42 protein-coding genes and 2 pseudogenes (1 of these 44 cut by a window edge) are annotated in these 57671 nt (G+C 32.6%); 23 read left to right on the forward strand and 21 right to left on the reverse strand.

From position 1 onward, the window contains the following. Positions 1-165 precede the first annotated feature (165 nt). Positions 166-567, reverse strand: a complete 402-nt coding sequence (locus EV697_RS01880; protein WP_132021966.1) for a hypothetical protein — start codon at positions 565-567, stop codon at positions 166-168. 173 nt (positions 568-740) lie between these two features. Here EV697_RS01880 and cdd point away from each other — a divergent pair, with 173 nt between their 5' ends. Beyond that, on the forward strand, positions 741-1136 hold the full coding sequence (gene cdd / locus EV697_RS01885; RefSeq protein ID WP_132021967.1) for a cytidine deaminase: 396 nt from the start codon (positions 741-743) through the stop codon (positions 1134-1136). Between the two features lie 88 nt (positions 1137-1224). Here cdd and EV697_RS01890 read toward each other — a convergent pair whose 3' ends face one another. From EV697_RS01890 to EV697_RS01910, 5 genes are all read right to left on the reverse strand, one after another. Continuing rightward, on the reverse strand, positions 1225-1470 hold the full coding sequence (locus tag EV697_RS01890) for a hypothetical protein (RefSeq protein ID WP_132021969.1): 246 nt from the start codon (positions 1468-1470) through the stop codon (positions 1225-1227). A gap of 4 nt (positions 1471-1474) precedes the next feature. After that, complete coding sequence (locus EV697_RS01895; RefSeq protein ID WP_132021971.1) at positions 1475-2587, reverse strand: MBL fold metallo-hydrolase; 1113 nt, start codon at positions 2585-2587, stop codon at positions 1475-1477. Between the two features lie 146 nt (positions 2588-2733). Beyond that, positions 2734-3738, reverse strand: a complete 1005-nt coding sequence (locus EV697_RS01900) for an acyltransferase (RefSeq protein ID WP_132021973.1) — start codon at positions 3736-3738, stop codon at positions 2734-2736. Between the two features lie 54 nt (positions 3739-3792). Continuing rightward, positions 3793-4230 carry a DoxX family protein gene (locus EV697_RS01905; RefSeq protein ID WP_132021975.1) on the reverse strand — a complete coding sequence of 146 codons (438 nt, stop codon included), beginning with the start codon at positions 4228-4230 and terminating at the stop codon, positions 3793-3795. Between the two features lie 83 nt (positions 4231-4313). After that, complete coding sequence (locus EV697_RS01910) at positions 4314-6236, reverse strand: DNA topoisomerase III (RefSeq protein ID WP_132021977.1); 1923 nt, start codon at positions 6234-6236, stop codon at positions 4314-4316. 118 nt (positions 6237-6354) lie between these two features. Here EV697_RS01910 and EV697_RS01915 point away from each other — a divergent pair, with 118 nt between their 5' ends. Then, the gene (locus EV697_RS01915; RefSeq protein ID WP_132021979.1) at positions 6355-6684 is read left to right on the forward strand and encodes a YbaB/EbfC family nucleoid-associated protein; all 330 of its coding nucleotides are present in this window, start codon (positions 6355-6357) and stop codon (positions 6682-6684) included. A gap of 102 nt (positions 6685-6786) precedes the next feature. Further along, positions 6787-7392 carry a recombination mediator RecR gene (gene recR / locus EV697_RS01920; RefSeq protein WP_132021981.1) on the forward strand — a complete coding sequence of 202 codons (606 nt, stop codon included), beginning with the start codon at positions 6787-6789 and terminating at the stop codon, positions 7390-7392. A gap of 132 nt (positions 7393-7524) precedes the next feature. On the opposite strand, the gene acnB is transcribed toward recR, so the two are convergent. The 5 genes from acnB to EV697_RS01945 all read right to left on the reverse strand — a co-directional run bounded on the left by acnB (position 7525) and on the right by EV697_RS01945 (position 12289). Beyond that, a complete protein-coding gene (gene acnB / locus EV697_RS01925) occupies positions 7525-10131 on the reverse strand; it encodes a bifunctional aconitate hydratase 2/2-methylisocitrate dehydratase (RefSeq protein WP_132021983.1) in 2607 nt (868 codons plus the stop codon). A gap of 64 nt (positions 10132-10195) precedes the next feature. Beyond that, positions 10196-10492, reverse strand: coding sequence for a YciI family protein (locus tag EV697_RS01930; protein WP_132021985.1), 297 nt, complete (start codon positions 10490-10492; stop codon positions 10196-10198). A 34-nt stretch (positions 10493-10526) separates the two neighbouring features. Beyond that, a complete protein-coding gene (yciA, locus tag EV697_RS01935) occupies positions 10527-10973 on the reverse strand; it encodes an acyl-CoA thioester hydrolase YciA (protein ID WP_132021987.1) in 447 nt (148 codons plus the stop codon). 9 nt (positions 10974-10982) lie between these two features. Further along, the gene (locus EV697_RS01940) at positions 10983-11522 is read right to left on the reverse strand and encodes a septation protein A (RefSeq protein ID WP_132021989.1); all 540 of its coding nucleotides are present in this window, start codon (positions 11520-11522) and stop codon (positions 10983-10985) included. 2 nt (positions 11523-11524) lie between these two features. Next, entirely contained in the window at positions 11525-12289 is a 765-nt protein-coding gene (locus tag EV697_RS01945) for a hypothetical protein (RefSeq protein ID WP_132021991.1), read from the reverse strand. 275 nt (positions 12290-12564) lie between these two features. Between EV697_RS01945 and EV697_RS01950 the strand changes: the two are divergent. From EV697_RS01950 to EV697_RS01960, 3 genes and pseudogenes are all read left to right on the forward strand, one after another. Continuing rightward, positions 12565-13219 (forward strand): annotated as a pseudogene (locus EV697_RS01950) (OmpW/AlkL family protein). A gap of 134 nt (positions 13220-13353) precedes the next feature. Beyond that, the gene (locus EV697_RS01955) at positions 13354-15411 is read left to right on the forward strand and encodes a capsular polysaccharide biosynthesis protein (protein WP_132021993.1); all 2058 of its coding nucleotides are present in this window, start codon (positions 13354-13356) and stop codon (positions 15409-15411) included. Positions 15412-15415: 4 nt separating this feature from the next. After that, a complete protein-coding gene (locus EV697_RS01960; RefSeq protein WP_132021994.1) occupies positions 15416-16636 on the forward strand; it encodes a capsule biosynthesis protein in 1221 nt (406 codons plus the stop codon). A 66-nt stretch (positions 16637-16702) separates the two neighbouring features. Here EV697_RS01960 and EV697_RS01965 read toward each other — a convergent pair whose 3' ends face one another. From EV697_RS01965 to EV697_RS01980, 4 genes are read right to left on the reverse strand one after another with little or no spacing between them, the layout of a single operon-like run. Next, on the reverse strand, positions 16703-17353 hold the full coding sequence (locus tag EV697_RS01965) for an ABC transporter ATP-binding protein (protein ID WP_132021996.1): 651 nt from the start codon (positions 17351-17353) through the stop codon (positions 16703-16705). Then, the gene (locus tag EV697_RS01970; RefSeq protein WP_132022289.1) at positions 17350-18147 is read right to left on the reverse strand and encodes an ABC transporter permease; all 798 of its coding nucleotides are present in this window, start codon (positions 18145-18147) and stop codon (positions 17350-17352) included. The genes EV697_RS01965 and EV697_RS01970 overlap by 4 nt, the downstream gene beginning before the upstream one ends. Beyond that, on the reverse strand, positions 18147-19253 hold the full coding sequence (locus EV697_RS01975) for a capsule biosynthesis protein (RefSeq protein WP_132021998.1): 1107 nt from the start codon (positions 19251-19253) through the stop codon (positions 18147-18149). Before EV697_RS01975 ends, EV697_RS01970 begins: the two co-directional genes overlap by 1 nt. A 10-nt stretch (positions 19254-19263) precedes the next feature. Further along, positions 19264-20427 carry a polysaccharide biosynthesis/export family protein gene (locus EV697_RS01980; protein WP_132022000.1) on the reverse strand — a complete coding sequence of 388 codons (1164 nt, stop codon included), beginning with the start codon at positions 20425-20427 and terminating at the stop codon, positions 19264-19266. A gap of 187 nt (positions 20428-20614) precedes the next feature. Between EV697_RS01980 and EV697_RS01985 the strand changes: the two genes are divergently transcribed. The 3 genes from EV697_RS01985 to EV697_RS09870 are packed head-to-tail and all read left to right on the forward strand — an operon-like array spanning position 20615 to position 24410. After that, positions 20615-21856, forward strand: coding sequence for an alpha-2,8-polysialyltransferase family protein (locus tag EV697_RS01985; protein WP_132022002.1), 1242 nt, complete (start codon positions 20615-20617; stop codon positions 21854-21856). Between the two features lie 3 nt (positions 21857-21859). Next, a complete protein-coding gene (locus EV697_RS01990) occupies positions 21860-23056 on the forward strand; it encodes a DUF6716 putative glycosyltransferase (protein ID WP_132022004.1) in 1197 nt (398 codons plus the stop codon). Continuing rightward, positions 23043-24410, forward strand: a complete 1368-nt coding sequence (locus EV697_RS09870; RefSeq protein ID WP_207904080.1) for a tetratricopeptide repeat protein — start codon at positions 23043-23045, stop codon at positions 24408-24410. The genes EV697_RS01990 and EV697_RS09870 overlap by 14 nt, the downstream gene beginning before the upstream one ends. A gap of 64 nt (positions 24411-24474) precedes the next feature. Here EV697_RS09870 and EV697_RS02000 read toward each other — a convergent pair whose 3' ends face one another. After that, positions 24475-25149 (reverse strand): acylneuraminate cytidylyltransferase family protein, encoded by a 675-nt coding sequence (locus EV697_RS02000; protein WP_132022006.1) that lies wholly within the window; start codon positions 25147-25149, stop codon positions 24475-24477. Positions 25150-25530: 381 nt separating this feature from the next. Here EV697_RS02000 and EV697_RS02005 point away from each other — a divergent pair, with 381 nt between their 5' ends. The 7 genes and pseudogenes from EV697_RS02005 to EV697_RS02035 all read left to right on the forward strand — a co-directional run bounded on the left by EV697_RS02005 (position 25531) and on the right by EV697_RS02035 (position 43664). Continuing rightward, positions 25531-25974 carry a DNA polymerase III subunit chi gene (locus EV697_RS02005; RefSeq protein WP_132022008.1) on the forward strand — a complete coding sequence of 148 codons (444 nt, stop codon included), beginning with the start codon at positions 25531-25533 and terminating at the stop codon, positions 25972-25974. Positions 25975-26017: 43 nt separating this feature from the next. After that, positions 26018-28828, forward strand: a complete 2811-nt coding sequence (locus EV697_RS02010; RefSeq protein ID WP_132022010.1) for a valine--tRNA ligase — start codon at positions 26018-26020, stop codon at positions 28826-28828. 70 nt (positions 28829-28898) lie between these two features. Beyond that, positions 28899-29345 (forward strand): annotated as a pseudogene (locus tag EV697_RS02015) (5' nucleotidase, NT5C type); the annotation flags it as partial. 60 nt (positions 29346-29405) lie between these two features. Beyond that, positions 29406-33596: an NACHT domain-containing protein gene (locus EV697_RS02020; RefSeq protein ID WP_132022014.1), complete on the forward strand. Its 4191-nt coding sequence runs from the start codon at positions 29406-29408 to the stop codon at positions 33594-33596. Between the two features lie 85 nt (positions 33597-33681). Continuing rightward, entirely contained in the window at positions 33682-34248 is a 567-nt protein-coding gene (locus EV697_RS02025; protein WP_132022016.1) for a cysteine hydrolase family protein, read from the forward strand. 300 nt (positions 34249-34548) lie between these two features. Continuing rightward, a complete protein-coding gene (locus EV697_RS09930) occupies positions 34549-35466 on the forward strand; it encodes a hypothetical protein (RefSeq protein ID WP_165906457.1) in 918 nt (305 codons plus the stop codon). Positions 35467-35945: 479 nt separating this feature from the next. Continuing rightward, on the forward strand, positions 35946-43664 hold the full coding sequence (locus EV697_RS02035; protein WP_132022018.1) for a YadA-like family protein: 7719 nt from the start codon (positions 35946-35948) through the stop codon (positions 43662-43664). Between the two features lie 81 nt (positions 43665-43745). Here the strand turns inward: EV697_RS02035 and bcp are convergent, their stop codons facing one another. After that, a complete protein-coding gene (gene bcp / locus EV697_RS02040) occupies positions 43746-44210 on the reverse strand; it encodes a thioredoxin-dependent thiol peroxidase (RefSeq protein WP_132022019.1) in 465 nt (154 codons plus the stop codon). A gap of 139 nt (positions 44211-44349) precedes the next feature. Here bcp and dapA point away from each other — a divergent pair, with 139 nt between their 5' ends. The 3 genes from dapA to rpsO all read left to right on the forward strand — a co-directional run bounded on the left by dapA (position 44350) and on the right by rpsO (position 46805). Further along, positions 44350-45246 (forward strand): 4-hydroxy-tetrahydrodipicolinate synthase, encoded by an 897-nt coding sequence (gene dapA, locus EV697_RS02045; protein WP_132022021.1) that lies wholly within the window; start codon positions 44350-44352, stop codon positions 45244-45246. Between the two features lie 95 nt (positions 45247-45341). Then, positions 45342-46349 (forward strand): outer membrane protein assembly factor BamC, encoded by a 1008-nt coding sequence (gene bamC / locus EV697_RS02050; protein WP_132022023.1) that lies wholly within the window; start codon positions 45342-45344, stop codon positions 46347-46349. A gap of 186 nt (positions 46350-46535) precedes the next feature. Further along, positions 46536-46805, forward strand: a complete 270-nt coding sequence (rpsO, locus tag EV697_RS02055) for a 30S ribosomal protein S15 (RefSeq protein ID WP_132022025.1) — start codon at positions 46536-46538, stop codon at positions 46803-46805. A 162-nt stretch (positions 46806-46967) separates the two neighbouring features. Here rpsO and apbC read toward each other — a convergent pair whose 3' ends face one another. Then, positions 46968-48092 carry an iron-sulfur cluster carrier protein ApbC gene (apbC, locus tag EV697_RS02060; RefSeq protein WP_132022027.1) on the reverse strand — a complete coding sequence of 375 codons (1125 nt, stop codon included), beginning with the start codon at positions 48090-48092 and terminating at the stop codon, positions 46968-46970. A gap of 202 nt (positions 48093-48294) precedes the next feature. Between apbC and metG the strand changes: the two genes are divergently transcribed. Next, complete coding sequence (gene metG, locus EV697_RS02065; RefSeq protein WP_132022295.1) at positions 48295-50358, forward strand: methionine--tRNA ligase; 2064 nt, start codon at positions 48295-48297, stop codon at positions 50356-50358. A 1043-nt stretch (positions 50359-51401) separates the two neighbouring features. After that, positions 51402-51788, forward strand: coding sequence for a P-loop NTPase family protein (locus EV697_RS02075; protein ID WP_207904081.1), 387 nt, complete (start codon positions 51402-51404; stop codon positions 51786-51788). 129 nt (positions 51789-51917) lie between these two features. Here EV697_RS02075 and EV697_RS02080 read toward each other — a convergent pair whose 3' ends face one another. Then, positions 51918-52748 carry a DNA ligase gene (locus tag EV697_RS02080; RefSeq protein ID WP_132022029.1) on the reverse strand — a complete coding sequence of 277 codons (831 nt, stop codon included), beginning with the start codon at positions 52746-52748 and terminating at the stop codon, positions 51918-51920. Positions 52749-53002: 254 nt separating this feature from the next. Between EV697_RS02080 and EV697_RS02085 the strand changes: the two genes are divergently transcribed. After that, a complete protein-coding gene (locus tag EV697_RS02085) occupies positions 53003-54151 on the forward strand; it encodes a Fic family protein (protein ID WP_132022031.1) in 1149 nt (382 codons plus the stop codon). A 79-nt stretch (positions 54152-54230) separates the two neighbouring features. On the opposite strand, the gene EV697_RS02090 is transcribed toward EV697_RS02085, so the two are convergent. Next, positions 54231-55403, reverse strand: a complete 1173-nt coding sequence (locus EV697_RS02090; RefSeq protein ID WP_132022033.1) for an FAD-dependent monooxygenase — start codon at positions 55401-55403, stop codon at positions 54231-54233. Between the two features lie 159 nt (positions 55404-55562). Between EV697_RS02090 and miaB the strand changes: the two genes are divergently transcribed. Further along, complete coding sequence (gene miaB, locus EV697_RS02095) at positions 55563-56987, forward strand: tRNA (N6-isopentenyl adenosine(37)-C2)-methylthiotransferase MiaB (protein WP_132022035.1); 1425 nt, start codon at positions 55563-55565, stop codon at positions 56985-56987. Positions 56988-57073: 86 nt separating this feature from the next. Here the strand turns inward: miaB and EV697_RS02100 are convergent, their stop codons facing one another. Then, positions 57074-57671, reverse strand: partial view of a phosphoethanolamine transferase gene (locus tag EV697_RS02100; protein ID WP_132022037.1) — the 3' end only. The gene runs 932 nt beyond the window's last position; only the last 598 of its 1530 coding nucleotides appear in the window; its start codon lies beyond the right edge, outside the window — the gene reads right to left on this strand; its stop codon occupies positions 57074-57076.

Genomic DNA, 57671 nt, shown 5'->3' on the forward strand with positions numbered 1-57671 from the left:
TTTACTAATTTACTAATTTACTAATTTACTAATTTACTAATTTACTAATTTACTAATTTACTAATTTACTAATTTACTAATTTACTAATTTACTAATTTACTAAGCAATAGCAGATTAAAAAATATTAATATTTTAGCCGTTCTTTAATAGTAAATAGTCGATGGTTATTTTTTGATATATTTTCCCGCTAGTGAGGCACCACCACTACAGTATTGCATCATTGTAAATCGTTCTTCAAATTTTTGAGTAAACACCTCAACGGCTAGCTTATCGCTAGTAGGAATAAGAGACATTAGTACTTGGTTGTTTTTATTATTAGCAATATTGACCCATAGTATATTATTTTTTAGTTTTGCAGTGCCTGAAAATTGACAAGCTGGTTTTCCTTTTATTTTCGAAGCAGAAAAATATACGTTATAATTCTGTTCGTTTTGTATGATGGAGAGCGTTTGCCGATATTCTTCTTGGGTTTTAGTGAAGGTTTCATAATAGCCTTGATAATCAAAAGTTTGTTGATTTAATTGACAACTAAATAATGCAAGGGTAACTAGTATAGTATAAAACATTTTTTTCATATTAAGGCATATACTCGATTTGAGATTAATTTGTCTTTATATCATTATAGTTTTTAATTGTAAAAAAGAATATTAAATATTTATAACTTTTTGATTTTTAGATTATTTGCTATTACAATTAAATATGTCCTTAGAAAAAAATTATTTAATTATATGGAGTGATTATGGATATTAACAAGAAGCTAGTAGAAGAAGCACTAAAAAGTCGTAATAACGCTTATGCCCCTTATTCTAATTTTCAAGTAGGTGCAGCAGTATTGACTGAAGATGATGAAATCTATTCGGGTTGTAATATCGAAAATGCCTCATATACTCCGACAGTATGTGCGGAAAGGGTTGCTATATTTAAAGCGGTATATGATGGACATAAAAAAATAAAGAAAGTGGCTATTGTAGGGAAATTGGGTGATTATACTTTTCCTTGTGGCGTTTGCCGACAGGTGATCAGGGAGTTTTGTACCACAGATTGTGAGATTATTGTGATAAAAAATAAAGAGGAATATCAAACACTAAAATTTACAGAATTATTCCCTCATAGTTTTGGTCCTGATAGTTTATAGTCCATTGGATTTTGATGTTGAGATATTGTAGTAATATTTCAACATCATTGTATAAAAAATCTTATATCCATTTCTAAATTTATACAGATTATTCTGGAATAATTGGCATTAAAAGGCGACTTACGAAAGCAATAATCAAAAGTAATGCAAGTAAATATTTAAATTCAATTATATTTTCTGGAATAAATACACAAATTAATGATAAAACTAATAGCACAAATAGCTCTATTAGATTTGCGAGACTTTGTGCACCAAATCCAAGTGCGGTCAAAATTATCCAAAATATAGAAGGTAAAAAAAGGATAATAAGTTTTTTAAGTATAAATATTAACATTAAGTTATTCCACAGACTTCCACCATTGAGAATAGTGTTTTTTTGTATCACCAATAATTACTTCTTCACCAATCATTGGTGTGATTATTGGTAAATTTAATTCCTCAGCTTTTTTCTTTGCTCGTTCAATCGGATCTGTCCATGAATGTAGAGCAAGTCTAAAGGTTGCCCAGTGCATAGGAAGTAATTGTTTAGCTTGCACATCAACACCTGCTTGAATACTCTCTTCTGGTACCATATGAACATTTCTCCACATCTCATCATATTGACCACATTCCATTAAAGCAAGATCAAAAGGACCAAATTTATTACCAATTTCTTTAAATTGATCTGTATAACCACCATCTCCACTAAAAAATATTCGTTCTTTAGGTGAGATAATTGACCACGAACACCATAGAGTTTCCATATTATTGGTTACTTTTCTACCCGAAAAATGTTGAGCAGGTGTACAGATTAACTCTAGTCCTTTGTAAGTTATTGTTTGCCACCAATCTAGTTCAGTGATTTTCTCTTTTGTTATTCCCCAAGCTTCAAGATGAGCTCCTACACCTAAAGGAACAAAAAAGTGTTCTGTTTTATCTTTTAAACGGCGAACAGACTTGTAATCAAGATGATCATAATGATCATGAGAAAAAATAACAGCATTAATTGGTGGAAGATCTTCAATTTCAAGAGGTAATTCTATGTGATAGCGATTGCTCCCTAACCATTTGTGAGGAGCGGCAACTTTCGCCAGCATTGGGTCTAATAAAATATTTTTACCATCTATCTGCAATAAAAAAGCAGAATGTCCATACCAAAAAAGTCGGCTTGGACCTTGATAGTTTTCTACTTCTACAGGATCGAGTTTTTTTATTGGTAAGTTATGTTGAGGCGTACATTTAGGTGATTTTTTAAAATAAAATTTATAAGCTATTTTCAATTTACCAATAACGTTTGCGTGAGAAAATTGATGCATTGTTTTATTATGAAAAATCCCATCGTTAAATTGGGTTGATTGACGATATAACTGCTTCCTTTCTTTTGAAATATTAGCCCCAAAATTAGGATAAAACGTTACAAATAATAAATAAAAAAGTGTAACGAAAAGAATTAATCCAATTAGATATAGCATATTTATAGCCCTGTTTTTTCTTTATTTTTATTAATGTAATAAGTGTATTTAAAATAGTTTTTGAGTATATCACAACTAGCTAAAAAATGAGTTAGAGTAAAAAATAGCTATTTTTATATAAAAAATTAAAAAAATCTGACCGCACTTTATATCAACTTTCTCAATATTCTATTTTTTGAAAATAAATAGCTAATAATCATAGAAATAGAGAAGACAATAGAAAATTTGATAATAATTTCGATTATGATATTAGTTGATATTTGAAGTGGATATTTTTCAAATATCTTCACCAACACACTCAATACGCCAGCATGAATAATATAAATGCCTAAAGTTAGTGGTGCAAGTTTTTCAAACAATACATTTTTTAAGTTAATTTGGCTGAATATTTGGTAAAAAGCCAAAGAGCTGATAATAACAAATGGTGAAAGATAATTATAAAAATATAGGCTATTAAAATAGCTAAGCGTAAAGTAAGTTGCTATGGCAGTAGCGATACTGGAGATAATATAAATTAGGCTTAAACTTAGTACTGAAAAATAGCGTAAATCTTTTAATAAATACCCTAAGAAAAAGTACCCTAAATATTTTAACGACCATAACATAAAAAAGGTTTTATTCCCAAGCACGCTATCGTAAGTATCAAGAATCATACCAAAAATAATTAGCCCAATAGACAAGGTATAGCATTGTTTTAAGGTAAGTTTTTCTTTAATTTCTCTTAGTATCGGCGTGATTAAGTATAAACCTAATAGCATATATAGATACCACAAATGATAATAAGGTTTACCTAGAATAATATTGTTGGCAATAGTATTAAAATTGAATTTCCCAGTTACATAATAGATCCCAATAAATTGGTAAAAAGAATAAATAACCGTAGCAAAAATTAAAGGTAATAAAATACGTTGTACCCGCTTTTTATAAAAATCTTGAATAGGCTCTTTTTTATCAAGTAAATAACGACCAGAAATAAGAACAAAGAGCGGAACACATATTCTTGAAAAGGAATCAATAAGATTAGCTGTCCAAAAATTGAAGTTATATTCTTCATCACCTATGGAAACAACATAACCACCAGAGATATGTAATAGAATTACTAATATTGTAGCGATCACACGCAGTGCATCAATGGAAATATTTCTAGTCATTTGAAGTTCCTAATGCTGATATAATAACCAACACTAAAATAAATATTAAAATTTTCAACCGCAGTTTTTTGTTTGTTTTTTAATATTTTCTTTAGGTTGTAAAAATTTCCAAATGATCCACGCCCAAGCAATAAAAAGGAATTGGAATGGAACACGAATAAGTGCTAATTTGTGTGTACCGATAGCTGGATTTTCCATAAATACATCACTAATATGGATTGGTAAATAAATCCAAAACATAAAGAAAATTGCTAATGCTGCCCAAGCACTGATAGATTTACCAAATAGTTGGAAATTAAAGATTAATAGGATACCTAGTATAATTTCAATAACTCCAGAAAAGAAAACAAAAAACTCAGTGAATGGTAAAAATCTTGGTACAAATGCAAGATAAAATTCGGGTGTTAAAAAATGTTGAAGTCCTGCATTGATCATAAAAATAGCTAATAAATAGCGTAATATTACTAATAGAATGTGAGTGAGTTTTTTCATTGGATTTCTCTGTAGTTTTTGGTTTATGTTCAAAATAGCTGTATGATTTTCACATAATAATAACGGATATGCAAAAATATTCCTTATTTTCTAACCGCTCTTTTAGCTATCTTTGGTTTTCTAGTCGGTGTTTTAACCACACTTTTCACTTGACTTAACTGTCGTAACGCATTGAAGTTTACATAGCGAATAAGTTCGGGTAAAAATTGGGTTAATGTTGTAATAAATTGCTGATAACTCATTTCTTTTTGGCTGATACTGGTTAATTGGGATTCCCAGTGAGCTGTCATATCGGGTTGTGTAGCGGTATCAGGTAGGGCTTGGATTAAAATTCTGCCCGTTTCTGTACTATGGATATTACGTCCTTTTTTATATAAAAAACCTCGTTTAAAGAGTAATTCAATAATGCCTGCTCGAGTGGCTTCTGTCCCAAGTCCGTCAGTTTCCCTTAGGATTTTTTTGAGTTCTTTGTCTTGTACAAAACGAGCGATCCCAGTCATTGCAGAAAGCAATGTGGCATCGGTAAATGGCTTTGGTGGCTGTGTTTTTTTGCTGATAATCTCTCCTTTTTCGCAGAATAGAGTTTGTCCTTTTTTTACGATTGGTAAGAGAGGTTCTTGTTGTTCATTATCATCATCTTCTTTACCCCACAGTTGTTTCCAGCCCGCAATTTGTAAATTTCTTGCTTGAGCAATAAATATGCCACCGGCAATGGTTAAGGTAATCTTACTTTTACGATATTCAGCATCGGGGCAAAATTGCATTAAGTATTGGCGAACAATTAAATAATAAATTTGCCATTCTTGCTGAGTTAAATTAGTCGCTCGATTCTTTGCTGTTGGGATAATGGCGTGGTGAGCGTCCACTTTTTTATCATTCCAACAACGATTTTTTTGTTCGCTGTTGATAATTTCAGGGAGTGGTTGATAATCTTTTATATGTGTTGAAATTGCATTCAGTACATTAAAACGCTCTGCAAAATGTTCTTCGGGTAAATAACGACAATCTGAACGGGGATAAGTGATTAGACGATGTGTTTCATACAAGCGTTGGCAAGTATCTAACACATCTTGTGCAGACATTCCATAACGTTTTGCCGCATCAATTTGTAATGCTGATAAAGAATAGGGTAGTGGAGCAGTTTCTTTTTCTCTTTTATCAATATATTCTGTTACAGTAGCAGCTTGACCCGTAATTCGTTTTACTACATTTTCAGCAAGATCACGAGAAAGTACACGACCATTTTCATCTTGATAGTCTTCACAGGCTTTGCTTGGCTGCCAAAGTGCGGTAAATTTTTGTGGTGTTTCTTCTTGTGTTTCCACAAAAGCTTGTACTTCAAAATAATCTTTCGGTTGAAAATTTTCAATATCCAGATCACGTCGAACAATTAGCCCTAAAACTGGGGTTTGCACTCGTCCTACTGAAAGTACACCATCATAGCCAGCTTGGCGACCACGAATAGTATAAGCTCGGGTCATATTAATGCCATATAGCCAGTCTGCTCTTGCTCTAGCCAAAGCGGAGGTTGCTAATGGAATAAAATTCCGATTGGATTGTAATTTTTGAACGGCTTTTTCTACGGCTTTAGGGTTTAAATCGCTAATTAAGCAACGCTGAATATTATTACGTTTTTCTACGGGTAAATTAGCATAATTAAATACTTCATCCACCAAAAGTTGTCCTTCTCTGTCAGGGTCGCCTGCGTGGATCAGTTCATTTGCTTGATGAATTAATTTTATAACTGTATTAAGCTGCTTTTTGACATCTTTTCTCGGGTTTAATTGCCATTTTTCTGGAATAATAGGTAAATGCTCCAAACGCCATTGTTTGAATTTTTCATCATAGGCATCAGGTTCTGCTTGTTCTAGTAAATGACCGACACACCAAGTAACGCAATCATTTTCGCCACATTGTATATAACCATCTTTGCGTTGATGAGGTTTGGGTAATACATCGGCAATAGCTCTAGCAAGGCTGGGTTTTTCGGCTACAAATAATCGCATAGGTATATCATTATCAGAAAGTATAAAAAGGATAAATAAACGTTTCAATTCTAGCATAATTAATAAAAATTCGCTAAAATGCGAGGGTTTTTAATCAATTAACTATGGAAGAAAAATTATGTTTGGAAAAGGTGGCTTAGGCAACTTAATGAAACAAGCACAACAAATGCAAGATCGTATGCAGAAAATGCAAGAAGAAGTGGCAAAGTTGGAAGTAACAGGTGAGTCAGGTGCTGGTTTAGTAAAAATAACGATTAATGGGGCACATAATTGTCGCCGTATTGAAATTGATCCATCTTTAGTAGAAGATGATAAAGAAATGCTAGAAGATTTAATTGCCGCGGCATTTAACGATGCGGTTCGCCGTGCAGAAGAGTTGCAAAAAGAAAAAATGGCATCAGTAACGGCAGGAATGTCATTACCGCCAGGTTTTAAAATGCCATTCTAAAAAATTATAAAAATAACCGCACTTTTATTTTTAAACTAAATTTACTACGATAAGTGCGGTTTATTTTTTCACTTTTTATCTTTTAATTTATCTTAAGAAAATATGCAAACTAGCCCTTTACTTGAAGCACTTATTGAGAGTTTACGTTGTTTACCGGGTGTTGGTCCAAAATCTGCACAACGTATGGCATATCATTTATTACAACGTAATCGTAATGGTGGTATGGATTTAGCTCGAGCATTGACTGCTGCGATGTCACAAATAGGGCATTGTGAACATTGTCGTACTTTTACGGAAGAAGATGTTTGTAGTATTTGTAATAATCCACGTCGTCAAAATTCTGGCTTGCTTTGTATTGTGGAACAACCAGCTGATATTCAAGCTATTGAGCAAACAGGCCAATTTTCAGGACGTTATTTTGTGTTGATGGGACATCTTTCGCCTATTGATGGCATTGGACCCCGTGAGATTGGTCTAGATAAATTACAAAAACGTTTACAGACAGAAAAATTTGTAGAAGTGATTTTAGCAACTAATCCGACTATAGAAGGTGATGTTACCGCCAATTATATTGCTGAGCTTTGTATGCAAGCTGGTATTAAAGTAAGTCGTATTGCTCACGGTATTCCAGTTGGTGGTGAGTTAGAAATGGTAGATGGAACAACCTTAAGTCATTCTTTCTTAGGGCGTCGGGAAATAAATAATTAATTTGTAAATAATATACTTGGGTTGTTTATATTAACTTGCCCTTTCTATTGATAGAATAATGCTACTACTAATATTTTTCTAGTAGTAGCATTTGGGGTAATCATCCTATGTTTGTAATAAATATTACTTTATTTAGACCGCAGTTTGAAAAATAACCTTTTCGGCTTTTTTAGTATAGCTATTGATTTGGTCAAAATTCATATAACGGTAAGTATCTTCTTTATCATTTTGTAAATCAGATACATAGGCGAGGTATTCTTCTACCGTTGGTAATTTACCTAAAAGTGCAGAAACAGAGGCTAATTCAGCAGAGGCTAAATAGACGTTTGCACCTTGTCCTAGACGATTAGGGAAGTTTCTTGTTGAGGTCGATACCACCGTTGCTCCCGAAGCAACACGAGCTTGATTTCCCATACAAAGCGAGCAACCAGGCATTTCTACTCTTGCACCGCTTTTACCATAAATACTGTAATAACCTTCTTCTGTTAATAGTGCGGCATCCATCTTTGTTGGTGGGGCGATCCATAAACGTGTAGGAATAACCTCCTTAAATTTGGCTAAAAGTTTTCCTGCTGCTCGGAAATGACCGATATTGGTCATACAAGAGCCAATAAATACTTCATCTATTTTATCGCCTTGTACTTCAGATAATAAACGAGCATCATCTGGATCATTTGGAGCACAAAGAATAGGTTCTTTAATATCATTGAGATCGATTTCAATAACTGCTGCATATTCGGCATCCTTATCCGCTTCAAGTAATTGCGGATCAGCAAGCCATTTTTCCATTTCTTTAATGCGACGTTCAATAGTACGGGCATCGCCATATCCTTCGGAAATCATCCATTTTAATAATACTATATTAGAATTGAGATATTCAATAATAGGGGCTTTATCTAATTTAATTGTACAAGCTGCCGCAGAACGTTCCGCAGATGCATCAGAAAGCTCAAATGCTTGCTCTACTTTTAAATGTTCTAACCCTTCGATTTCTAATATTCGACCAGAGAAAATATTTTTCTTACCTTTTTTCTCTACGGTTAATAGTCCTTGCTGGATTGCATAATAAGGAATAGCATGCACTAAATCTCTTAGGGTAATACCAGCTTGCATTTCGCCTTTAAAGCGAACTAAAACACTTTCTGGCATATCTAATGGCATTACACCAGTTGCTGCCGCAAAAGCGACTAAACCTGAACCCGCGGGAAAAGAAATACCAATAGGGAAACGAGTATGAGAATCCCCCCCTGTTCCTACTGTATCAGGTAATAGCATACGATTTAGCCAAGAGTGAATAACACCATCACCGGGACGTAATGACACACCACCACGATTCATAATAAAATCAGGGAGAGTATGGTGTGTATTGACATCAATAGGTTTTGGATAAGCAGCGGTATGACAGAAAGATTGCATTACTAAATCAGCAGAGAACCCTAAACAAGCTAAGTCTTTTAGTTCATCTCTTGTCATTGGTCCTGTCGTATCTTGAGAGCCGACCGATGTCATTCGTGGTTCACAATATTGACCTGGACGAATACCTTTAACGCCACAAGCTAGCCCTACCATTTTTTGAGCAAGGGTAAAGCCTTTATTGCTTGTAGTAGAGCTTTGAGGTTTTGCAAAAACATCACTTTCTGGCAAACCTAATTCGCAACGTGCTTTGTATGTTAATCCACGACCGATAATTAAAGGAATACGTCCACCAGCACGAACTTCATCTAACAGTACATTTGTTTTTAAGGTAAATTCAGCGAGTATTTCATCTGTATTATGTTTACAAATTTTGCCTTGATAAGGATAAATATCAATAACATCACCCATATTCAAATTATTCACATCAACTTCTATGGGTAAAGCACCCGCATCTTCTAAAGTATTAAAGAATATAGGGGCAATTTTTCCACCTAATACCACTCCACCGGCACGTTTATTGGGAATATAAGGTATATCATCGCCCATAAACCATAAAACAGAATTTGTTGCCGATTTACGAGATGAGCCAGTACCCACTACATCACCAACATAGGCTAAAGGATAACCTTTCTGTTTTAATCTATCTAATTGTTTTATTGGTCCAATATTTCCTACTTCATCAGGCTCAATACCATCACGGGTATTTTTTAACATCGCCAAAGCGTGTAAGGGAATATCAGGTCTAGACCAAGCATCTTGAGCAGGTGAAAGATCATCAGTATTGGTTTCACCTGTTACTTTAAATACTGTAACGGTTAGCTTTTCTGCCAATTTGGGTTTAGATAAATACCATTCTGCATTTGCCCAAGATTGCATAATTTGTTGTGCATAGGTATTACCTAATTTAGCCTTCTCTGCAACGTCGTGAAAACTATCAAACATCAGCAAGGTTGTAGAAAGGACTTTAGCAGCAACAGGTGCTAGCTCTGAATGATCAAGTGCGGTCAATAATGGTTCAATATTATAACCACCTTGCATTGTTCCTAATATCTCAATTGCTTTTTCTGCTGAGATAAGAGGAGAAAACGCATCTTTTTTGGTAATAGCAGATAAAAAACTGGCTTTTACATAAGCAGCTTCATCTACTCCAGCTGGAATGCGATTTTCAAATAAATCAAGAAGATAATCTGCTTTTTCTACTGGTGGATTTTTGAGTAATTCGATGAGCTGAGCGGTTTGTTCGGCATCCAAAGGTTTAGGTACAACACCTTGCAACGCACGCTCGTCAACGTGCATTTGATATGTTTGTAGAAAGTCTGACATTGTATTTTCCTTATCGTTATTAGGTATTTTAATGATGCACTGAGTAGATATTGAGTATTCGCATTTAGAAAACTTTTATAAATGGCTTCACGATAACATTTTCATAGACACCAGCTGAAAAATAAGGATCTTCGCTTGCCCATAATTGTGCAGATTCTAAATTATCAAATTGGGCAATGACTGTAGAGCCAGAAAAACCAGCATCAGCAGGTGTATCGCTGTCAATAGCTGGATTAGGTCCTGCTGTGAGCAGTCGATTTTCTTGTTGTAATTGTTTTAATCTTGATAAATGTTGCTCACGAACGGCTAATCGTTTTTCTAAAGTATTAGGTTTATCTTGTGCAAAAATGACGTAATACATAATAATTACTCCTTCTTTTATTGAGATAAATAAACTATTGTTTGCTTAAAGCCAATTCTAATTCTGGGTTATTTTCTTTAGGAATTTCTCTTGGTTTATTATTCTTATCAACGGCAACAAATGTAAATACGGCTTCTGTTACACAATAGCGTTCACCAATGGGTTCACTCGCTACTTTTTTAGCCCAAACATCGACTTTAATTTGTATAGAAGAACGACCAACTCTAAGGCATTTACCATAGCAACATACAACATCACCCACTGCAATAGGACGAATAAATGTCATACTATTTACCGCCACAGTGACCACTCGCCCATGCGCAATTTCCTTCGCTAGAATAGCTCCTCCCATATCCATTTGTGACATAATCCAGCCACCAAAAATATCACCATTAGCATTGGTGTCAGAAGGCATAGCAAGGGTTCTTAATAATAAAATACCTTTTGATTGTGAATTCGTCAGCGTATCACATTGTGTCATAATATTTCCTTATTTCTTGTTTTCTTTAGGGAGATAGCGATAAATATAAATGCCAGTTATTATTGTTGCAATAAAGGTTAAACCTATAATACCGAAACTTTTAAAGTTCACCCAAGCATCTTCTGATAAGAATTGACTAATGTAAATATTTGCTAGCATACAGACAATAAAGAAAACTGCCCAACCTAAATTAAGCGTTTTCCAAACGTTATCAGGCAAGCTAATTTCTTTTCCTAATAGCTGCTTGATTAATGGTTTTTTGAAAACAAACTGACCAACTAACAGAATTAGTGCAAAAATAGCATAAACAATAGTCACTTTCCATTGTAGGTATTTTACGTCATTGAGATAAGCGGTAAGGGAGCCAAAGAAAATAACTGAAATTCCCATAAATAGCTGCTGTTTTTCAATTTTTCCATAAAATAGTTTTAGCACAACCAATTGAATGACAGTCGCAATAGTGAGCACCAAAGAGGCTTCTCTGATACCAAAAAACTTATACACAATAAAAAAGAGTATGAGAGGAATAAATTCTAGTAACTGTTTCATTGTTATATCCTATGTGTAAATACAGAGTAAAAGCGGTAAGTAAACACCAATGAAAATACGCCTATCAATGAAATAATAAATAAAGAGATAATCTCAACTATTGACGACCCACTGATTAAACGATTAACTTGATAACTTAATAAACGTAATAAAACATCATTTATTAAAAAATAGATAAAAAGAGGAAAATTTTGTTTTACGCCTAATTTCCATACATTTTTAATGGTTTCATTTAATGTGGTTTGATTTGTTAAATAATAAATAGAAGCAATATTTAATCTAACAAAAATAAACAATCCAAATGCCGTAGTTAATAGCGAAAATGGCGAACTTGGTTTTTGAGTTAAATATGACACAATCATTTCTGCCGAACCAATTAGTATAGGGATCGTAATAATTAAGGATATAAAGAAAAAACCAAGAAAACGCTTCAATGTAAATAAAAAAGTATCTATCAATGATAATTTAATTCGTTGACTTAATTGATGAATAGTAAATATTCCCCAAGCAGAGATAAAGAGATTTAAAATAACTTGAACAATTCCAAGGTAAGCGACATTACCAAAATGTGTAGAAGACATATCTAGGGTATTGATACCATTATTTAATTCATTAAGTTGAACGTCTTCAGGTAATAAATGAGAGATTAAAAAGTGAATTAACAAGGCGACAATAAAAAAATAGGCAGTAAATCGCATTACGATAGTACGTTGATTTCGCATAAAGTTTAAACTGTCGGTTAAAATTTGAGTAAAATTAATTGACATATTTTTTTCCAAACTAAAATAAATAGCCATTATACTGTATTTTCTTTTATAAATACTAAGGCGTTTTATAACATATCTTGACTACCTATCCTATACAGATTCCTTTTAATTGTGAATTTTTATATAAAAAAATTTACAACTTTTTAAAAATTTGATCTAAAACATAAAAAAATTAACCATTAAGTAGTGTATTTATTACATTGTTACTTATGTGGTAACAATATTAACGAGTGATTTTCAAACAAATGAAACTGAATATTATAGAGGAATGAAAAATGAAAAAAACAATTCTCGCATTAGGAATGGCTGCAGCATTAGCGACTGGATCAGTTATGGCACATGAAGCAGGAAGTGTTATTGTTCGTGGTGGTGGGGTTTTAGCTGCAGTTAAAGCTAAATCTACAACAAAAGTTGGTCCAGAAGTTAGATTGGATGTAAATCATAACGCACAATTAGGGTTAACAGCGAGTTATATGTTTACTGATAATTGGGGGATTGAATTATTAGGTGCAACGCCATTTTCTCATCGTGTGAGTGCTGTCGTTCCTGCTTTGGGAAATAATGGTAACCTTGGTGATGTTGTAAAAGTTAAGCATTTACCACCAAGTCTTTATGTTCAATATTATTTCTTGAATAAAGATTCGGGTTCACGTCCCTATGTCGGTACGGGTTTAAGCTACACGCGTTTCTTTGGTTCTAAAGAATTAACACCAGCCGTTCATGATCTAAGTGTGAAAAAGCAATTTTTTTACTCCAGTAGTTAATGTAGGTATTGATATTAAACTTGAGGATAATTTATATTTAAATACAGCAGTATGGTACACAAGAATTAAAACAACAGGATTTGTATCTGATACGGTATTAGAGCATAGAGTTGATATTAAATTTGATCCAATAGTGTTCTTTATGATATTAGGTTGTTGTTTTTAAGGTATAATTGATTCTTTATGAGAGTTATTCTCCTACTCTATTATATGTTAATAGGTTTTTTATATTATTTATTTATACTAATCCCTTATTTTTTGCTAAAATGAAGAAGAATTACCATTATTTATTTTATTTCTATGTTAAACGGATTAATTTTTTCTCAAGGGATTTTAAAGATACCAAATATTCAGAATTTCCTTCCTGAATATGATATTAGAAAGTTTTCTAATAAAAATTTTCAATATACATATGGTACACATGTTATTGGTTGGGGTTTTAGACCTTCTGCTACAAGAGCAAGAGAATTTGCAAAGAGTAATAAACTTCGTTATGTAGCTTTAGAAGATGGTTTTTTGCGTTCTCTTGGGCTAGGTGTTGATGGTTATCCCCCTTATTCAATTGTTTATGATGATGTGGGGATTTATTATGACACTAAGAATGTATCTCGTTTAGAAAAGCTCATTTTGGAAAATAATATTAGTTATGAATTGTTAGAACAAGCGGAACAAGCCATTCAACTAATACTTAAGCATAAATTGTCTAAATATAATCATACTTTAGATTTTTCATTGGTGAAAGATGATAACGGTCCTGTTGTTTTGGTAATAGATCAAACATATAACGATATGGCTGTTAAATATGGACAGGCGGATAGCTCTCATTTTAATCAAATGTTAGAGGCTGCGATTAAAGAAAATCCATCTCATAAAGTGTGGGTAAAAACACATCCTGATGTTCTAACAGGGAAGAAAAAAGGGTATTTAACTAATTTAGATAAATATAAGAACGTGAGAATTATTACTGATGATATTAATCCTCAAATTTTATTGCAAGATGTAGATAAGGTATATTGCGTTACCTCTCAAATGGGATTTGAGGCATTATTAGCGGGAAAGAATGTTGTTACATTTGGTGTACCTTGGTTTGCTGGATGGGGAAATACTGACGATCGTCATCCGAATGTTGAAGTATTGAAATGGGAGAATAGAAGAACTAAGCATTCTGTAAAAGAGTTGTTTTGTGTAGCTTATTTACAATATGCTCGGTATATTTGCCCATATTCAGGGGATATTGGTAATATTTTTCAGGTTATAGATTATTTACAAAAAGTAAAAACGTTAAATCAACAGTTTGCGGGAAATATTTACTGTGTTGGTATGTCATTTTGGAAAAAGAATGTGGTCAAACCATTTTTAAATTTCCCACAAACTAAGCTACATTTTGTTTCATCGTTCAAAAGATTAAAAAAACAACCTATTTCAAAATTGGATAAGTTATTACTTTGGGGAAATGGGAGTGAGGAACTTTTGGTATTTTCTAAAGAGAACCAAATACCTATTTTAAGAATGGAAGATGGCTTTATTCGATCTGTAGGATTAGGATCAAATCTGGTTTCTCCTTTATCATTAGTTATTGATGATATTGGGATTTATTTTAATGCTAAAAATCCATCAAGATTAGAGCATATTTTAGCGCATACTAAATTTACAAGTTTTGATTTAAGGTTAGCTAAATTATTACAAGAAGAACTTATCGTTAGTAATATTGGAAAATATAATGTGGGTAGAGTAGCGTTAAAGATAGATATACCCGATAATAAAAAAATTATATTAGTTCCAGGGCAGGTAGAGAATGATGCTTCTATTTGTTTAGGTTCTCCTGATATAAAATCGAATCTTGAATTATTAAAAAGGGTTAGAACATTAAATACGGATTCTTATATAATTTATAAACCTCATCCTGATGTTTTAACGGGAAATCGCAAAGGACATATTAGTAAAGCTGAGATATTAAGATATGCAGATCAAATTGTAGAAAAAGTTAATGTTTTAGATTGTATTAATAGAGTTGATGAAGTTCATACAATGACATCTCTTGCTGGTTTTGAAGCTCTATTACGAAATAAAAAAGTCTATTGCTATGGACTACCATTTTATTCTAACTGGGGGCTTACAGAGGATCTTATTAACTTGCCTCGTCGTCAAAAGAAACTCACTTTATTAGAGCTGATCGCTGGGACAATGATTTATTATCCTCAGTATATAAACCCAGAAACAGGTCAAATAATTGATGTGTTACAAGGGATTAATATTTTAAAGAAACAAAAAGAATCGTTAGCTACGGATGGTTTCCAACGCAGTTGGATTGGAAAACAAATTGGAAAATTACAACAGTTAATTAGAGTGATAAAATAAATTTATGATTTTACATAATTTAGATGATTTACTTCGTTCATCAAAAAATATCTTGTTATTACAAGGTCCGATTGGTGATTTTTTCCTCAAATTATCAGAATGGTTAACCGATCAGGGAAAAACAGTTTTTAAAATTAATTTTAATGGTGGAGATGAATTTTTTTATCCAATAGAAATAAAAAATACTTATTGTTATCAAGATAAATTTCTTCATTGGGAAGAATACCTCAAAATATTTTTAATAAAATTAAATATAGATTCTATAGTTTGTTTTGGTGATACTCGCTATTATCATAAAATAGCTAAAATTATTGCTGAGAATAAAAACATTAATTTTTGGGTTTTTGAAGAGGGATATTTTAGACCAGAGTATGTGACTCTTGAAAAAAAGGGAGTTAATGCTTTTTCTATTATACCTAAATATAAAGAGTTTTTTTTACCATTTATAGATTTACCAGAGCCTAAAGAACCTGAAAAAGTTGCTAAAGGTTTTTGGCCTATGGCAAAAAGAGCTATTTTGTATTATTGGGCGATGAATACCAATAAAGCAAATTATCCTTATTATATTCATCACAGGCATCAGTCTAATAAATATTATGTAAATTTATGGATACGTTCAGCAATAAAAAGGCTATATTACTATTTTTGTGATTATTTTTTAGCTCATATACTGAAAAAAGGGAAATTTGGTGAATTTTTTATTGTTCCGTTGCAAGTATATGATGATAGTCAAGTTAAAGTTCATTGTGATTATTCATCGGTTAGTGATTTTTTAGAACATGTATTAGTATCTTTTATTAAAAATTCTCCTAATAATGTAAAACTAATAATTAAGCATCATCCAATGGATAGGGGAATTATTGATTATAGTAGTATAATTAAAAAATATTTGAAACTATACCCTCAATTTAAAGAGCGTATTTACTATATTCATGATATTCCCTTACCTATTTTGTTGAGAAATGGAAAAGGTATGGTGTGTTTAAATAGTACAAGTGGAATATCAGCACTATTACATAATATGCCAGTCAAAACGTTAGGTAGAGCGAATTATGACTTCCTCGGCTTAACTGATCAGGGGCAGTTAGATAATTTTTGGAAAAATCCACAGAAGCCTGATGCAGATGTTTTTAATGCTTTTAGAAAGTATCATTTTTATAAAACACATTTAAATGGTAGTTTTTATAATAAGGTAATTTTAAGAAATCCTTATAACCAGATATAAAAAAGACATCCTATTATCTTACAAAACTTTATAATAGTTAATATTATAAAGGTAGGGATAGGATGTTTATGCTTTTTCATTATAATATTTATAGGCATCATCAATAGTATCAAATTGATACATTTTTCCTTGATCTAGTACCATCGCATTATCGCAATATGCTTTAATGGAAGATGGACTATGAGAAACTAAAATGATGGCACGATCTTTTCTTTTTTCAAATAGTTCATATTTACATTTTGCTGAAAATCTAGAGTCTCCAACAGCAATAACTTCATCTATCAAGTAGCAATCAAATTCAACAGATAGGGAGAGCGCGAAAGCTAATCTTGCTTTCATCCCTGAAGAATATTTTTTTACTGGTTCATAAAGATAATCGCCTAATTCGGAAAAATCTTCTGTAAATTTTTTCACGTAATCAAAATCTACATCATATAATCGACAAATAAAGCGTAAATTATCCATTCCTGTTAGGCTTCCTTGGAAAGCTCCAGAAAAAGCGAGTGGCCATGAAATATTCATATTACGCTCTATTGTTCCACTACTTGGAGGTTCAACACCACTCATTAAACGTATTAATGTTGATTTTCCTGCTCCATTACGGCCCAAAATACCTATTTTTTCTCCCTTTTTTAGGTCAAAACTAATATTATCTAAAATAGTTTTCCATCCGTATCGGGTATGATAACGCTTACTAACATTTTTTATACTAATCATCTTGGCTCAATTCCTTTACTAAAATTTTTAACCATGATTAAACCAATTAAAAGCATTACTAAATCACAAATAATAAGAAAACTTATATTTTCATAAGTAGTAACAGAATCTCCAAAATATCCATGGCGAAACATTTCAGTTCCACTAATCATAGGAATCCACAACGCATATTTTTGTACGTAAGAGGGAAGAGAGTGAACAAAAAAGAATGCTCCAGAAAGAGGTAACATAATGAAACTTAGTGTACCCCATATTTTGCCAAATGCATCTACATAGAATGCTATAGAACAAATAATAAATCCTAAACCTGTAGCAAATAATGCCATTAACAACCAAGCTAAGAGCATATAGAATATATCATGTGGAACATCTATCCAACCGATAATAATAAAAAATGTCATAATAATAATTTGAGCAATGGTTGCTCCAGATATTTCTAATAAAACTCTAGCAAAAATAGTATCAAGAACTCTGATATTTCTGTGATAAAGTAAACTTAAATTTCCTGATATTGCACCAATAGTTCTTCTTGACGCATTACGCCACATCATTGCAATAGGATACCCAGTAATGAGAAAAGCGATAATGTTTAATGTTGAATATTGATCTGCTTTGATAAATTTCCACATAACAGAAATCATTAATGTAAAGAGTAAAGGCTCCATGAATAACCATAAAAAACCTATATTATTACGACCATATCGAGTAATGATTTCACGCATTAATAAGGCATTTATCACTCTTTTTTGGATTTTTAATGAACCACTAAAGGTTGTTTTATCGCCGTATTGCATCAATTTTTATGTTCTCTGATACTTGCTATTAATAAACTAAAAATACCATATAATATTAGACCAATAATAAAAGTAGAAATAATATTATATAATCTATGAGGTTCTAATGCTAAATCTGGATTACTTGGTGTATTTATTACTTCCAAATACAGTTGTTGACGATCAGCGTCTCTTTTTGTGTTTTGTAAAGCTGTAATTGCTGTTGTGAATTGTTGCTGAGACAACGTATTATCAAGGATTAGTCTTTGATATTCAGATGATTGAGTAGCTATAGAGTTGTTATCGCCAGTAAGTGATTTTGCTTGTTGGTTGATTTCCGATATAAGATTTTTCTCTCTCGTTAATAAGGTTTTAATTTGTGGATTATTAGGAGAAATATCTCTTAATTGAGCTAATTGACTTTGCACATTTATTAGTTCACCCTTTAATTTTGAAATTAGAGTTAGTTGAACTTCTGATTGTGCAGATAAATCAAAGATATTATTTTGGGTTCTATATTCGCTTAAGGCTAATGCAGTTTCATTTACTCGTTTTTCAGCCTCTTGAACAGCTTGTTCAGCAAAGCTGATCGTATCCCTTCTTGCACGAGTATTTAAGCGATTTATAAGGTTTTCACCTTGTTTTAACAATTGAATATTAATTTTTTGGGCTTCTAATGAATTAAAGGCTCGAATATTTAACGTAGCAATTCCTGACACAGAGTCAAAATTAACAGAAACTTTATTTTTGAAATATTGGTAAAATGATTCTTGCTCGTTACTAAATCCAAAAAGATTAAATCGGCTTAATATATCACCTTTGGTTTCATAAAATTCACGTACAGGAAGGACTTGTTGCAATTGCTCTAATGCATTTCTTGAACGCATGTATTCTTGAACTGTATAAGTATCATCTTGTGAGCGAGAAAAGCCAGACCCTTGTAAAAGAGCACCTACTCCACTTAAAGAGGATTGATTGCTAGGAGAACGAACGACAAAACTTGCTTCAGAAATATAAATATCTGATGCTAAAAAACCAAAATAAACTATTGAAAATAAAGTTGGAATTAATACTGTTATCCAAAATAGAGGATTAAACTTTTTCCAAAATGTTTTTTTATTAATCATATTTATAATCCTATAAATTACCTACTGAATTAGCTGTACTCGTTATGGGCGATGTTATTGAAAAAATCATTCTCAAGAATTTTTGGAATTCAGCTAATGGCGCATTAGCAACATAAACAATATCTTTGTCTTGGATAGGAAAGCGTTGCAATACGAATAATGAATTTGGATCGAGTAAATTGACTCGATAGACAGTAGGAATCTCCATTCCCATATTATATCCCTTCATCTTCCATTTTTCTTTCTCAATATTGTTTAGCTCGTTAAATGGTATATAACGAAAGACAAATATACCACGAGGATCTGAACGTGTATCTATTAAGCCTCCCATTTTTCCGATAGCTTCAGCTAAATTGATACCTTTTGTGGAAAACTTAACGACTTTATTCGCTCCAACAGCTCCCAAACCAGTGAAACTTAACGGACTATTTAACAATCCTATAACATCACCAGGTAACAGTAAAATATTTTGTCTAGGATCTGAGATTAAGCTAGAAAATGAAATGGCTTTTACTTGTTTACCCCTTGTTATTTGAACAGTTACATCTTGAAGGTCAGATGGTATTCCACCTACAGCCGCAACAGCATCTAAAATACGTTCACCATGTGATGTTAATGGCATTCGAATACTGTTTCCTTGTCGTAAAACAGTAACATTGGCAGAATTATTTTTTACAATCCTCACTATTACTTGAGGATTATTAGAAATAGAAGATAATTTATGAATAAGCTCTCTTTGGACTCTTTCTGGGCTTTTTCCTTTAACTGAAAGTGCTCCCACAAAAGGAATGGTAACCTTACCTGTTCGACTAACCATTTGTTCGGGAAGTTTAACTAATTGAGAATTTCCTTGTCCTGAAGGTGTTAATGTTCCACCAAAAAGTACGGCTGGAGGCGCTTCCCAAATTGATATATCCAAAATATCTCCGACATCAATTACTCCAGAGTATCCCTTTAGACTATTAGTAAACTCAGAAAAATTTTGATTGATACGAGCCTGAAACAAAGGAAGGACGGAGTGTAAATCAAGTTCAACAATATTAACTTCAGGTAAGTTTTTTGAATTTGAGATATTTATAATTTTATTTTGACTTGGTCCAATAGTTGGTAATAGTGAGCATGCCGTTAAAGAGGATAGTAACATCAATATTATTAAAGTTTTTGATTTTTTCATGGGTTCTCTAAGTGTGGATCATACAAATTTTCCGTTGATTATATAATATTGTGTATGAAAATTAAATATATTTGTAAATTGAATAAATCAATATATTTTACAATTGAATTTGTTATTTATAATCAAATAATTTAAACTTAGCAACCTATTATAAGTTTGGTAGATTTGTTTTATACAAGGTTTATTTATGTTTAGAAAATTCATGAAATTAATTAAAACACCAGTAGAATTTGTTAGAGACTCCTATTTTTTTAAATGTGGGTATATGGGATTAAATTTTAAATGCGATAATTTGTTTGTCGTTTCTAATCTAGGACAATTAAATCAAGCTCATTCTTTGATAAAAAAAGAGAGGTTCAAAAACAATTTCTTACTTATATTGTATACAAGTAAAAATAAGGTTATGCCTGAAATAGTGAAAAAAAATGTAGATAGTGGTTTATTTTCTTCTTTTGCTGTGTTTCGTTTACCAAACAAACCTAGCCAAATTAATATTAAGAATGCAATATATATTAATAATTCATACAGAAATATAATAAATACTTTAAAGATAAAAAATTTATTCATTCAAAGTTTTGAACGACATTATGCTTTGTTAGCTAGTTATGCAAAATCGAAAAATATAAAGGTAAATTTAATAGAAGAAGGAACGGGAACATACAGATACTCAACTATACATGAATTTAATAGGATTTTTAAAGAAAGTTTGAGTTGGAAAGAAAGAAAACAAATGTATTGTATCAAACATCTATGTTTTTTTAAAAATATACGCCCAATGTTATCAATATATCATGATTACAATACCATATATGCTGCTTTTCCTCACTTAGTGCCTGATTTTTTCACATTTAGAAAAAAAGAATATTTTTTCTTATATGATAATATAAAAATAGGAGAGGATATTAGAGATATTAAATTAAAGTATAATATTACCTCTAACGATATTATTTTTCTTAATCAACGATATAAATTTACTTCTTTACAATGTTATGCAAAAAGTTTGCTTTTGCTTTTGTCAGAGTTTTCTCTTAAGTATAAATGTAATGTTTTTATTAAATTACATCCTAAAGACAGCGAAGAGTTTAAGGTAACTCTTAGAAATTATCTTAAGAAATATAAAATACGATCTATTATTCTAATTGATTTTTATGGATTTACTATAGAACCTCTACTAATTATGGTAAAGCCTAGATTTGTTTTAGGTATGACTTCTTCTGGACTTATATATTCTTCTTTATTATCAAAAACAATTCAGTCTGCTACTATTTACCCTATTTTACGAGAAAAAATTGATAAAGAGTTAGTTGAGGATCTTGATGGTATTGGTTTAGACGTGAATAACGATATTTTCTCTGATTCCGATAAGCATTTTGAAATTTTAAGTAAATTTCCTTCAACAAAGATTATTTCATTAATGGACGAAATTTAAGTCATGAAAAAAGTTCTTGTTATTGCTACTTATGATTCTTTCTTAAAAGTGGCTATGAATATTTCTAGGCGAATTTCCAATAGTATAATAGACGTTTCAATTCTTAAAGTAAAAAAAAATCAAATTTCTAATAAGCAATTATATGAGTCTGGTGCTAATAATTATAATTTTGTTAGTTATCAAAGTGTTTCAGAGCTACATCAGTATGATATCATAGTTTTATCTATTGGAAATATTGCATTTAGAAAATTCATTACGGAGTATTATTCTTATTATGATTTTTTTGATAAAGATAGGCCTATTATTTTAGCTATATTTTCAGGTGTTATTTTTGGTGAGCCTGATACTATTTTGTCTAGAATTAATTCAGATATTATTCTAGCGAACAATATAGAAGACCAAAATATAATATTAGAAACTGCGAAGCTTTATAGAAGCCCTGTAAAGGTTTTAAATTATGGTTTAATTAATATTAATACGGATTATCAAAATTTATATAGTGAGAGATTTCATGAAAAGGAAACGTTAGTCTTTATAGAGCAAGTTAAAATACCTTGTTCTCAAAAAGAACGTTGTTATGTTTTAGACAAATTAATTGAGATTGCTCAAAATAATCCGGACAAAAATATTATTTTGAAAGTGAGAGTGTTGCCGGGTGAAAAAACAGTACACTCCTCGCAATTTTCTTATGTATCTCTGCTAAAAGATAAATTATTACCAAGTAATTTTACTTTATCTTCGGAACCTGTTGAAGAGTTATATAAAAGAATGGATTTATGTATTACGTTTTCTTCTACTGTCGTTTTTGAGGCTCTTTATTATGGCATTCCTTGTGCAATCATCAAAGACTTAGGGATAAGAAGTGATTTAGCAAATAGGGCATTTTTAAATAGTGGGTTGTTTTTAAGTTTTGATGAAATTAATTTAGGTAAGAGAAAAAGGGTGGAGTTTTCTTGGCTTGATAAGAATATTAATTTTGATAGTGATCGAGATTTAATGTTAAACGAAACAATAGATAGCTTATTGGAAGATCAACGTACTGATTTACTTTTGTTCTCGACACTTTTTGGGGGGGGATTTAGGTTTAAAAGAAAATCCTCAATAAAAAGAAAATTTTTTAAATTTTTATTTCATCCTAAATTATTTTTTATAGATTCGAAATTATGGATGGGAATTAAGGCATTATATGGAAAAAAATGAATTGAATAGTATAGATGGATTTCTTCAGTTTCTGTTTGAAAAAGGTGATTACAAAGAAATCGTCAGGTTTGGGAAATTTACGGATAGTAATCTTTGGGATTTGAGAAGCCTCAAATTAATTGTCAGAGCTTTTTATGAAGAGAAGGATTTTTTAAATTGTATCAGGGTCGGAAAAGAATATATTAAAAGAAATCAAAATGATTATTTCATATATGAGATATTAGGTGAGTCATATCGACAACAGAATAATTTAGTACAGGCATTTGAGTCGTATTCAATGGCATTGTCTATCAACGATAGATTAGTTGCAGCGAAATTTAAGTATTTGATTTTGAAATATCGATTACATTTAAACCTTAATGAAGACGAAATATTAGAGATGGAAAATATAGCAATCAAGGCAAAGAATTCATATCGTTTACGATTAGTTTCTTATATTCAGTTCTCTGAAGGATTATTACAAGAGTCAAAAAATAACCTGATTAGAGTTTTGTCTTTAGAAAATGGATTGCAGTCTCTTGATTACCTAACTTTAAGTTTAATTGAAAAATATTTGGGAAATATAGATGAATCTGAAAAATATAATCAATTATTTGTTAAGTCATCTTTTAAATTAAATTTTGAATCTATTAATTCTAAGTCGTTATTGATAACTTTGTCACCTGGAAATGATTTTGTACTACAAAAATATAAAATGTTTGAAGCAGACATGTTAAATATAGTTGATACTTCCACTACATATTATATTCTATCTGCTGACCCTATTGTAAGTCATATAGAGAAAATGGTAAAAAAATATTCATATACTCAAATTTCTATTGTTGGTAGCTCTAAAGCTGGTACAGGGGTAGTTTATTTAATGGATATGTTACATAAAAAATATCCGAATATTAGAATAAAGGGGGTTGCCTGTTCCCCGCAAATACAATTGTATCCATTCAATAGTAATCTGATTATTCCTAGTTATAAAAGATTATCTGAATATATTTTTTGTAATAAAGAATTACAGAATAAGTTAAAACGTTTAGTTGAGATTAATGAATTACCGTTGAATGATAATTGTAGCTTAACAATTTTTTATGGTAAAAATTTTAAAATTGATTTTAATGAGATCCGTTTAGTAAATAAGAGGAAATATTTAAATATAATTGAATTAGACTACTCTGGACATGCGTCCTTAATTCCTATAACCATACCAGAGGGCGAGACAAAAGAAGAGTTAAAAGTTAAATATGCCGATCTTCCAATTGATTCCGATTTAAAGGTACTAGGGGGGGATGATTTAGTTGATATAGTTGACGAGATATATGAAATATATAAAGATCCTCAAATGAGACTTTATAAATATTTATAGCTAATTTCTAAGATAGTAAGAGTAGCGAAATAATACTTTTATTTAAAATATTATTTCGCTTCGGTTATTTTAATTTAGCTAGTTCATTAGCTCTAGTTAGATCCATATGATTATCTATATCGATAGAACGTTCATTTGGCATGATGTAGCATTGTATTGGTTCAATGAAAAAACGTTTAGAAATAAATAAATCTTCAATTTTATTGATATATATTGCCCCATTGATTCTAAATGCTTTATCCAATTGTTGTCTAGGTTTTTCGAAGTCATCTATGGTATTAATCGGTATAGGCATCCCTTCTTTACTTAGTGTAAATGCTTTATATGGGTGGTGTTCTATTTCAGATACAGAAACTACAGATTTACATTCTTTATTTTCAAATATATTTATTGCTTCCAGTATATCTGTGTGAGTTCGTAAAGGGCTTGTTGGCTGTAAGAGAATAACTATACCAGAATACATATTTAGTTCTTCTAGACAATTAAGAACCACATCTATGGTTTTTGTATCACATTCAGCAAGTTTAGAAGAGCGACAAAAAGCATAAGCCCCATATTTTTTAGCTTCTTCCAAAATATCTTCTCCATCTGAAGTGACGATGATACTATCAAATACCTTGGCTTCTTGAGCAGCTAATATTGCTCTTCCTACTAAAGAAATATTATCAACTAATTGTAAGTTTTTATTCTTTATTCCTTTGGAACCAGCTCTGGCTGGAATAATTGCTATTTTTTTCATATGATTACCGATTCTTAAAGATACAACTCATAAAAAGAAGATAGAAATAATTAAAGTACTTCTTTATACTCATATTAGGTTTTTAGTATAACATTTAAAATAAATATACTCAATATGATAGTAGTTTGCGAATAGATTTATATCAAAATTGGAGTGACAGATTATCGTTATAATTTATATATTAATTAAGTTATTTTAAATATAAGCATGGGTTGTATTAATAATTTTAAACTTAGAGTCATCTACAAAACAACCGCACTTTCTTCTTAAATTTCTTTTATCCGTGATATTCTATGGAATAGAATTAAAATTAATATTTTATCTTTTCAATATTTTTCGTTAAAATCTAGGGTTTATAATATTTTATGTGATATAAGGCTTATGATAAAAAATGCTCAGTTTTATGTGATTGAAAAGACTCAAGCAAAAAATTTACTGACTGAAGCTGAAACATTAGCTTGTGATCTGGCTGCTTCATCTTGGCGGTTAGGTAAACGTGTTCTGATCGCTTGTGAAACAGAACAACAGGCATTAAATATTGATGAAGCATTATGGCAAAGAGAACCAGAAGAATTTGTTCCTCATAATCTCTCAGGAGAAATTACAACTTATGCTACACCAATTGAAATATCCTGGGTAGGAAAACGTAATGCGCAATCTCGAGATTTATTAATCAACTTACAATCTCAAATACCTGATTTCGCAGTGAGTTTTAAACAAGTCATTGATTTTGTACCTATTGATGAAACAGAAAAAGCACAAGCAAGAGAGCGTTACAAACAGTACCGTCAGCTTGGGTGGCAATTAAGTACTGAAAAAGCTTAGGAATTAAAAATTTAAAAGATTAACTATTATTAAGAGATATAAAATGACAAAACAAGTTGAAATGGCAGACCGCTTTAATCCATCAGCCGTAGAGCAAGCACTTTATAAACACTGGGAAGAACAGGGCTATTTTAAAGCCACAGAAAACCCAGAGGTAGAAAACTATTGTATCGCTATTCCACCGCCAAATGTAACAGGTAGTTTGCATATGGGGCATGCTTTCCAACAAACATTAATGGATACCTTAATCCGTTTTAATCGTATGGAAGGGAAAAATACCTTATGGCAAGCAGGAACAGACCACGCAGGGATTGCCACTCAAATGGTAGTAGAGCGTAAAATTGCAGTGGAAGAAGGTAAAACTCGCCATGATTATGGTCGTGATGCGTTTATTGAGAAAATTTGGGATTGGAAAGCTTATTCTGGCGGTACGATTAGCCAACAAATTCGCCGTCTTGGAAACTCAATCGACTGGGAACGTGAACGTTTTACAATGGATGAAGGTTTATCCAATGCGGTAAAAGAAGTGTTTGTTCGTTTACATGAAGAAGGGTTAATTTATCGTGGTAAACGTCTAGTAAACTGGGATCCTAAATTACGTACTGCTATTTCGGATCTTGAAGTTGAAAATCGTGAAGAAAAAGGTTTTATGTATCATGTTCGTTATCCATTTGTGGATAAGTCAGAAACCTTTGGTGGAGGCTATATGCATATCGCTACAACTCGCCCAGAAACAATTTTAGCCGATGGTTGTTTAGCTGTACACCCAGATGATGAGCGTTATAAAGATATAATCGGTAAAATGGTTCATGTACCAATGACGGATCGTATTATCCCCGTTGTTACCGATCCTTATCCAGATCCAGAATTTGGGACAGGTTGTGTAAAAATCACTCCAGCCCATGATTTTAATGACTATGAAGTGGGTAAACGTCATGATATTGAAATCATCAATTTAATGAATCCTGATGCGACAATGAATGAAAATGCACCAGAACGTTATCGTGGTTTAGATCGTTTTGAGGCACGTAAAAAAATTGTTGAGGATTTAGAACATGAGGGGTATTTAGAAAAAATTGAGCCACACGCAATGACAAGACCTTATGGGGATCGATCTGGTGTGGTGATTGAGCCATTACTCACAGACCAATGGTACGTTAGCATAAAACCGCTTGCAGAAGTGGCAACAAAAGCGGTTGAAGACGGCGAAATTCAGTTTGTACCAAAACAATATGAAAATCTCTATTTCTCTTGGATGCGTGATATTCAAGATTGGTGTATTTCTCGTCAATTATGGTGGGGACATCGTATCCCAGCTTGGTATGATGAACAGGGCAATATTTATGTTGCTCGTGATGAACAAGAAGCACGTCAAAAACATAACTTAAGCGATGATGTTGTATTAAAACAAGATGATGATGTCCTTGATACTTGGTTTTCATCGGCTTTATGGACATTCTCAACATTAGGGTGGCCAGAACAAACTAAAGAACTCAAAATGTTCCACCCAACAGACGTATTAATCACAGGGTTTGATATTATCTTCTTCTGGGTTGCCCGTATGATTATGTTTACTATGCACTTTGTCAAAGATGAAAATGGCAAATCACAAGTACCATTCAAAAAAGTGTATGTAACAGGCTTAATTCGTGATGAACAAGGTCAAAAAATGTCAAAATCAAAAGGAAACGTATTAGATCCAATTGATATGATTGACGGTATTAGCCTTGAAGATTTATTAGAAAAACGTACTGGCAATATGATGCAACCACAATTAGCGGAAAAAATTGCCAAAGCAACACGCAAAGAGTTTGCTGATGGTATTACTGCTCACGGTACTGACGCATTGCGTTTTACCCTTGCTGCTTTAGCAAGTAACGGACGTGATATTAATTGGGATATGAAACGTTTAGAGGGCTATCGCAATTTCTGTAACAAACTGTGGAACGCAAGCCGTTTTGTATTGACTAATGATAAATTAGATTTAAGCGAATCAGAAGTTGAATATACTGTAGCGGATCGTTGGATTAAATCAGAATTTAATCGTACAGTCGCCACTTTCCGTGAATCTTTGGAACAGTACCGCTTTGATCTTGCTGCTGGAGCAATTTATGAATTTACTTGGAATCAATTCTGTGACTGGTATCTTGAATTAACCAAACCTGTTTTTGCTCAAGGTACTGATGCTCAAAAACGTGGTGCCAGTCGTACTTTAGTTCAAGTATTAGAGCAATTATTGCGTTTAGCACACCCAATTATGCCATTTATCACCGAAGAAATTTGGCAAAAAGTAAAAGATTTTTCAGGTGTGTCTGGCGATACCATTATGTTACAGCCGTTCCCTAAAGTAGATGAGAACAGTTTAGACGAAACGGCTGAAACTCAAATCAGTTGGATCAAAGAAGTGATTACTGCAGTGCGTAATATTCGTGCAGAAAGTAATATTGCACCAAGTAAGCCACTTGATTTATTGTTCCGTCATTTGAGTGATGAAAATCAGCAAATTTTGGCAGAAAATAATCACCTATTAAAAACCTTAGCAAAATTGGATAACCTTCAAGTTTTAGCTGAAAATGAAAATGCCCCACTTTCAGTGAGTAAATTGGTTGGTAAAACAGAATTATTTGTGCCAATGGCAGGATTTATTGATAAAACAGCCGAACTTGCTCGCTTAAGTAAAGAGATTGAAAAAGCCGAAGGGGAAATCAAACGTATCGAAGGCAAACTCAGTAATCAAGCTTTTGTTGCTAAAGCTCCAGAGCAAGTGATTACCAAAGAGCGTGAAAAAATGCAAGGCTATCAAGAAGCCAAAGAAAAACTGCAACAACAGTTTAAAGCGATTGAGGCATTGTAATTTTTAATCATTTATAATCATAAAAAGTGCGGTCAGATTTGATTATACTTATTTTATAAGATTAGATTTTATGAAAAAGATTCTCTATATTGATATGGATAACGTCATTGTTGACTTTCCATCAGGAATTGCAAAACTTGACGAAAAAATAAGAAGTAAATTTGAGAAGCATTATGATGAAGTTGAAGGTATTTTTTCATTAATGGATCCTATGCCTAATGCAATAGAATCAGTTAAGAAACTTGCTGAATATTACGATATTTACGTACTTTCAACAGCACCATGGAATAATCCATCTGCTTGGATTGATAAAATAAACTGGATTCAAAAATATTTTGGTAAAGATAGGGATTCAGTACTATACAAGCGATTAATTCTTTCTCATCATAAGAATCTCAATCAAGGTGATTTTTTAATTGATGATCGCACTAGGAACGGCGTTGATAAGTTCAAAGGTGAACATATTCATTTTGGGACAGACCAATTCCCTGATTGGCAAAGTGTAATGGACTATTTACTAGATATTTAATTAAAAATATAATCATTTTTGTACTGTAACAAATTCATAGAACTAATTATGGTAGATTGGAAAAATATAAAAAGTTATGAGAGCTCACAAAATACAGCCTTTGAAGAGGTTGTGTGCCAGTTAGCCTATAATGAAAACAAAGAGAATGGTAAATATATTAGGGTTAAAGCTCCAGATGGTGGCGTAGAGTCTTATCTGATTTTAGATAATGGTGATGAAATTGGCTGGCAGGCTAAGTATTTCTTTGATATTCAGGACAGTCAATTTACTCAGATTAAGAAATCATTTGAGACTGCTATCACTAAGCATCCAAAGCTAAAAAAGTATTATGTTTGTTGTCCAATTGATAAGCAAGATCCAAGAATATCAGGAAAGAATTATCTTCAAGATAGATGGAAGGCTTTTGTAGAAAATTGTGAAATAGTTGCGTTAGATAAAGGGATATCTGTAAAGGTTGAGTGGTGGGGAGCTTTTGAACTTAATAATAAACTTCAGAAACCTGAAAATGTGGGTATGGTTCAATATTGGTTTGGTGGCGATAATTTTTCTGATAGTTGGTTTAGCGAGCAAGTCACTACATCTATTAGAAATTTAGGACCAAGGTTTACCCCAGAACTCAATGTAGAAATACATGGAGTCAATCAATATTTTGATGCGGTACTAAAGAATGACCAAGCAAGAACCTATATATTGAAGAAACTTAATTCATTCTATAAAGCATCTCAAGAGGTTAAAGAATCTTACAACAAATATGATTCAGATATAGAAGATAGCTTCAATAACTTATTAAATTGCTTAGAAAATAGTTGGCAACATATATCAATGCAAGGCACCGATAGTATTCAACTTGATAATACTGGGGGGATATCATTTAAAGAGATAGGAGTGCTGTCTAAAAAATTAGTTAGTGAGATAAGTAGACTAGTTGATACGATTCAAAGCAATACCGATAAGAACAAGATTCAACAAGACTTGTATAAACTTAGAGATGCTATTGATGACTTTGAAAGTGATTTACAAGTATTTAGCCTATTTAATAATCCCTGTCTGATTGTTTATGGGGATGCTGGTATTGGAAAGTCTCATCTATTGGGTGATTTCTCGAACAGGTTAATCAAAGAGAAAAAAACTGGCATTTTTATTCTTGGTCAAACATTGACAGCTAGCACAAACCCTTGGACACAAATTCTAAAAGATGAGTTAAGACTTAATTGTAATGAAGATGTGTTTCTAGGTGTTCTAAATACTATAGGTCATGCTCAACGAGAAAGGGTGCCAGTTGTCATTGATGCTTTGAACGAAGGTGCTGGGCGTTTATTTTGGGAAAATACTCTGGCAGGTTTTATTGAAAAGTTTAAAAAGTACCCTTGGGTAGCTCTTGTGTTATCTGTTCGAAGTGAATATAGAGCCGGTATTTTAACTAACATACAGCAAGATATAAAGGATGGAATAGTCAGTGAAGTTCACCATAATGGGTTTCAATCTAACGTCTTTGAAGCAGTTCGTCCATTCTTTAAGCATTATCAGCTAGATTTACCAAAAGAGCCATTACTAACCCAAGAGTTTACCAATCCTTTATTTCTTAAGATTTATTGTGAGTATAGAAAACATACTCAAACTGATGTCTTTGCTATGGTATTGATAGAAGTGTTTGATCATTACTTCTCATCAATCAATGACAAACTAGCAGATGTACTTGGATATCGACCAGCTCTAAAATATGTGCAAAAAATACTAAATAAGTTGGCGGAAGAAATTTTTCATCGTAATAGTGGTGGTAGTCAATCAATATACTATGAAGATGCTATGCAGGTTGTTGCCAACCATACACATATTTCCTTAAACGCAGATAAGTTTTTGCAGAAATTGATAGATGAGAATCTATTAACCTCCTATAAAAATACAAAGGAGCATAGTGAAATATTATATTTCTCTTATGAGCGTTTTTATGACTATTTGACTGCTAAATTTATTTGTGATGACAATACAACAGTGGAGGATTTAAAACTATCTCTTAGTTGTAACCAATTTAGCGTGATGTATAAAAAACGAAGGCTATCACAAGGTACACTAAGTATATTGTCCGTATTTATTCCTATTAACTTTAAAGTTGAGCTATTTGAGTTGTTGGATAAAGACAAGATTTACCAAAATGATTCATTGGGTTCGGCCTTCATTGATGGCTTGTACTGGCGTGATAATCATAATTTTAATTTAGAAAAGTGCAGGGAGTATATAAATATTAGCATAGTGCAAGATTATAATTTGTTTGCTCAATTTATAGATTTGCACTACAAAGTAGTGGGTAAAGAAAACCATCCATTAAATGCTAATCAATTGCATGGTTGGCTGTCCAAATACAATTTAGCGGATAGAGATAGTTTTTGGACAACGCATATTAGTAGTGAGTATCTTGGTAAAGAGTCTGCTATTCACTCAATTATCGATTGGGCGAAAAAACAGGGCTTTTCAGAGGGATTGAACGATACTAATAGATATCTAGTTGGCATTGCACTTAGTTGGCTTTTTACCAGTACACATATCAAATTACGAGACAATGCTACGATAGCGTTGACTCGGCTATTGCAGAATAATATTCATGTTGCTGCTCAACTGTTGAAAACCTTTCAAAATATTGATGATCCCTATGTGTTTGAGCGTATTTTAGCTTCAATCTATGGATCAATATTGTCGTCGCAAAGCCATCAAGGAATTTATGAGGTATGTAAATTTTTACTTCATGACATTTTCGCTAAAGAAGAGGTTTATCCTAATGTTCTAATCAGAGACTTTGCTCGAAACATTATTGAATATGCTAATAGTAATAAACTGGTAGAGTTTAGTGAAAATGAGTTAGTATTAGCTAGACCACCATACAGAAGTGCCTTTCCAAGAAGTTTCCCTAGTAATGATGATATTGATGCTAAATACTCTAAAGATTATAAAGATATAAATACTCCCAAATATCATTTCGCCCAAAATAGAATTTTGCGATCGATGACAACAAAATATGGTAGAGGTATGTGTAATTATGGAGATTTTGGTCGTTATATATTTCAATCAAGGTTTGGAAATTGGGATAATATAGATATTGATAAGCTCAGTAACTATGCTATAGAGATTATTTTTGAAAAGTTTGGCTATGATGTAGAAAAGCATGGAGAATTTGATTTAGGTATATCTTCAAGTCGTGGTGAAAATAGAGTTGAACGAATTGGTAAAAAATACCAATGGCTGGCTATGTATGAAGTAGTAGCCAGAGTTTCTGATAATTTTAAAATGGTAGAACCATCAACACGATGGAATAAGGATAAAAAATATATATGGTATAATGGTTCAATAGAGCCATCCTTCAGAGATATTGATCCTACATTTATTCTTCCTGATTTAAAAAATCTTCGCATGGTAAAGCGACCTAATTATAGTGATTGGCGTGATGATTTTGAGGAATGGGTAATATCAAAGGATAATTTAATTGATTCAAAAGATATTATTGTAAATATCTTTGATAATGAAGAGTGGTTATCTTTAGATAGGTATATCAACTTTAAACCTAATCAGAAACTGGGAAATGATGAGTATTTCAGTTCTTATCAAGAGATGTGGTATTTAGTCAATGCATATTTAGTAAAAAATGAAGACTTTAGAACTGTAGTATCAAATCTAACAAATAAAAACTTTATGGGGCGATGGATGCCTCAACCTGTAGAGCGATATAACGATATTTTTAATTTAGAGTATTATTGGTCCCCTTTACTTAATATTTATGAAAATGATTATTATGGAAGCTCAGGTTGGCAGGATATCTATGAAAGAAATCTTCGTTTAACTGAAGAAAGTTTAGGAAATGTCTATGTCTGCTCAGAAAATCATAATTCAGAAGGTATTAAAAACCGTGAGTTAGCTTATAAAATAAGTGTGCCTGCTAAGTTTTTATTTGATGCTCTAAATTTAAAAAATGATAAATTTTCGGGCTCATGGATTAATCAAAATAATGATTTAGTAATATTTGATGCTTCTCTCTATGGAAATAAAGGCGGTACTAATCTTGTTGTTAAGAAGAATATTTTAGAAGAATTAGAAAAAATAACAGGATGTAAGGTGGTGTGGACAATACTTGCGGAGAAAATTGCAATGTATAATTATAGTCAGTCGACTAAGAAGAGATTACAAGTTTCAGGAGTTTATTATCTAGAGAATGGAAAGTTAATTGGTAATGATTATTTCTTTATAAATTAATGATCAAAAAATAAACTAATAATGAATATGATTATTTTATTTTTTATGGTATTTTAATTATCCAATGAGGAAATAACAAGGTAAAATGCCCCTAAAACAACACAACCCAGCCCTAATCCTTATCGATCTCCAAAAGGCGTTTGATAATGAAGCCTATTGGGGTGGTAATCGAAATAATAAGAATGCGGAAGATAATTGTGTAGCTATTTTAGAAAAATGGCGGGCGTTACAGTTACCGATTTTTCATATTGTGCATAGTTCTCAAAATCCTGAATCTTTATTATATGAATCAAATGTAGGTTTTGAAATTAAAGATCAATTAAAACCATTGGCAAGTGAGCCAGTGATAAAGAAATCTGTAAATAGTGCATTTATTGGGACTGATTTAAAAGCTAGGTTAGATAAGCAGAATATTTCTCATATTGTGATTGTTGGGCTAACTACAAACCATTGCGTTTCTACCACCACTAGAATGGCAGGAAATTATGGATATGAAACTTACCTTATCTCTGATGCAACAGCAACATTTGATCGTATTGGCATAAATGGTGAACATTTTGATGCAGAGCTTATTCATCAAACAACTTTAGCTAATTTGAATAATGAATTTGCTACAGTAATAAAAACAGAAGTGTTGTTGGATATTTTGTAAAACTACATAAGTGTTTAGTAAGACATAATGCCACATCTAAGATTTTCTTAGTGTGGCTTTTTATATATTAAAATATTTGATTAATTCGTTATGGTAGTTTTGTTTTTTAGTAGCAAGAAATGAAAAAATTTGACCGCACTTTTAGAGCGTGAAAAAATGCGAGGTTATCAAGAAGTCAAAGAAAAACTGCAACAACAGTTTAAAGCGATTGAGGCTTTGTAATGTTTAATCATTCATAATCATAAAAGTGCGGTTAAATTTGACCGCACTTTTTGTATAGCTAAGTAAAAGGAGGCATATATGGGAAATATTTCTTTTAGTTATATTTATATTGATAAAGAACCGGTAAATTTATCTTCTGAGTTGAAGTTATCGAATAAAAATATTGTTTTTCTTCATTCTGCACTAAAACAATCAACCGCAATTCATCACAGTGATAATTTTTCTAAAATAAAAGCAACTTTTTTTCATGGCAGTAGATTTGAAAAAACATTGTGTTGCGAACAATGTTTAACTGATATTTGTCAATCTAAGAAAGAATTAAACGACAAATTAACTAAACAGAAAGATGTAGCCTCACAAAATATTATGAGCAAAGTTACTGTCGTAGAGAACGTGGGAGATAAGATAGATAATATAGATGATATTATTTTTAAAAATAGCTCATGGTTTATTCGTGGGTCAGAGAGTTTAAAAAGAGAAAAGTTTTTAGCATGTTCTAATGAATTTCGCTGCATTGATGGAAGAGGAATGGCGCTTTTAACTAAGTATTCAAACAAAAATAAAGAACAGTCATCTCGAGGTATTTTTTTGGTTATGTTAGCTTTAGCATATTACCTTGCGTTACAACAAATTAGCGAGGAATTGTCATTAATGTTAAATGATACAAAAAATATTGAAAAATTAGATAAGCTCTATACAGAAGCAGCTACCTTTAATGCACGCTATTATTTTCATAACCCTATTGCATTTTCTCGTTATTCAACTTTTGAATTTTGGAATGATATAAGAGAGGTATATCAGTTGGAACAAAAAAACAACGAGGTTATTTCTCAACTATCTCAAGTACATCAAATTTTAAGTGATGCTCAACAGAAACTAGAACAGAAGAAAGCTGAAAAACGTAATTATTGTATTACTATTTTGGGTTTATTTTTATCTCTGTTGGGGGTAATTGAGGTTATTGATATTATTCTTGACTGGATTCACCTTAAATAATCTTGTGTTTTGGAAATTACTATTTTTAAATATATATTATTTCATATGTAATAACATATATTTAAAATGATATGGCATAATATAAGGTATGAGTTATATATTAAATAAAGGAAGAAGTTTAATTTTAGGGGCAGATCAAAGTGCGGTTAAATTTGACCGTACTTTTTTACTACTAAGTTAGTTTTTGTTCAATAGTGATTTTATTCGTTTGAAATATATTTCAGATGAAGCTTGATTTTTAGATCATAAAATGAGATTATGGGGGAAAATATAAGTAGTAGCACTATACTAAGTTTTATTTAAGTTATAAGTAATTAATCAAAAATTCATTTCTTTTTTAATTATCCAATCTAGTTTTCTTATCTCCAGTTTTAGTCTGCATTTAATTTTACCATTGAATATTCTATATGTACCATTTGGTTGAACATTCTTATTCAATGTTATTTTCTATAACCTAACACCTAAAAAGGAATCATATAATGAATAAGATTTTTAAAACCTTGTGGAATTGTAATACTCAATCAATCGTTGTCACTTCAGAACTAGCAAAAGGGAAAGTAAAGTCTTCAACTAATTCTATTGAACAATCAAATTTTCTATTAAAAGTAATCCCTTTTGATTTTAAATTAAAATCACTTTTGAGCGCTATGATAGCGCTAGGATTGATGACATATAGTTATAATGTATCTGCTTGGAATTATGCTTATGGAGATGGAGCACAGGCTAACCGTGGTCAGTCTATTGCTATTGGTCAAGCAGCAAAAGCTAATGGAGATCAGTCTGTTGCATTGGGATCAAATACAGATGCCTCGGGTAATGCCTCTATTGCGGTTGGCGGAGATGATACTGAACAAGTAAAAAATAAAAGAATAACTTTACAAAATGGAAAAGCAGATACAATTGATAATATTCTTCATACAGCATCTGGAGTGAGATTAAATGATGGAGGAACATATCAAGCAACAAAATCAGAAGGTCATGGCTCCATTGCTATAGGACCAAAAGCTGTGAGTAAAGGTCATTTAAGTACTGCAATAGGGATTTCATCAAGAGCTGAAGGGATCCTATCATTAGCATTTGGTGCAGGTGCGGTTGCTAGTAAAGATAACTCTATTGCATTAGGTCCAGGCTCTTCAACAAAAACTGATGCCGTATATATTACTGATGCAACTATTAAAGCAATAGATGAAAATGGTAATGAATCTGGAGAAATTACTTATAAGAATTTTGCTGGAGGATCGGCTAATCTAAGTAAAGGAGACCAAGTTTCGGTCGGTTCGGTTGGATTTGAAAGACAAATAAAAAATGTAGCGGCTGGTAAGGTTACAACTGATTCTACCGATGCAATTAATGGATCACAACTAGCATCAGTTGCAAGTAGATTACAAAATCTATTAGATAAAAATCAAACTGATCAAGATCAGGGACTCAACATTACGGCTGACAATTATTTAGATAATTTATCTAATAAGGATAACTTACAACTTGGAGATACTATCACTTTTACAAGTTCAGATAGCTCGGTTATTACAGGCGTAGGTAATGATAAAATAGATTTTAAAGTTAATAAAGAAACTTTATCAGTTAATAATGGTGTGGTTAACAATGTAACAAACACCAATACTTACGCAACAGCAAAGACAGTAGCTGAAACAATTAATAATTCTGGATTTAAAGTAACAGGAAATGGTGTTAATACGACGGATATTATTAACCCAGGTAATACGATTGATTTTATTAATGGTAACGTAATAAACGCAACGGTAACAAATACTGCAGATAAGTCCACTATTAAATATGATATTCAGGTAGATAATACTACTATTGCTATAGAAGGCGGTAGATTGGTGTCTAAAGTTGCTGACACGAATACACAAAATACAGTCAAAGCTGGTAGTAATATTAATATCTTGAATAAAAATAATTTGGTTGGTGGAACTGAATATACGATTAATGCTGAAGATACTGTTGTAAGTGCAGGAGACGGAATAACTGTTACGTCAAATTTAGATCAAAATAATGTTGATACTTATACCGTTCAATTAAACGATAATACAAAAACAAAATTGGACAAAGCAGATAGTGCTTTGCAGAATATTATAACAAAAATAGATGGAACTATAGTTAAAACACTAGGAATAAAAGCGACAGATGGAAATGTTGCAAATTTTGTAACAGGAAAAAATATTGTTTTATCAAATCAAGATGATTCAATTAAAGTAGCTACAGCGGAGCAAGTAGAATTTACTAAGACAACAATTGGAAGGGTTATCATAGATGCGGCTACAAATAAAATTACAGGATTAGAAGCTGGAACAGCGGATACAGATGCTGTAAATCTTGCGCAGTTGACGAATCAATTATCGGGTTCTTCATGGAAAATAGCTGGCACAGATAAAAGTGCGGTTGGAAATGGCGTAAATCCTAATGAGCAAGTGAACTTTATTAATGGAGTAGGAACAACGAGTCAAGTTGTAGCTGATGGTGACAACTATAATGTTAGTTTCGATGTGGTGAAATCGACCTTATCAAGTCAAGGTGGCATGGTATCGGCAGATACTACGGGTGATGCTTTTGCAACGGCAGAAAATGTAGCGAAGATTATCAATGATTCAGGATTTAAATTAACGACAAGTGCGAGTACTGGAGTGGTAGAGGATTCAAGTGAAGAGTTGGTAAATCCGGGCGAGACGATAACGATAGATGCAGGTAGTAATGTGAAGGTTACTCAAGCTGGCGGAAAGATAACAGTTGAGTCTGAAGATACGACGGTAAGTGCTGGTGAAGGTTTAGAAATAGAAGAGAATTTAACTGCAGGCGCTGGCGTAGATAATTATAAAGTGAAGTTTAGTGCTGAGACGAAGAAAGCTTTATCGGATGCAAAAGCAGGCTTTAATATTGCGGCAGATAATGGCACAACAGATACAGTCCAATTAACAGATACGATTAAGTACACGAGTACAGATAATAATATTAAAACTACTGTAACAGACAATCAAATTGATTTTGAGTTACAAAATACAGTGGTTATAGGTAAAGATAAATCAGTAACGCTTAATGGAAATGAAGGAACAATTACTGGTTTAAGTAATACAACTTTTGACCCAAATACGATCTATACCGGAGGTCAAGCAGCAACACAGGAGCAATTGTCTTCAGTGTCTAATAGCCCATTAACAATTACTGGTAATACACTAAGTGATACAAGTGGAAATGGAACGGAACAAAAACTTGGCTCTACTTTAGAGATTTCTGGTGGTGCAACTGCAGCTTCAAGTAATGGTAACGTTAAGACAGTAATTACGGATAATAAAGTAGATATTCAGTTACTTGATGCCCCAACTTTTGCAGGAAAAGTAAGTGCAAAAGGACTTGATGCAGGTGATCAAAAAGTTACAGGTGTTGCTGTTGGTGAGGTGGCTGCAGGAAGTACTGATGCCGTAAATGGTAATCAACTAAATGATGTTTTAGAAGAAGCTAAAAGGAAAACTAAATTAGTTGATGGCACGGGAACGACAGTGGCTGGTATGGGAACAGAAGCTGATCCATATAAAGTTAATATAGAAACTAGTGACTTGACTAAAAATGATGTTGGAACAGTAACAGTAGATACTACTAAGCCAAATAGCATTGCTACAGCGGGAAGTGTTGCAGAGGCCATTAACAATTCGGGGTTTAATGTCAATTCAGGGAACTCTGGAACAGGAGAAGTTGAAGGTAATACTAAAAAACTAGTTAAAACTGGAGAACAAGTAACTTTTAATTCTGGTAATAACTTAAAACTGGTACAAAATGATAAAGATTTTACTTATTCATTAAAAGATAAAATTGAGTTAGAGGAAGTTAAAATCATTAACGGTCCAACAATTGATACAACTGGAATTGATGTAGCTAATAAGAAAATTACTAATGTTGTGGCAGGAACAGTCGGTGCAGGTAGTAAAGACGCTGTAAATGGAGACCAATTGTTTAAAGTTGCAAGTAATCCATTAACCTTCACGGGTGATGAAGGAGCAAGCACTCAGAAATTAGGTTCGACTTTTGAAATTGTTGCCGGTAATGCAACAGGGACTTCAACTAAGAACTTAAAAACAACAGTTGAAGCTGGAAAAGTAATTATTTCGATGGCAGAAACACCAATTTTTAGTGGTTTAGAGGCCGGCGGTAAAATTACAGGTGTTGAAGCAGGGACTGAAGCCACAGATGCAGTAAATCTTTCTCAGTTAGAATCATTAACCGTAGCAGCAACCAGTAAAGTTGAAAGTGCGGATAAAGAAAAGGTTCAGATAGATAAGATTGATAATGATGATGGTAGTAAAACTTATAAAGTTAATATTATTACAGCAGATTTAACGCCGAATGCAGATGGCACAGTTACTCCAGAGAATTCAAATAGTTTATCAACATCAGGAGATATAGCTGAAGCAATTAACAATTCAGGATTCAAACTAACTACTTCAAAATCAGATGGTACAGTTGCAGGGACGACAGAGGAGAAAATCCAAAATGGTGAAATTATCACGATAGATGCAGGTAAAAATATTAACGTTACTCAAAAAGGAAATGAGATTTCTCTAGCGACTAATACAGTAGTTGAGTTTGATAAAGCTACTGTTGGAAGTGTAGTTATTGATAGCGGTACAAATACAATTTCAGGCTTAAGTAATACAACATTTGATCCAACTGTTACTTACACCGGTGGAAAATCTGCGACTCAAGAACAGTTATCACAAGTTGCGAATAGCCCATTAACTTTTACAGGTGATGAAGGAGCAACTACTCAAAAATTAGATTCAACTTTTGAAATTGTTGCAGGTAATGCAACAGGAACTTCAACTAAGAACTTAAAAACAACAGTTGAAGCTGGAAAAGTAATTATTTCGATGGCAGAAACACCAATTTTTAATGGTTTAGAGGCTGGCGGTAAAATTACAGGTGTTGAAGCAGGGACTGAAGCCACAGATGCAGTAAATCTTTCTCAGTTAGAATCATTAACCGTAGCAGCAACCAGTAAAGTTGAAAGTGCGGATAAAGAAAAGGTTCAGATAGACAAGATTGATAATGATGATGGCAGTAAAACTTATCAAGTGAATGTGTTAACAAGTAAAGTTGCGATTAAAGATGATGGAAAAGTAGAGGCCGCAACACCAACTAGCTTAACGACAGCAGGAGATGTTGCAAGTGCCATAAATAATTCATCATTTAAAGTGACAACTACAACGGGTACAGGAACAAAAGATCAGAAAATCAAAGCAGGTGAAACAGTTAAATTTGAAAAAGGTGCTAATATTGAATTGGCACAAGTAGATAATGCATTTACTTATTCATTATCAAAGGATTTAACAGGGGTTAACGCTATAACTGGCGATAGTGGTAATAAGATAGAACTAAATAATGCAGATGGTGTAAAATTATCAAATAATGCTAAGCCAGTAAAATTAACAGGTATTGCTGCTGGAAATGTTGCGAAAGGAAGTACGGATGCAGTAAATGGCGATCAGCTAGTAAAAGCACAAGTAGCTGCAACGACAAAAGTTGACAGCTTAGATGAAGAAAAAATTAGTGTGACAGCAATTGATAATGCTGATGGCAGTAAAACTTATAAGTTAAATGTTAAAACTTCAGATATAACCTCTAATGAGGCTGGTGAAGCTATTGTAGCTAATCCAAATAGTTTAGCCACAGCAGGTGCTCTTGCGGAAGTAATAAATAATGTGAGCTGGACAACAGAAGCTGGAATAGGTGTTGATGGTGGTGAAGTTAGTGGCAAAACAACAGAGAAAGTAAAAGTAGGTGAAAAAGTTATCTTTGATGCAGGTAAGAATTTAAAATTGATTCAAGATGGGCAAAAGTATACATATTCATTGAAAAATAAAGTTGAAGTCGCTGAAGTTAAAATTACTAACGGTCCGATAATTAATGCAACAGGTATTGATGCCGCAGATAAAAAGGTCAAGAATGTAGTAGCAGGGACTGAAGCCACAGATGCAGTAAATCTTTCTCAGCTAGAATCATTAACCGTAGCAGCAACCAGTAAAGTTGAAAGTGCGGATAAAGAAAAGGTTCAGATAGACAAGATTGATAATGATGATGGCAGTAAAACTTATCAAGTGAATGTGTTAACAAGTAAAGTTGCGATTAAAGATGATGGAAAAGTAGAGGCCGCAACACCAACTAGCTTAACGACAGCAGGAGATGTTGCAAGTGCCATAAATAATTCATCATTTAAAGTGACAACTACAACGGGTACAGGAACAAAAGATCAGAAAATCAAAACAGGTGAAACAGTTAAATTTGAAAAAGGTGCTAATATTGAATTAGCACAAGTAGATAATGCATTTACTTATTCATTATCAAAGGATTTAACAGGGGTTAACGCTATAACTGGCGATAGTGGTAATAAGATAGAACTGAATAATGCAGATGGTGTAAAATTATCAAATAATGCTAAACCAGTAAAATTAACAGGTATTGCGACTGGAAACATCGTGAAAGGAAGTACGGATGCAGTAAATGGAAGTCAGCTATTTGATGTTTCAGAGGAAGCTAAGAAGAAAACTAAATTAGCTGATGGTACAGGAACGAAAGTAGCAGGTACAGGAACAGCGATAGACCCATATAAAGTTAATATTGAAATAAGTGAATTAACAGAGACTATAGATGGAATGGTCACAGCAGACACATCAAGACCTGATAGTATTGCTACGGCAGCAAGTGTTGTCGCTGCCATTAATAATTCAGGGTTTAATGTAAACTCAGGGAAATCAGGAACAGGTGAAGTAGAAGGCAATTCTAAAACACTAGTAAAAACTAGTGAAGCAGTGACTTTTAATGCAGGTGATAACTTAAAATTAGTACAAAATGGTAAAGATTTTACTTACTCACTGAAAAATAAAGTTGAATTAAACGAAGTTAAGATTACAGATGGTCCTATTATCAATGGAACAGGGATTGATGTTGCAGATAAGAAAATTACAGGTATTGGCGATGGTGATATATCACCAACTAGTAAAGATGCTGTAAATGGAGCTCAATTATATGCAATAACTGGTGGTAATAAAAGTGAAACAAAAGATAATTTTGTTGATCCTAATACTAATAATCAGTATAACGATGTAGTTGTCGATAATGATGGTAATCCTTTATTAAAGACGTATAACGTTCGTAACCAACAAGAATATATTGAAAATTCTGTTTATTCTGCTATTCATCGTATGAATGAAGAAGGAATCAAATTCTTCCATGTTAATGACGGCAAAAATGCAGATACATCTGTTGATCAAACGTCTAACTCTATTGATGCTAGTGCTAAAGGTAGTTATTCTGCGGCGATTGGTTATAAAGCTAAAGCAACTGGAGAGAATTCGGTTGCGTTAGGTAATAGAGTTGAGTCTGCAGAGTCTTCAGTTGCCATTGGTGATTCATCTCAAGCAACAGGCATACAATCTGTTGCTATTGGTACTAGAAATGTCGTTTCAGGTAATCATTCTGGAGCTATTGGTGATCCTAATATCGTTACTGGGAATAGTAGTTATGCCTTAGGTAATAATAATCATATAACAACTAGTAATACTTTTGCTTTAGGTAATGATGTTACAAATACTGTTGGCAATTCTGTCTTCTTAGGTAATAACGTAGGTTTTGTAAAAGCAAAAACAAATTCTGATGGAACTCTTGATGAGAGGAATTCATCAACAGCAGGAATGGCTATTCTTAGTCAACAAATAGTTGAAGGAGGATTAGTTAATAAGTATGCTGGTGGTCAGGAGATTGTTGGTGTTGTTAGTGTTGGTAATGTGGATAAAGACACTGGTAAAATGCAAACTCGTCGTATTCAAAATATTGCGCCAGCACTTATCTCTAAGGGTAGTACTGATGCTGTAAATGGCTCTCAGTTATATTCTATAGCAAAAGGTCTCCAAACAGGAATTGATAACTTGTCTAATAGGGTAGGTAAATTAGATCAACGAGTAAGAGGTATTGGCGCAAGTTCCGCCGCCGCCGCATCCTTACCGCAAGTTTATATTCCTGGAAAATCTATGGTTGCAGCAGCTGTTGGTGGTTATGAAAGTGCATCAGCTATTTCTGTGGGATATTCTAGAGCTAGCGATAACGGTAAAGTTATCCTTAAATTACAAGGATCTGTTAATAGTGAAGGGCATGCTTCTGGTGGTGTAGGTGTCGGTTATCAGTGGTAAAATGTAGTATTGCCGTCTAGATAATTACTTAATAAGACTATGTTCGATATTTCATCGGACATAGTCTTTTTTATAAATAAATTATTGATTAAGGTAATCTAATACGACTTGATGATGATCTTTAGTTTTGAATTTCTCAAAAATATATTCAATTTTTCCTGTTTCATCAATTAAAAAACTAATTCGGTGAATGCCATTATAGGTTTTACCCATAAATTTCTTTTCTCCCCAGACTCCAAACTGTTCGGCAACATTATGATCTTCATCAGATAATAATATAAAATTTAAATTCTTTTTTTGCATAAAATTGGTTAATTTTGAGGGTGAATCAGGGCTAATTCCCAAAATAATTATATTTAAATTGTCAAATTTAGTTTTATTATCTCTTAACTGACAAGCTTGTGTTGTACAGCCCGGTGTTAGTGCTTTTGGATAAAAATAAACTAATACTTTCTTCCCTTGAAAATCTTGTAAAGATATTTGTTCATTATGTTGGTTTAGTAAGCTAAAGTACGGTGCTAAATCACCTATTTTTAATTTATTCATTGAAAATTTCCTTAAAAATTGTGTTCTATTCTAAAAAATGAAAAAAACTACTTGCAAAGTATGGTTATTTTAACGATCCTAAAGGGAGCAATTCAAGCAAACACAAGATAAAATTAAAATAATATAATAAGGAGATGTTATGTCTAGAAGTAATCCTTTGTTTTACGGTAGTATTACCGCAATTATTACCCCAATGGATAACCATGGTGAGGTTGATTTTAATACCTTAAAAGAACTCGTGGAATATCATGTTGCCTCTGGTACTAATGCTATTGTTTCAGTGGGAACTACGGGTGAATCAGCGACATTAAGTATTGATGAAAATATTAAAACAATTTTAAAAACGGTTGAATTTGCAGATGGAAGAATTCCTGTTATTGCTGGCGCAGGAGCAAATGCCACAAGTGAAGCCATTACTATGACAAAATTGTTGAATGATAGTGGTGTAGCTGGATGTTTGTCTGTAGTGCCCTATTATAATAAACCAACTCAAGAAGGGATGTATCAACATTTTAAAGCTATTGCCGAATGTACTGATTTACCTCAAATTTTATATAATGTACCAGGACGTACTGGCAGTGATATGAAACCGGAAACGGTGGCCCGTTTAGCTAAAATTAGTAATATTGTTGGTATCAAAGAAGCAACAGGTGATGTAAGCCGTGTTCAACAAATTAAATCATTAGCAGGAGAAGACTTTATTTTTCTAAGTGGTGATGATGCAACAGGATTAGAAAGTATCAAATTAGGTGGGCAGGGAGTAATTTCTGTTACTAATAATATTGCTGCTGCTGATATGGCAAAAATGTGTGAATTAGCATTAGCGGGTAAATTTGATGAGGCCGAGGTAATTAATCAAAAATTAATAGGGCTACATAAAAGTTTATTTGTTGAGTCTAATCCTATTCCAGTTAAATGGGCCGCCTATAAATTAGGATTAATCCCTGAACCGGTATTAAGATTACCATTAACTACCTTATCTTTAAATCTTCAACCTAAAGTTATTGATGCATTGAAAATGGCAGGATTACTATAAATTTAGGTGTAAAGTTTAGGAATAACCTTTCCTAAACTTTTGTTGTGTTCTGTTGTCTTAAGACTAGAGCCTATATTTATTTTAAGGATTTACAGATGAAAAAAAGTTTATTAACCATTGCTATTGCTACTTTATTAGTTGCATGTTCCGCTGATAATGAAAGTAAACTGTTATCAAATGACAGTTTTCAAAACAAGGTAAGTCAGCTACCAACTTTTCAACCAATAGCAACAGGGGGAATAAATTTACTACCTAAAGATCCGAATTATCAATTACCAAAGACAAAGGTGAAGTCAGTAGAGGCAATGGATATTCGTCCTCCTATTATGCCATTATCAGTTATTAAAAATTCAGTAGCACAATTCGATGGAGAAAGAGCTTTTATTGCTTACCCAATAAAACAAAAGGATGTTTACAGTATTTTGCAGATTGAACGCTTATTGAAAGATCATAATGTTGCTTATGAAGTTCGAGGGCAAAAAATACTTACTGATTGGACGTCTACTCGCCGTTTAGATGAGATTGGTGATACACAAGCTCGTTATCAAATTGAGCAAGTGATTAATGGCTCATCGAGTACATTAATGCTATTAGTATTAGAAATGAAACGTGATGATGTTATTTTTACTCCAAAAGTAGCGGATAAACGCCGTTATGCTTCCGATCAGTTAAATTTATTAGTTGGTGAGCTAAATCAGGCATATCAGAAACAAAAAACAATGTTGTTAAATGCAAACATGTTAATGCCAGTTAATTCTGAATTAATTACCGATTTAAATGGTAAGGTTGCATTAATGTTAGGGGCATCTTTTGAGAAATCTTGGGTTAAGTTAGGCGATGTTTTACCTAAACTGGGTTTTGAGATAAAAGAGCAAACTGTGGAGAGAGGGAATAGAGAATTAAAATATCGTGCATTGACCAATGAAGATTGGTTTCGAATTTCTATTGAAAAATCAGATTTAGAAAATGGTAAATATTTTATGCAATTAAGTACCGTTGATAAAAGAAGTAGTGTAGTGATTACTGATGAAGATGGTAAAGCATTATCAGGAAAGCAAGCACAGGTTATCTATCAAGCGTTACATAATCTCTTAGCACGATAATTGCTAGATAAAATTTATTTTATACCGTGCTTGTTACTCTATAAAGTGCGGTAATTTTTTAGGCTTTTTCGATATTTAATTTGCTTTTTATGTCATCAATCGTTAAAATTCACACTCCATTGTCGTAGCTGGATTAGAGATCGGCTAACGATGTATTTAAACAAACCCTGATAAGAGGATTTAATTATGTCTCTAAGTTTAGAAAAAAAAGCTGAAATCATTGCTGAATTCGGTCGTGATGCAAAAGATACTGGTTCTTCAGAAGTTCAAATTGCATTATTAACTGCACAAATCAACCACTTACAATCACACTTTGCTGTGCATAAAAAAGACCATCATGGTCGTCGTGGTTTATTACGTATGGTTTCTCGTCGTCGTAAACTTTTAGATTACTTAAAACGTACTAACCTTGAGTTATATTCAACAACTATCGCTCGTTTAGGTTTACGTCGCTAATCTTTATTAACGATTTTAGAAAGGCATTTGTCATTAGATAAATGCCTTTTTTGTTACGCTTAAAACATAACTTAAAGAATAAAAATGCGGTAAAATTTTTAAGTATTTTAAAACTTAAAAGAAATTGACCGCACTTTTACAATGAAATATTAAATATAACTATTACTTCACTTCCTTAAACATAATTTCACCTGGGATCACTTCGCCTTGCCAATACAGCTCACTTGCCACTTTTTCTGCTAACTGTAAGAATGATTGTCCAATTTCACTTTCAGGTTTAGAAATCACCGTTGGAATACCTTTATCCATATCTTCTCGTAATTGGATATGTAATGGTTGTTTAGCAAGTATTTTTATATTATATTTTTCTGCCATTTTTTCCGCACCGCCTGTACCAAAAATAGGTTCGTGATGACCACATTGGCTGCAAATATGTACTGACATATTTTCCACAATACCAAGCACAGGAACGGAGACACGTTGGAACATTGCTACGCCTTTTATTGCATCAATCAAGGCAATATCTTGTGGCGTGGTTACTACAATTGCCCCTGTTACTGGAATTTGTTGCGATAAAGTAAGTTGAATATCTCCCGTTCCCGGTGGCATATCAATCACAAGATAATCTAACTCTTGATTTTCTGTTGCCCAAAGGGTTTCTTGTAATAATTGATTTAAGGCACTGCTTGCCATTGGTCCACGCCAAATGGTTGCATTGTCTTCTTCCATTAGAAAACCAATGGAATTAGCCAGTAATCCTTGTGCTTTAATTGGATTGATATGTTTGTTATCTGGTGAAGTTGGTCTTTCTTTAGCGACTCCAAGCATATGCGGTATAGAAGGTCCATAAATATCGGCATCTAAAATACCGACTTTTGCACCTTGTGCTTGTAATGCAAGTGCTAAATTGACTGAAATTGTTGATTTACCGACACCACCTTTACCAGAGGTTACCGCAATAATATTTTTGACACCTTTTACCGCTGGGTGATTATTCGCTCGTTTTAGGGTAGCTATTTGATAATTAAGTTGCCATTTTATGTTATTGGTATGCGTTATTTTTTGTAATGGTTCGGTAAGTTCTGATTTTAATTGTTGAAATGCGGCATTCCAAGCGAATGGCATAGCTAATTCAATACGTAATATATCGCCAGCTTGTTCTACTTTTTTTATTGCTTTTAGCTCAATAAGATTTTTTTGTAATGTTGAATGTTGAAATTGTTCGAAAAGTTGCTGTATTTGTTGTTTTTGATCATCTGAAATTATTTCTGAAAAGAAAATTGCCATAGTCATATTCCTAATGATGTGAGTAGTTGATTAAATTCGTCAGATATATTAAAACACGCAAATATGTATCTGTTAAGTTAAAATTAAGAAATATCTGGTTAAACTAGAAAAAATACTGTTTATAAGGTAGAATTTACCACAATTTTTTTCTTGGTTTTAGCTAAGAAATACCGTTATTTAAAGAATAAAAAGGCAGATAATGATGACAAATTCAGCTCGCAAAATTTTAGTAACCTGTGCGTTACCTTATGCAAATGGCCCAATTCATTTAGGGCATATGTTAGAGCATATTCAAGCAGATATTTGGGTACGTTTTCAACGTATGCGTGGCAATGAGATTTATTTTGTTTGTGCTGATGATGCTCACGGCACGCCAATTATGCTTAAAGCGGATCAGCTAGGAATTACGCCAGAGCAATTAATTGCCGATGTGCAACAAAAGCATATGGCAGATTTTTCAGGATTTAACATTAGTTTTGATAATTATCATTCCACTCATAGCGATGAAAATCGTCAATTAGCCGAAGTGATTTATACGAAATTAAAAGAAAATGGTTTTATTAAAACTCGTACTATTTCACAACTTTTTGATCCCGAAAAACAAATGTTTTTACCTGATCGCTTTGTAAAAGGGACTTGCCCAAATTGTAAAGCGGAAGATCAATATGGCGATAATTGTGAAGTTTGTTCCTCTACTTATAGTCCAACAGAACTAATTAATCCACGTTCTAGTGTATCAGGTGCGACACCAGTATTAAAAGAAAGTGAACATTTTTTCTTTGATTTACCGAGTTTTGAAACGATGTTAAAAGACTGGATTCGTTCAGGTAGTTTACAACAAGAAGTCGCAAATAAAATGCAAGAATGGTTTGAGTCTGGCTTGCAACAATGGGATATTTCTCGTGATGCACCATATTTTGGTTTTAAAATTCCGAATACTGAAAATAAATATTTCTATGTATGGTTAGATGCCCCAATTGGTTATATGGCGTCTTTCAAGAATTTATGTAGTAAAAAACAACATATTGATTTTGATAGTTTCTGGAAAAAAGACAGCGAAACAGAGCTTTATCATTTTATTGGTAAAGATATTATGTATTTCCATAGTTTATTTTGGCCTGCAATGCTAGAAGGGGCAGGATTGCGTAAACCAAATAATATTTTTGTACACGGTTATGTTACGGTTAATGGCGAGAAAATGTCAAAATCTCGTGGTACTTTTATTCAAGCAACCACTTACTTAAAACATTTAGATCCTGAATGTTTACGCTATTACTATGCCGCAAAACTAAGTCATCGTATTGATGATCTTGACTTAAACTTGGAAGATTTTGTACAGCGAGTCAATACGGATCTTGTAAATAAATTAGTTAATTTAGCCTCTCGTAATGCTGGTTTTATTAAAAAACGTTTTGATGGCGTGTTAGCGGATAAATTAGATGATCAAGCCTTGTTTGATGAATTCACAAGTCGCTCAGAAGAAATTGCCACTTATTATGAAAATCGAGAGTTTGGTAAAGCGATTCGTGAGATTATGGCATTAACGGATAAAGCCAATAAATATGTCGATGATAAAGCCCCTTGGGTGATCGCTAAAGAAGAGGGGCGAGATGAAGAACTACATCAAGTTTGCTCAATGGGTATTCAATTATTCCGCATATTAATGGGCTATTTAAAACCAGTTTTACCAAAATTAGCGGAACGTTCAGAAGCCTTTTTACAAACTGAAATGACTTGGGGCAATTTAGCTACACCATTATTAGCACATCAAATTGCACCGTTTAAGGCATTATTCTCTCGTTTAGAAATGAAACAAATTGAAGCTATGTTAGAAACCTCAAAAGCAGAAAATGCAGAAGTAAATGCAACGAATACACAAATTAAAAGTGCGGTCAAAAATACGGAAGTTTCTGAAACTGAAATAGAACCTTTTGAAGATACGATCACTATTGATGAATTTGCGAAGCTCGATCTACGTGTTGCAAAAGTATTGAAATGTGAGGCTGTGCCAGAAAGTAACAAACTCTTGAAATTTACCTTAGATTTAGGTGTGGAAACTCGTCAAGTATTCTCAGGCATTAAAGCTGCGTACAATAACCCTGAAGAATTAGAAGGGCGTTTTGTTGTAATGGTAGCAAATCTAGCACCAAGAAAAATGCGATTTGGGGTATCAGAAGGAATGATCTTATCCGCAGGCACAGGCGGTAGTGATTTATTCTTACTCGATGTGGATCAAGGTGCAAAAGCTGGTAGTCGAGTGAAATAATTCAATATGTTATAAATAGATTTAGCCCTATGAATATAGGGCTATTTTAATTGATAAATTTATGAATGACCTATTTAATTGGTTTTTCTCTATAAGCCTTATGCATTGCAATAATCACTTCTCTAACCACTTTTTTTTGCTCTGGTGGTAAATTTAAAAAAGTATTAAATAAAACTTGATCTTGATAAGTTCCTGTTATTTTCCAATTTTGTGAAGTGGGTTCTTTTTGTATTTCAGCTTTATTAATTTTATAAGCCCTATCCTCTGAAACAAGATCACTTACTTCAACATTTAACCAATTTGCTAGCGTTCTAATTCTCGTTCTAATACTGATGCCTTAGGCTCAATCCCTTTTTTCTCCAAAATTGCTTTTAGTTTTTTATAGAATTATTTTCTTTGATTTATAACCAAAATTCTTACTAGAGTTAAGCTAATAATGATATTTTAAATTTGAAATAACATCAAAAATAGTCGTTCATCACAATAAAGAAAGTTTTCTAATCATGAAGAAATTAAAGTAAAACTGGTTTTATTTAAAAATGAAGCTTTATGAATGATTCATTCTTTATTTATTTATTTATTTATTTATTTATTTATTTATTGAGGTGGTTTGTTAAATTCCTAATATAATAATAGAATAACAAATAATCTTATAGATATAAAGGTCTTAGATTTTCTATTAAAGTTAAAAATTAATAAAATAAGTCGTTAGTATATTGTCTAGAGTATTTATTATAAGAAAAAATTTTGTAAGTACTGCAAGAAAATAAAGTACAAATTAATTTGAATAACGAAATTAAATTATTTGAAAGACAATTAAATTTTTCCTATTTGGGATAATGAAAAAAGAGTATGGTATTTTTTTGAGATAGGTTATATTTAGTTATAAAAAATCTTCTCCCTAATTGGTTGAAGTTTTCTTTCGGAGTTATAATGAAGAAGTTAACAAGTTTAAAATAGATATTATTAAACAATTACGAATACCATTCTTCATATATTCAGCGAAAATGTTACAAAATTATCAACAAGGTTTTGGGATTTTTTTGACATATAAAGAGGCGACAGAAACAACTGAAGAGAAGGCTGTTATTAAATTTAAATCAGATCCTAGTAATGATCATGATGCTATTCATCAATTAAGTACAGGACAATTAGCTGTTGTTTCTCTTGCATTTACCCTTTCTTTAAATACGATGTTCAAATTATCTGATCATTTAAATTTCTTAATGATTGATGATCCAATTCAGGATATGGATGCAATGAATGTACTATCATTTATCGAAATATTACGACATGGTATCATAAAAAAATACCAAATTATTTTATCAACTTATAGTGATTCTAACGCTTTATTTATGGGATATAAATTTGTTAATTCAAATTCAAAAATTGATATTGATTATAAGAATGTGCGTGAATTAGGTGTATAGAATTTTAAGGTACTAAAACCCAATATGATTTCAGGATATGATTTCTCATATGTATAAGTATTGTTGACATTTTTGTGAGTAAAGTAAGATTCCAATTTATAATAGAGTATGTAGAACTTGTTGATTTTTTTACTTTCTTATCCGCCAATAAGTCGCAAATTTTGGTAAACCATTTTTAGTCAGTCCCCGATATTTGTAGGTAATAACAGAATTGATAGCAGGGGGATTTTCTCTTTCTTGTAAGTCAAATCCTGAGCTGATTTTGAAAATACCACGATGATTTTTACAGCTGACTGCTCCAAGTTTATTTTTAAATTGCCCTTTGCCTTGATGATGAGCGATTACGGTACATTCTTTATCAAGTGCGGTCTTTAATTTTAGAATTTGTGTACTTCGTTGAGGTTCATAGGGGGCTTGAGGATTGCGTAATACAACGCCTTCGCCTTTTTGTTGGGTAATGTCGTTTAGAAATTGTTGTACTTGTTGTTGACTATTGATGGGCGTTTGCTTAATGATTTGAATATAGGGGCTAGGATATTGTTGTAAATAGTTTTTAAGTACATTTAATCGTTCAAAAAGATCACCATCGGCATTAGGCACATCAAATACATAGAGTTTTATGTTATGCCAACCCTTGTCTTGTTGTGAACGAACAATAGATGAAATTTTTTCAAACTGATTACGTTCTGTAAATAATTCCCCATGAATGGTAAAAGGTGGAAAATCCTTTAAAAAATATGCTGGTGGAATAATTTTATTATGATGTCTTGTAAAAAGTTGTTTTCCGTCCCAATAGCCTCGAATGCCATCTAACTTTTCACTCATCACCCAACCTGTTAAATCTTGATTTTGGTAATTTTTTAATAGCATTAATGTAAGTGGATATTCAGCTTTTAATTGTTCTGCTTTAAGCACAGATGTCATTAAAAGACAAAAAATAAGTAATAATTTTATTTTCATAATCAAAATAATATAAAGATAAATAAATGAGTAGTTTGAATGTAGATGAAAATTAGAAAGTAGAGCGAGTGAAAAAATAAATTATTACGACAAAGATCGCAAAACTAAAAATATTCAAGATGATTTTCTTAACCATTCAAGATAATTTTATTTGTTATTCAAGATAATTTTAAAAAGATTTTAAATATAACTATTTGAAAATAATATTTTTTATTTATATAATTCATTATATTTTAATTATGAGATTCAAGATAATGAAACCATCATTTACAGATTTTACGCTGAAACTATTAAATCCAAGTTTTGATTCTGAGTTAATAGACATATTGACGGAGTTAGAGCTACTACGCAATCTTCAGTTAACAGGGAATGTTCATCCTCATATTTTTATACAATTAAAAACTATTTTCCATATGTTAGAAAGTCTAGGATCCGCGAGAATTGAAGGAAATCATACAACTTTAGCCGATTATGTAGAAAATCACCTAGAAAATCAAAGCAGTAATACTGAGCAATTAGATGAAATTAAAAATATTGAAAGAGCAATGAAATATATTGATGAGACATTACAAAAAGGTGATGATATTACTGAGTATTTTATTCGAGAATTACATAGCTTAACTGTTTCTGGACTAAATAAAGAAGGGGACAGAAACCCTGGTACATATAGAAAACACGCTGTTACAATCGCTAAGTCAAATCATTTACCGCCCGATGCAATACATATACCAAGATATATGGAAGAATTAGTATCTTTTATTAACCAAAAAGATAAACCTAAATATGATCTAATGAAAATAGCATTGGTTCATCATCGTTTTGGATGGATTCACCCATTTGGTAATGGTAACGGTAGAACAGTTAGATTACTAACTTATGCTTTACTGATTAAATATGGATTTAATGTTAGAACAGGGGGAAGAGTACTAAATCCTACGGCGGTATTTTGTAGTGATCGTAATCGTTATTATGAAATGCTTTCTATTGCGGATAATGGTGATGATCAGAGTTTAGAGCATTGGTGTACCTATGTTTTAGAAGGCATCTCTAATGAATTGAAAAAAGTGGATAAACTAACCGATCGCCGATTTTTAAATGAATACATATTATTACCTGCCATACAATCCTCTTTAAAACGCTATCTTATTACTGATGAAGAGGCTAAAATACTTAAATTAGCAATAGAACAAGGTGAATTTAAAGCTGGTGATTTACAGATATTATTTCCAGAAAAAACAAGCAATCAAAGAACATATCAAATAAAAAAACTGGTGGATAGTAAATTTATTAGCCCTTTAGAAAAAAATTCTAGGATTTATATCCCTAATTTTGGACATTCTTATTTAATAAGGGGGGTAATCGAAGCATTAAGAGATAATGGATTTATTGGTGGATTAGATTAGAAAGATAATTATTTTTTAGGTTTATAGAAATAAGGTAGTTAATCATAACTACCTTTTCTCTTATTTTAAAAGTAAAATTCTATAACCCTAAGGCATATTTCAATGCTTGTTTTTTGATTGGGGTGATTTTATCTGCGGTAAACAATGCCATATTGCGTGCTAATTTAAGTGGTAAAATATCCTCTTTAAAGGCTTTATAAAAAACGTCCATTCCTGATTGCATAATTAAGTTATCTGGCTTGCGTTTACGTTGATATTTGGCGAGTACATTATCAGAAGAAAAATCTTCGCCTTTTTTGACCGCACTTTCAATAACTTCAAGTAATGCTTTCACATCTTTGAAACCTAGATTAACGCCTTGTCCTGCTAATGGGTTAATGGTGTGGGCGGAATCGCCTACTAGTACAATGCCTTGTTTAAAATAATCTTGAGCGTGGCGGCGGATAAGTTCAAAGCTATTGGCATTTTGTACTTTTACTTTTCCAAGTCGTTTTGGGAAAGCTTGATGAATTTCTTCGGCTAATTTTTCTTTGGAAAGTTGTTTTAATGCTCGTATGCGTTTAGGTTCATCATACCAAACTAAACAGGCTTGATTGCCAAGTAAAGGCAAGAAAGCACGTGGCCCTGTTGGATAAAATTGTTGCCAAGTAATATCTTGTTGTGGCAGTTCAGTATCGACTACGATTAACATACAATCTTGTCGATATTGCCAGCCAGTTAAACCAATACCTGCCGTTTGTCGAAGTTGTGAATTAGCACCGTCAGCAGCAATCACTAAAGGGGCTTGATAGGCTTGACCATTTGATAAAAATATTTGCCAATTTTGACCGCACTTTTGGATCTTTTCAATTTGACAACCTGTGCTAGTTTGCACATTGGCTTTATCGGCAAAGCTTTGCCATAAACCTAATTGAATGAGATTATTTTCTACCATAAACCCCAGTTCAGAAAGCTTTAATTCTTGACTATGAAATGCGGTAGAAAAACCGTCAATTTCCCAAGTTTCTAACGCTCGGTAAGGACAAACTCGCATTTTTTCAATATGTTGCCACGCATTCAGTTGCTTCAATAAATTAACCGAAGCCACACTAATAGCAGAAATACGTAAATCATAAGGTGCATTGGGATCAAACTGTGGTACTTCATTGCGTTCAATTAATTGTACTTCTAATCCTTGTTGTGCGAGTCCTGCGACACAGGCTGCACCAACCATACCACCACCGACAACGATAATCTCTTTTTGTATTGGCATACTTGCTCCTTTTGCTTTACCTTATCTTAGGTATTTTACGCTGAAATTTCATAAAATCGAAAATAAATTTTTATTTTAACTAGCGACAATATCCACAAGATTGTAGAATAGCTGATTAATTTTAAAGAAACCTTAATTTACTGTGAATGAATAATAAATATGACGCAAAAATTACATATTAAAACGTGGGGCTGTCAAATGAATGAGTATGACAGCTCAAAAATGGCAGACTTATTACTCAGTACCCACGGATTAGAATTAACGGATAATGCTGAAGAAGCGGACGTTTTATTACTGAATACTTGCTCTATTCGAGAAAAAGCACAAGAAAAAGTGTTTCATCAATTAGGGCGTTGGAAAGATTTAAAGAAAGATAAACCAAATTTAGTAATTGGTGTCGGTGGTTGCGTGGCGTCGCAAGAAGGGGCACACATTCGTTCTCGAGCACCTTATGTAGATATTATTTTTGGACCACAAACCTTACACCGTTTACCTGAAATGATTAATCAAATTCGTGGTGGTAAAAGTTCTGTGGTGGATGTCAGTTTCCCAGAAATTGAGAAATTTGATCGTTTACCTGAACCAAAAGCAGAAGGTCCAACCGCCTTTGTTTCGATTATGGAAGGTTGTAATAAATATTGTTCTTTCTGTGTCGTGCCTTATACACGTGGCGAAGAAGTGAGCCGTCCAGTAGATGATATTTTATTTGAAATAGCACAATTAGCGGAACAAGGCGTGCGTGAGGTTAATTTATTGGGACAAAACGTTAATGCTTATCGTGGACCAACCTTTGATGGTGGTATTTGTTCATTTGCTGAGTTATTACGTTTAGTGGCGTCTATTGATGGTATTGATCGTTTACGCTTTACTACCAGCCACCCAATAGAATTTACCGATGATATTATTGAAGTTTATGCGGATACGCCAGAATTAGTGAGTTTCTTGCATTTACCAGTTCAAAGTGGCTCTGATCGTATTCTTAATTTAATGAAACGTGGGCATACAGCACTTGAATATAAATCCATTATTCGTAAGTTAAGAAAAGTCCGTCCAAATATTCAAATCAGTTCTGATTTTATTATTGGTTTTCCGGGTGAAACAGCTCAAGATTTTGAAGATACAATGAATCTAATTGCTCAAGTCAATTTTGATATGAGTTTTAGTTTTATTTATTCGGCTCGTCCGGGTACACCAGCTGCTGATATGCCTGATGATGTTTCTGAAGAAGAGAAAAAACAACGTCTTTATTTATTACAGCAACGTATTAATAATCAAGCGGCTCAATTTAGTCGTGCGATGTTGGGCACAGAACAACGTGTGTTGGTGGAAGGTCCATCTAAAAAAGATATTATGGAATTAACGGGACGTACCGAAACTAGTCGTATTGTGAATTTTGTGGGTACACCAGATATGATCGGTAAATTTGTAGATATTAAGATTACTGATGTATTTACTAATTCATTGCGTGGCGATGTGGTGCGAACAGAAGATGAAATGGGCTTGCGTATTGTGCAATCACCACAGGCAGTGATTAGCCGTACTCGTAAAGAAGATGAGTTGGGTGTAGGACGCTATCAAGGCTAAGCCACTTAATTTTATCTATAAAAATAGCTACTGATGAGTTTTCAAAAGTAGCTATTTTTTTGTTTCTAAAAAATACTTGAGGAGTATTATGGTTTAGAAATATCAATCGCAGGATCTGTAGGGTGTTTATATTTCTGAATTTTTTCTTTTAATCCATAATCACTTGGATCATCAATACCATTAAATAAATCAAATGAGTTATCTACTTTTGGATTACGAATACCTATCCAGTTTGCAATAGCGTTAGTAAAGTTTAAGCCTGATTTAAAACTGGTTAAGGTTTTATGTTCTGTATCATCGCTCGATATTTTTAATAAAGGAATATTGTGATGGAATTTGCTTGCGTAATTATTCCCTAAGAACATTTCGCCATTGGTATCGCTATGTGCGACACCGTGATCTGAAAAATAGATCATTGAAAAAGTGCGGTGGTTTTTTTCGGCATTTTTCTGTAAGGTTTCATAAACTTGTTTTAATAACTCATCTGTTTTTTTAATTGAACTAATGTAACAGTTGATATAACGATATTTTTTATCCAGTTTTTCTTGTTCATAAATTAATGGATAATCCTCAACTCTATCGCAAGCTAAAGGGTGTGAACCATAGAGGTGTAACACGATAAAGCGTTTAGTTTCTGTCGGTGTTTGTAATACTTCATCAAATTTAGGAATTAATTTAAAATCA

It is taken from the genome of Bisgaardia hudsonensis, assembly GCF_004345785.1.
Classification (GTDB): Bacteria; Pseudomonadota; Gammaproteobacteria; order Enterobacterales; family Pasteurellaceae; genus Bisgaardia; species Bisgaardia hudsonensis.

Bases quoted from the DNA above. Each gene is read 5' to 3' on its own strand.
- miaB (WP_132022035.1), top strand. From the start codon at position 55,563: ATGACGCAAAAATTACATATTAAAACGTGGGGCTGTCAAATGAATGAG.
- EV697_RS01940 (WP_132021989.1), bottom strand. From the start codon at position 11,522: ATGAAACAGTTACTAGAATTTATTCCTCTCATACTCTTTTTTATTGTG.
- EV697_RS02000 (WP_132022006.1), bottom strand. From the start codon at position 25,149: ATGAAAAAAATAGCAATTATTCCAGCCAGAGCTGGTTCCAAAGGAATA.
- EV697_RS01905 (WP_132021975.1), bottom strand. From the start codon at position 4,230: ATGAAAAAACTCACTCACATTCTATTAGTAATATTACGCTATTTATTA.
- rpsO (WP_132022025.1), top strand. From the start codon at position 46,536: ATGTCTCTAAGTTTAGAAAAAAAAGCTGAAATCATTGCTGAATTCGGT.
- EV697_RS01990 (WP_132022004.1), top strand. From the start codon at position 21,860: ATGAAAAAAGTTCTTGTTATTGCTACTTATGATTCTTTCTTAAAAGTG.
- bamC (WP_132022023.1), top strand. From the start codon at position 45,342: ATGAAAAAAAGTTTATTAACCATTGCTATTGCTACTTTATTAGTTGCA.
- EV697_RS01980 (WP_132022000.1), bottom strand. From the start codon at position 20,427: ATGAAAAAATCAAAAACTTTAATAATATTGATGTTACTATCCTCTTTA.
- EV697_RS01890 (WP_132021969.1), bottom strand. From the start codon at position 1,470: ATGTTAATATTTATACTTAAAAAACTTATTATCCTTTTTTTACCTTCT.
- EV697_RS01945 (WP_132021991.1), bottom strand. From the start codon at position 12,289: ATGTCAATTAATTTTACTCAAATTTTAACCGACAGTTTAAACTTTATG.
- EV697_RS02035 (WP_132022018.1), top strand. From the start codon at position 35,946: ATGAATAAGATTTTTAAAACCTTGTGGAATTGTAATACTCAATCAATC.
- metG (WP_132022295.1), top strand. From the start codon at position 48,295: ATGACAAATTCAGCTCGCAAAATTTTAGTAACCTGTGCGTTACCTTAT.
- yciA (WP_132021987.1), bottom strand. From the start codon at position 10,973: ATGACACAATGTGATACGCTGACGAATTCACAATCAAAAGGTATTTTA.
- EV697_RS02005 (WP_132022008.1), top strand. From the start codon at position 25,531: ATGATAAAAAATGCTCAGTTTTATGTGATTGAAAAGACTCAAGCAAAA.
- cdd (WP_132021967.1), top strand. From the start codon at position 741: ATGGATATTAACAAGAAGCTAGTAGAAGAAGCACTAAAAAGTCGTAAT.
- dapA (WP_132022021.1), top strand. From the start codon at position 44,350: ATGTCTAGAAGTAATCCTTTGTTTTACGGTAGTATTACCGCAATTATT.
- EV697_RS09930 (WP_165906457.1), top strand. From the start codon at position 34,549: ATGGGAAATATTTCTTTTAGTTATATTTATATTGATAAAGAACCGGTA.
- EV697_RS01975 (WP_132021998.1), bottom strand. From the start codon at position 19,253: ATGATTAATAAAAAAACATTTTGGAAAAAGTTTAATCCTCTATTTTGG.
- EV697_RS02085 (WP_132022031.1), top strand. From the start codon at position 53,003: ATGAAACCATCATTTACAGATTTTACGCTGAAACTATTAAATCCAAGT.
- EV697_RS01970 (WP_132022289.1), bottom strand. From the start codon at position 18,147: ATGCAATACGGCGATAAAACAACCTTTAGTGGTTCATTAAAAATCCAA.
- EV697_RS01910 (WP_132021977.1), bottom strand. From the start codon at position 6,236: ATGCGATTATTTGTAGCCGAAAAACCCAGCCTTGCTAGAGCTATTGCC.
- recR (WP_132021981.1), top strand. From the start codon at position 6,787: ATGCAAACTAGCCCTTTACTTGAAGCACTTATTGAGAGTTTACGTTGT.
- apbC (WP_132022027.1), bottom strand. From the start codon at position 48,092: ATGGCAATTTTCTTTTCAGAAATAATTTCAGATGATCAAAAACAACAA.
- EV697_RS02090 (WP_132022033.1), bottom strand. From the start codon at position 55,403: ATGCCAATACAAAAAGAGATTATCGTTGTCGGTGGTGGTATGGTTGGT.
- EV697_RS01960 (WP_132021994.1), top strand. From the start codon at position 15,416: ATGATTTTACATAATTTAGATGATTTACTTCGTTCATCAAAAAATATC.
- EV697_RS01965 (WP_132021996.1), bottom strand. From the start codon at position 17,353: ATGATTAGTATAAAAAATGTTAGTAAGCGTTATCATACCCGATACGGA.
- acnB (WP_132021983.1), bottom strand. From the start codon at position 10,131: ATGTCAGACTTTCTACAAACATATCAAATGCACGTTGACGAGCGTGCG.
- EV697_RS02020 (WP_132022014.1), top strand. From the start codon at position 29,406: ATGGTAGATTGGAAAAATATAAAAAGTTATGAGAGCTCACAAAATACA.
- EV697_RS01915 (WP_132021979.1), top strand. From the start codon at position 6,355: ATGTTTGGAAAAGGTGGCTTAGGCAACTTAATGAAACAAGCACAACAA.
- EV697_RS01895 (WP_132021971.1), bottom strand. From the start codon at position 2,587: ATGCTATATCTAATTGGATTAATTCTTTTCGTTACACTTTTTTATTTA.
- EV697_RS01985 (WP_132022002.1), top strand. From the start codon at position 20,615: ATGTTTAGAAAATTCATGAAATTAATTAAAACACCAGTAGAATTTGTT.
- EV697_RS02080 (WP_132022029.1), bottom strand. From the start codon at position 52,748: ATGAAAATAAAATTATTACTTATTTTTTGTCTTTTAATGACATCTGTG.
- EV697_RS01930 (WP_132021985.1), bottom strand. From the start codon at position 10,492: ATGTATTACGTCATTTTTGCACAAGATAAACCTAATACTTTAGAAAAA.
- EV697_RS01900 (WP_132021973.1), bottom strand. From the start codon at position 3,738: ATGACTAGAAATATTTCCATTGATGCACTGCGTGTGATCGCTACAATA.
- EV697_RS09870 (WP_207904080.1), top strand. From the start codon at position 23,043: ATGGAAAAAAATGAATTGAATAGTATAGATGGATTTCTTCAGTTTCTG.
- bcp (WP_132022019.1), bottom strand. From the start codon at position 44,210: ATGAATAAATTAAAAATAGGTGATTTAGCACCGTACTTTAGCTTACTA.
- EV697_RS01880 (WP_132021966.1), bottom strand. From the start codon at position 567: ATGTTTTATACTATACTAGTTACCCTTGCATTATTTAGTTGTCAATTA.
- EV697_RS01955 (WP_132021993.1), top strand. From the start codon at position 13,354: ATGTTAAACGGATTAATTTTTTCTCAAGGGATTTTAAAGATACCAAAT.
- EV697_RS02025 (WP_132022016.1), top strand. From the start codon at position 33,682: ATGCCCCTAAAACAACACAACCCAGCCCTAATCCTTATCGATCTCCAA.
- EV697_RS02010 (WP_132022010.1), top strand. From the start codon at position 26,018: ATGACAAAACAAGTTGAAATGGCAGACCGCTTTAATCCATCAGCCGTA.